This is a genomic window from Streptomyces sp. NA04227 (assembly GCF_013364195.1).
Taxonomy (GTDB): Bacteria; Actinomycetota; Actinomycetes; order Streptomycetales; family Streptomycetaceae; genus Streptomyces.
In genome coordinates, this window is the sequence record NZ_CP054918.1 from 4942380 (window position 1) to 4998548 (window position 56169).

The following is a 56169-nucleotide window of genomic DNA, read 5'->3' on the forward strand; positions in this document are numbered from 1 at the left end:
CACGGCCGCCGTCGGCGCGATGGTGCTCACCCACCGCGAACGCACCGAGCGCGCCAAGACCCAGCGCGAACTCTCGCAGGAACGCGTACGCAGCAAGCAGGTCCCGCCGCTGCCCGCGCCGGGTGTCTACGCCCGGCACAACGCCGTGGACATCGCGGGTCTGCTGCCCGACGGCACTCCCTCCGAGCTGACCGTCAACAAGACGCTGCGGGCCCGCGGCCAGATCCGGGACGTCTCCACCGAGGCACTCGGCGATCTGAAGGCCCTGGAGCAACGCTCCACCGAGCGCCTTGAGCGGAACAAGCCCGAGGAGGCCTCGCAGTGAACCCGGTCAACTACCTGTATCTGGCGGCGCTGTTGTTCACCATCGGCGCCACCGGGGTGCTGATCAGGCGCAACGCCATCATCGTCTTCATGTGCATCGAGCTGATGCTCAACGCCTGCAACCTCGCCTTCGTCGGCTTCTCGCGGCTGCACGGCAACCTCGACGGCCAGATCATCGCCTTCTTCACGATGGTCGTCGCCGCCGCCGAGGTCGTCGTCGGCCTCGCGATCATCGTGTCGTTGTTCCGCACCCGCCACTCGGCCTCGGTCGACGACGCCAGCCTGATGAAGCTGTAAGGGGTCAGCTCGTGGAGAACCTGATCGCGCTGCTCGTCGCAGCGCCACTGCTCGGAGCCGTCGTGCTCCTGTGCGGCGGGCGGATCCTGGACCGCACCGGCCATCTGCTCGGCACACTGCTCGCCTTCGTCTCCTTCGCCCTGGGCGCGGTGCTCTTCACCGACATGCTCGGCAAGGACGCGGAGGAACGCGGCCTGCACCAGCACCTGTTCAGCTGGATCCCGGTCGAGGGCTTCCAGGCGGACGTCGCCTTCCAGCTCGACCAGCTGTCGATGACCTTCGTCCTGCTGATCACCGGTGTGGGCGCGCTCATCCATCTGTACTCGATCGGCTACATGGAGCACGACGAACGGCGCCGCCGCTTCTTCGGCTACCTGAACCTGTTCCTCGCGGCGATGCTGCTGCTCGTCCTCGCCGACAACTACCTTCTGCTGTACGTCGGCTGGGAGGGCGTGGGCCTCGCCTCGTACCTGCTCATCGGTTTCTGGCAGCACAAGCCGAGCGCCGCCACCGCCGCGAAGAAGGCCTTCCTGGTCAACCGCGTCGGCGACATGGGCCTGTCGATCGCGATCATGCTGATGTTCACCACCTTCGGCACCTTCGCCTTCGGACCCGTCCTGGAGTCCACCGGCGAGACGAGCGAGGGCAAGCTCACCGCGATCGGCCTGATGCTGCTGCTCGCGGCCTGCGGCAAGTCGGCCCAGGTCCCGCTGCAGTCCTGGCTCGGTGACGCGATGGAGGGCCCGACACCGGTCTCGGCCCTCATCCACGCCGCGACCATGGTGACGGCGGGCGTCTATCTGATCGTCCGCTCCGGCGAGATCTTCAACGCGGCGCCCGACGCCCAGTTGGTGGTCACCATCGTCGGCGCCGTCACGCTCCTGTTCGGTGCGATCGTCGGTTGCGCGAAGGACGACATCAAGAAGGCACTCGCCGGTTCGACGATGTCGCAGATCGGCTACATGATCCTCGCCGCCGGTCTCGGCCCCATCGGCTACGTCTTCGCGATCATGCACCTGGTGACGCACGGCTTCTTCAAGGCCGGGCTCTTCCTCGGTGCCGGTTCGGTGATGCACGGCATGAACGACGAGGTCGACATGCGGCGTTACGGCGGCCTGCGCAAGTACATGCCGGTCACCTTCGTCACCTTCGGCCTCGGCTATCTGGCCATCATCGGCTTCCCGGGTCTGTCCGGCTTCTTCTCCAAGGACAAGATCATCGAAGCGGCCTTCGCCAAGGGCGGCACGGAGGGCTGGATCCTCGGCTCCGTCGCCCTGCTCGGCGCCGCGATCACCGCGTTCTACATGACCCGCGTGATGATCATGACCTTCTTCGGCGAGGAGCGCTGGCGCAAGGAGGCGGCCACCGCCTCGGGCGCGGGCGCCGACTACGAGGAGCCCCACCCGCACGAGTCCCCGGCCTCGATGACCATCCCGATGATCATCCTCGCCTTCGGCTCGGTCTTCGCGGGCGGCTTCTTCAGCATCGGCGACCGCTTCCTGCACTGGCTGGAGCCGGTCACCCACCACGACCACGGGGACGCGCCGATCAGCGCGACCACCGTCACCGCGGCCACCATGGTCGTCCTGGTCATCGGGGCCGGGCTCGCCTGGCTGGTGTACGGCAGGCAGCCGGTACCGGCCGTCGCCCCGCACGGCTCGCTGCTCACCCGGGCGGCCCGCCGCGACCTGCTCCAGGACGACTTCAACCACGTCGTCTTGGTCCGCGGCGGCGAACACCTCACCCGGTCCCTGGTCTACGTCGACCACAAACTCGTCGACGGAGTCGTCAACGGCACGGCGGCCTCGGTCGGCGGGCTCTCCGGCCGCCTGCGCAGGCTGCAGAACGGCTACGTCCGCAGTTACGCGGTCTCGATGTTCGGCGGTGCCGCTCTGATCGTCGCCGCGACCCTGCTGATGAGGGCGGTCTGATTGCCATGTCCTTTCCCCTCCTGACAGCCACGGCGGTGCTGCCCGCCCTCGGCGCGATCGCGACCGCGGCCGTGCCCGCGGGCAAGCGGTCCGCCGCGAAGGTCCTGGCACTGGTCGTCTCGCTGGCCACCTTCGGCCTCGCGGCGGCCGCCCTGGTCCGCTTCGACCCCGACGGCGAGCGCTACCAGCTCACCGAATCGCACTCCTGGATCCGCGAGTTCGGGGTCCGCTACGAACTCGGCGTCGACGGCATCGGCGTCACCCTGGTCGCCCTGACCGCGCTGCTGATCCCGTTCATCATCCTGGCCGGATGGCACGACGCCGACCCCCTGGAGAACTCGTCCTCGCGCTGGCGTCCGACCCAGGGCTTCTTCGCCCTGATCCTCGCCGTCGAGGCGATGGTGATCCTCTCCTTCGAGGCCACCGACGTCTTCCTCTTCTACATCTTCTTCGAAGCCATGCTCATCCCGATGTACTTCCTCATCGGCGGCTTCGGGGACCGGGCCCACCCGCAGAAGGACGAGAAGGCGGCGGCGGCCCAACGCTCGTACGCGGCCGTGAAGTTCCTCCTCTACAACCTGGCGGGCGGCCTGATCATGCTGGCCGCCGTGATCGGCCTGTACGTGGAGGCGGGCAGCTTCTCGCTCGCGGAGATCGCCGAGGCCCGGGCCAACGGCTCGCTGGACATGGCCACTTCGACCGAACGCTGGCTGTTCCTCGGCTTCTTCTTCGCCTTCGCGGTGAAGGCCCCGCTGTTCCCGCTGCACACCTGGCTGCCCAACGCGATGGGTGAGTCGACCGCGCCGGTGGCCGTGCTCATCACGGCGGTCGTCGACAAGGTCGGCACCTTCGCGATGCTGCGGTTCTGCCTCCAGCTCTTCCCGGAGGCATCGAAGTGGGCCACTCCCGCGATCATGGTCCTGGCGCTGATCAGCATCGTCTACGGCGCCCTGCTCGCGGTCGGCCAGCGCGACATCAAGCGTCTGATCGCCTACGCCTCGATCTCGCACTTCGGCTTCATCATCCTCGGCATCTTCGCGATGACCTCGCAGGGCCAGAGCGGTGCCACCCTCTACATGGTCAACCACGGCATCTCGACCGCGGCTCTGATGCTGGTCGCCGGGTTCCTGATCTCGCGGCGCGGCTCGCGGCTCATCGCGGACTACGGCGGGGTGCAGAAGACGGCACCGCTGCTCGCGGGCACCTTCCTGATCGGTTCGCTCGCCACCCTGTCGCTGCCCGGACTCGCGCCGTTCGTCAGTGAGTTCCTGGTCCTCGTCGGTACCTACGCGCGGTATCCCGCGATGGGCATCATCGCCACCTTCGGCATCGTGCTCGCCGCGCTGTACACGCTCGTCCTGTACCAGCGGACGATGACCGGGCCGGTCAAGCCCGAGCTGGCGAAGCTGCCCGACCTCCGGCTCCGCGAACTCGCCGTGGTCACCCCGCTGATCGCCCTGCTGATCGTCCTCGGCGTCTACCCGAAGCCGCTCACGGAGATCATCGACCCGGCGGTCAAGCAGACCATGTCCGACGTACAGAAGAAGGATCCCCGGCCCGACGTGGAGGCGTCCAAGTGAGCGCAACAGCCGTCCACACCCTGTGGACAATGGCGGCCGCCACGCCAATGAGCGGCGAAACCCGCGACATCGGCAAGATCGACGCCCCGCACATCGAGTACGCACAGCTCTCGCCCACGCTGATCGTCATCGGCGCGGCCCTGGTCGGCGTGCTCATCGAGGCGTTCGTCCCGCGCAAGTCCCGTTACCACGCGCAGGTGTTCACCTCCGTCGTCGCCCTGATCGCCGCCTTCGCCGCGGTGGTCGCCCTGGCCGCCGACGGATACGGCACCACCAAGGCGCACATCGCCGCGATGGGCGCGATCGCCGTCGACGGCCCGGCCCTGTTCCTCCAGGGCACCATCCTGCTCGCCGGACTCGTCGCGATCTTCACCTTCGCGGAACGGCGCCTGGACCCCGAAACGCACGGCAACAAGGTCGACTCCTTCGCCGCCCAGGCCGCCTCGGTACCCGGCAGCGACAGCGAGAAGGCCGCCGTGAAGGCCGGGTTCACCACCACCGAGGTGTTCCCGCTCGCGATGTTCGCCATCGGCGGCATGCTCATCTTCCCCGCGGCCAACGACCTGTTGACGCTCTTCATCGCGCTGGAAGTCTTCTCGCTGCCGCTCTACCTGCTGTGCGCGCTCGCCCGCCGCAACCGCCTCATGTCGCAGGAAGCCGCCGTCAAGTACTTCCTGCTCGGCGCCTTCGCCTCGGCGTTCACCCTGTTCGGCATCGCCATGCTCTACGGCTACTCCGGCTCGGTGTCGTACGCCCGTATCGCGCATGTCGTCGACGGCAGCGTCCAGGACATCGACCCGGCGCTCGCCGACACCATGGGCAACGACGCGCTGCTGCTCATCGGCACCGCACTGGTCGTCATGGGCCTGCTCTTCAAGGTCGGCGCGGTGCCCTTCCACATGTGGACCCCGGACGTCTACCAGGGCGCGCCCACCCCGGTCACCGGCTTCATGGCCGCCGCGACCAAGGTGGCCGCGTTCGGCGCCCTGCTGCGACTGCTCTACGTGGTCCTGCCGGGCCTGCGCTGGGACTGGCGGCCGGTGATGTGGGGCGTCGCGATCGTCACCATGCTGGGCGGCGCGATCGTGGCGATCACCCAGACCGACATCAAGCGCCTGCTCGCGTACTCCTCGATCGCGCACGCGGGCTTCATCCTGGCCGGTGTCATCGCCACCACGCCCGAGGGCGTCTCCTCGGTCCTGTTCTACCTGGCCGCGTACTCCTTCGTGACCATCGGCGCCTTCGCCGTGGTCACCCTGGTCCGTGACGCGGGCGGCGAGGCGACGCACCTGTCCAAGTGGGCCGGACTGGGCCGCCGCTCGCCCCTGGTCGCGGCGGTCTTCGCGGTCTTCCTGCTCGCCTTCGCCGGAATCCCGCTGACCTCCGGCTTCACCGGAAAGTTCGCGGTGTTCAAGGCCGCGGCCGACGGAGGCGCCGCCCCGCTCGTGGTGATCGGTGTGCTCTCCTCGGCGGTGGCCGCGTTCTTCTACATCCGCGTGATCGTCCTGATGTTCTTCAGCGAGCCCCAGCCCGGCGGCCCCACCGTCGCGGTGCCCTCGGTGATGACTACGACCGCGATCGCGGTGGGTGTGGCCGTCACCCTGGTCCTGGGTGTGGCGCCGCAGTACTTCCTGGATCTCGCGGGAGACGCGGGAGTGTTCGCACGGTGACCGCGGGGGCCGCTGTGTGAGCGGCGCATTCGGCCCTCCGTACTGTGCGTGACATTCCGTACGCTGCGTAACGTTCCGTGGCCCGGTCCCTTCGGGGGCCGGGCCACGGTGCTGTGCGCGGCAGCCGCGCGTGCAAATCCGGCTACTGCCGCTGCCCGCCTTCGCCCCGCCCCTGCTCGCCGCCACCCTCGCCGAACTGGCCCTTCAGCTTGTCCTGCGCGGTGTCCACGTGCTTGGCGTACTTGCCCTGGGTCCTGTCGTCGGCGTAGTCCCCCGCCTTGTCGACGCCCTTGGAAGCCTGCGATTCGTGGCCCTTCAGCATCTGCTTGAGCTTGTCCATCATTGACATACAGGTCTCCTCGCTCGGTGCCCCTGACACCAGGATCACCACAGGGCGGCGGGGTTCGCATCTTCGTGCGGGTGGGGCGTGGGGCCGGGGGCGGGTCCGGCGGTCCGGCGGGTGGTGCGTGGAGGAGCGCGGGCCCGGGCCGGTCGTCGCGGTGGTCGGTGCGGCGGTTGGCGCGGCTGTCGTGTGCCCTCCGGTGGTGGCAGGGAACAGCCTGTGGATAACTCCGGTGGTGTCCTTGCGTAGGCCTATCGTTGCCGGTGTGGCCAGAGCGCCGCACCGGCAGGCGGTACGGCCCCCGGCGGCCGGCCACGGGGCGGAGCTGCACCGACACGGCACACCGAAGCAGTACACGAAGCACACGAAGCAGCACACGAAGCAGCACACGAAGCAGCACACGAAGCAGTACGGACGGGTGGGATCAACGGCATGACCGAGCTGGCGCAGGACGCGGTGACACCTGGTGCCGAAGCACCTGCTGAAGCACCTGCCGGAGCGCCCACCGGGGCACTTCCCGGCGAGGCACCGACGGACGCCCGACCGGACGGTGCCCCCTCGGACACCTCGGCCCCGGAGAGCCGGGCGCTCGGCACGCTCCGGCGGGTCTTCGGATACGAGGCCTTCCGGGGCGAGCAGGAAGCCGTGATCGACCATGTGGTCGACGGCGGGGACGCGGTCGTCCTGATGCCGACCGGCGGCGGCAAGTCGCTGTGCTACCAGATCCCCGCGCTGGTCCGGTCCGGCACCGGCGTTGTCGTCTCGCCGCTGATCGCGCTCATGCAGGACCAGGTGGACGCGCTGCGGGCGCTGGGCGTGCGCGCCGGATTCATGAACTCCACCCAGGACTTCGAGGAACGCCGCCTGGTGGAGGCCGAGTTCCTCGCCGGTGAACTCGACCTGCTCTACCTCGCGCCCGAACGGCTGCGCCTGGACACCACGCTCGACCTGCTGGCCCGCGGCAGCATCTCCGTCTTCGCGATCGACGAGGCGCACTGCGTCGCCCAGTGGGGCCACGACTTCCGGCCCGACTACCTGGCCCTGGCGGTGCTCGGGCAGCGCTGGCCGGACGTGCCGCGTATCGCCCTGACGGCCACGGCGACCCGGGCCACCCACCAGGAGATCACCCAGCGTCTCGACATGCCGCGCGCCCGGCACTTCGAGGCGAGCTTCGACCGCCCCAACATCCAGTACCGGATCGTGCCGAAGGCCGAGCCGAAGAAGCAGCTGCTGTCCTTCCTGCGCTCGGAACACGCGGGCGACGCGGGCATCGTGTACTGCCTCTCGCGCAACTCGGTCGAGAAGACGGCCGAGTTCCTCTGCCGCAACGGCGTCGAAGCCGTGCCGTACCACGCGGGCCTGGACGCGCGGATGCGCGCCGAACACCAGTCACGGTTCCTGCGGGAGGAAGGTCTGGTCGTCGTCGCGACGATCGCCTTCGGCATGGGCATCGACAAGCCCGACGTCCGCTTCGTCGCCCACCTAGATCTGCCCAAGTCCGTGGAGGGCTACTACCAGGAGACCGGCCGCGCGGGCCGCGACGGCCTCGCCTCCACCGCCTGGATGGCCTACGGCCTCCAGGACGTGGTCCAGCAGCGCAAGCTCATCCAACTCGGCGAGGGCGACGAGGCCTTCCGCCGCCGCGCGGGCGCGCACCTCGACGCCATGCTCGCCCTGTGCGAGACGGCCCACTGCCGACGCGGCCAACTCCTCGCCTACTTCGGCCAGGAACCCGGCGAGAAGGGCTGCGGCAACTGCGACACCTGCCTGATCCCGCCGGAAACCGTGGACGGTACGGTCGCCGCCCAGAAGATCCTCTCGACCGTGGTGCGGCTCAAGCGCGAACGCGGCCAGAAGTTCGGCGCGGGCCAGATCACCGACATCCTCCTCGGCCGCCGCACGGCGAAGGTGATCCAGTTCGACCACGACCAGCTCTCGGTCTTCGGCATCGGCGACGAACTCTCCGAGGCCGAATGGCGCGGAGTCACACGGCAGTTGCTGGCCCAGGGCCTGCTAGCGGTGGAGGGCGAGTACGGCACGCTGGTGATCACCGAGTCGAGCGGCGCGGTACTGCGCGGCGAGCACAAGGTGCCCCTGCGCAAGGAGACGAAGCCTCCGACGGCCAGGGCGAGCGGTGCCGGTTCGGGGTCGACCGGAACCGGGGGCGGCTCACGCGCGGAACGCAGGCAGAAGGCGGCAGCCGCCGCGGCCGAACTGCCCGCGGAACTCCAGCCGGTCTTCGAAGCCCTGCGCGCCTGGCGCGGCCAACAGGCCAAGGAACAGGGCGTCCCCGCCTACGTGATCTTCCACGACGCCACCCTGCGCGAAATCGCCACCGTACAGCCGCATTCGGTGCGGGAGTTGGGCACCATCAGCGGCATCGGCGAGAAGAAGCTGGCTACTTGGGGGGAAGGGGTGTTGGAGGTTTTGGCTTCGGTGGGGGTTGGGGCCGGGGCTGGGGTCGAAGTCGGTGGCGGATCCGGTGCGGCGGGCGATGCAGGTTCAGGTTCGGCGCCGGGTAGGGGCTCGCGTTCGGACTTGGGTGCGGAACGTGTGAGTGCGCAGGCAGCGGGCGGCGAGGGCGAGTTGTGGGAGGAGCCTCCGGCGGAGGAGTGGGGGTGGGAGCCGCCTGAGGAGGGGTGAGGTTGGGTTGGGGGCGGTGCACCCACGACGACCGGCTCCACGCGATGGCGCGCGCACAGGGCGCGACACCCGCGCAGGTCCGGCTGGCCTGGACTCTGCACCGCGGGCCACATGTTCTTGCGATCCCCGGCACCTCCGACCCCGCACACCTGGCCGAGAACATCGCCGCCGCCGGGCTACGGCTGTCCGACGCCGCCCTGGACCGCTTGGATGCGCTCGCTCGGTAAGCACTGGGGGCAGCCCCGGGCGATACGGGGCCGGACGGCACCGCGGGTTCGGGCGTGCCCCCGCCCGGTACGCACGACCTGTGCCGTGCGTCACCGCCCACCCTCAGCCTGCACCCCCTGTGCTACAACGGACAACGAGGCCCCGTTTCGGGACCTGCGGACGACGGATCAGTACCCGCTCAGCGACAAGACTGGCCATGGAGGTCAGAGCTGTCATGGCGTGGATCGTCCTCGTCGCTTCCGGAGTGCTGGAGGCCGTATGGGCCACCGCACTTTCCAGATCCCAGAACTTCCGGCGCCCGTTGCCGTCCGCCGTCTTCGTGGTGGGCTTCGTGCTGAGTACGGCCGGTCTCGCCTTTGCCATGCGGACCTTGCCGACCGGTACCGCGTATGCGGTGTGGGTCGGTGTCGGTGCCGTACTCACCGCGGGCTGGGCCATGGTCACCGGCCGCGAAACCGCCACCCGGGCAAGGGTGTTGCTGCTGCTCGGCTTGGTCGGCTGTGTGGCCGGACTCAAGGTGGTGGGCTGATGACCTGGGTGATCCTCTTCCTCAGCTCCGTCTTCGAAGCAGTGTGGGCCACGGCCCTCGGCCGGTCCGACGGACTCCACGAGCCGGTTCCCACGTGCGTCTTCCTGGTCGGCGTGGTCCTCAGCATGGCGGGTCTTGGGTACGCGATGAAGCGCATCCAGCTCAGCGTCGCGTACGCGGTCTGGATCGGCGGGGGAGCGGCCATGACCGTGCTCTACGGCGTGCTCACCGGGCACGAGTCCGCCTCGCCCCTCAAGGGCGTCTTTCTGGCGGGGATCGTCGCCTGTGTGGTCGGGCTGAAGTTCGTCAAGGGCAGCGAGAACGGTGAAGACGGCAGGGGTGGTGAAGACGGCGAGGACGAGGGGAGCGGTGAGGGCAGTGGGAAGGGCACCGATGATCACCGCTGCCCGGCCCGGAATCCTTGATGGGGTTCGCTGATCGCCGTTCGCTGATTGGTGATCGCCGTTCGCTGATGGTGATCCGGGAGCAGGGCGAATCTCTATGGCTCCATGCCACGCAGGTCCGGGCGGGATTCCTCCGCCCGGACCTGCCCGCTGGCGAGACCGCCAACCCCCGTAAGGCTGGCGGCGGTTGATGGCGCCAGCCCCTCAGCTCCCCTCCGCCGGCGTCAGCACCACGAACTCCGCCCCGGCCGGATCGGTGGCCACCGCGAGGCGCCCGACGCCTTCCGCGTCCTCCGGGCCCATGGAGACGGCGCCGCCCTTCTCGGTGATGCGGGCGACCGTGGCATCGCAGTCAGCGGTGCCGAACACCGGGTGCCAGTAAGGCTTTTGGTCGCCGGTGAACATGTCGGGCATGCCCATGATGCCGCCGTGCATGCGTTCGTCGCCGGAGTCGGCGGGGGTGATGAGGGTGTACGTTCCGCCGCCGCCGGGGAGCGGCACGTCCTGGGTGGTCCAGCCGAAGACGTTGCCGTAGAACTGCTGGGCTGCGGCCGAGTCGCTGGTGTACAGCTCGGTCCAGCCGAGGCTGCCGGGGGCGTCGGCGAGTTCGATGCCCTTGTGCTCGCCCGGTTCCCAGAGGGCGAACTGCGCGCCCTGGGGGTCGGTGAGCTGGGCGAACCGGCCTACGTTGGAGGGGACTTCGGACGCCGGGACGCGTACCGTGCCGCCCGCCTGTTCCACCGCCTTGACGGTGATGTCCGCGTCGGTGGTGTGGAAGTAGATCATCCAGGCCGATTTCGCGTCGGCCTCGGTCAGTGCGCCGACGGCGCCGACGATTTTGCCGTCGAGCCGGAAGAGCAGATAGCTGTTCTCGGGGTCGAAGGACTCGGTCCGCCAGCCGAACACGGCGCCGTAGAAGTCCGCGGCGGCCTCGACGTCGGGTGCGCCCAGGTCCAGCCAGCAGGGCGAGCCAGGAACGAAATCGGTGGTGATCATCGCAGTGCCGTGCCTTCCTCCGGCCCGCGCGCATACGCCCGCGACCCGTACGACTCACTCCACGTACGTCTGACCCGTACGACTCGCATGGCTCGCGGACCGGATCGGTCCAATGATTTTGCGCGTGTGAGGGACACGTGACGGTCCCCTTCCAGCCTGGCACCAAGGGGGCTGCGCCGCGCGGCGACCGGCAGCGCGGCCGTCACAGCCGGACGATGACCAGGGCCGTGTCGTCGGTGGCGCCGCCCGCCGGGAGCAGGTCGAGGAGGAGGGCGTCGGCGAGGCTTTCGGCGTCTCGGCCGCGGTGGCGGGTCAGGGAGTCGGTGAGGCGGGTGAGGCCGGTGTCGATGTCCTCGTGGCGGCGTTCCACCAGGCCGTCGGTGTAGAGGACGAGGACGCAGCCCTCGGTGAAGGGGGTGGACTCCTGGGGCCGGGCCTGGGGCTCGAACCGGGCGCCGAGGGGCGGATCGGTGGCGCGGTCGAGGAGTTGGACCGTGCCGTCGGGGTACAGCAGGGCGGGCGGTGGGTGGCCCGCGCAGCTGTAGGTGAGGGTCCAGGTGGTCCAGTCGACGAAGGTGGTCACGGCGGTGGTGGACTCGGCGCCCTCGACGAACCGGGCGTAGCGGCCGAGTACGTCCAGGGCCTGGGCCGGGCCGTTGGAGACGAGCGAGGCGGCGCTCAGGGCGCTGCGCAGTTGCCCCATCACACCCGCGGCGGCCAGGCCGTGGCCGACCACGTCGCCGACCGCGACCGCGATCCGGTCGCCGGGCAGCTCGACCAGGTCGTACCAGTCCCCGCACACGTTCAGCGCGCCCGCCGCGGGCCGGTAGCGCACGGCGGCCCTGTGGTGCCCGACCGGGCGCGGCGCGGGCAGCATCGCCTCCTGGAGGCTGAGCGCGACCTCGCGCTCGCGGGCGTGCGCGAGCCGCAGCCGTTCGTTGACCTCCTGGAGTTCGCGGGCGCGGCCGTACAGCTCCGCCTCCAGGGCGCGCGTACGGCCCCCGCCCGCCCGACCGCCCCTGGCCCGGATGAGCTCGGTGACCTCCTCGGACCGGTGCAGCAGCAGGGCCACGCGCCCGTCCGGGCCGCGTACCGGAATGTTGACCGGGCTCCAGTAGCGCTCCTCCCACACCCCGGGGCGGTCCGGGCGCTCCACGTCGTAGCGCTGCAGGGCCATGCTGTCGCGCTCGCCGGTCTTCAGTGCCCGCGTCAGCGAGGCCTTGACGTTGCTCACGCCGTGGGAGGTCTGGTCGTCGGGGTTCTCGGGGAAGACGTCGAAGATGTAGTGCCCGACGACCTGTTCCCGTTCGCGGCCGGTGAGCTGGAGGAACTCGGTGTTGACGTCGATGTACACGAAGCGCGCGTCGAGCAGGGCCACGGCGCCGGGCAGCGCCCGGAACACCGCCGTGTAGTCGATGTCGACTTCGGTGTCGACTTCGGTGTCGCCTTCGGTCACTGTCCTGCCTTGTCCGTCCTGCCGCGCGGTGCGCCCGCCCCGCTCGTCCCACCGGTCTTGCTCGCCGCGTCCGCTCTGCATGTCCCGCGCGTATCCGCTTTGCGTGTATTGAGTGTCTTGCGCGCCCTGCCGGCTGCGCAAGACTTCCGGCGCATTCTTGCCGTGCATCGCTTCCTGCGCGCCGCTTCCCGCGCATTGCCCCTGCGTATCGCTCCTGCGTATCGCTCCTGCGCATTGGTCTGGGCTTCTCGCGCATTGCTTCTTACGTCGGGTGCCCACCGTAACCGGGTCGCTACGGTCGGGAGGTGTGGGGCGGGCGATTGGGTGCCGGGCCGTGACCGTGGCGCTACGGCAGGGTCAGAATCCGTGGCCCCTCGTCCGTGACCGCGATGGTGTGCTCGATGTGGGCGGCGCGGCTGCCGTCGATGGTGTGCAGGGTCCAGCCGTCGGGGGCGACGCGGTAGGCGTCGCGGCCGCCGGCCATGAGCATCGGCTCGATGGCGAGGGTGAGCCCGTGCCGCAGCGGGAAGCCCCGGCCCGCGCGGCCCCGGTTCGGGACGTGCGGGTCCTCGTGCATGCGCCGCCCGATGCCGTGCCCGCCGAAGTCCGCGGGCATTCCGCATCCGGCGCGTTCGGCGACGGTGCCGATGGCGTGCGAGATGTCGCCCATACGGTGCCCGGCGACCGCCGCGGCGATACCGGCGTCCAGGGCTTCCTGGGTGGCCGCGATCAGTTCGAGGTCGCCGGGGCGCGGGGTGCCCACGACGAAGCTGATGGCGGCGTCGCCGGTCCAGCCGTCCAGGTGGGCGCCGCAGTCGACGCTCACCAGGTCGCCGTCGCGCAGCCGGTAATCGGTGGGGATGCCGTGCACCACGGCGTCGTTGACCGAGGTACAGATGACCCCGGGGAAGGGGACCGGGGCGAACGAGGGCTGGTAGCCGAGGAAGGGCGAGGTGGCGCCCGCCGCTTCGATCACCGTGCGGGCCGCCTCGTCGAGTTCGCGCAGCGACACCCCTGCCTTCGCAGCCTCCCGCGTGGCCGCGAGCGCCTGCGCCACCACTCGTCCCGCTTCCCGCATGGCCTCCAGTGAGGCGTCGGACTTGATCTCCACCATGTGCTGATTCCCTCTCCCCGTGCGCTCGACCGGCGTCCACGACCGACCGGCACCGGTATAGCAATACCGGTATTTCTATCCCGGTATTAGTATCACGCTCATGGTGAGAACTCCTCTGACCCCGTGGGAACGAGAGCGCGGGGAGCGGTTCGGTGAACTGCTGCGCCGGGCGCGGGGCGCGCGCAGCATGGTCGAGGTCGCCGCGGCGGCCGGTGTCTCGGCGGAGACCCTCCGCAAGATCGAGACCGGACGCGCGCCCACCCCGGCGTTCTTCACGGTGGCGGCCCTGGCCACGGCACTCGGTATCTCCCTGGACGAACTGGTCCACGCCTGCGCGGAAGCGGTCGAGGGTGTGGACGGTGCTGAGGGTGTTGAGGGTGCCGGTGGTCTCGCGGGTGTCGACGGTGCGGTGGGTGCCTACGGCGGGCGGCAGCGGCTCTCGGCCTGAGGCGGGGTGCGCTCCGGTCGAGTGCTGCCGCCTCCTCGGCTCCCTCCCTCAACCCTCATCTCGGACAAGGGCGTTGGGTCCGCTGCGGCTCACAACGCCCGCCCCGCGTAAGCCCGTACGTCCGCGTCGGAGTCGTCCAGGACCGTCGCGAGCGCGGTACGGGCCTCGGTGTGGGACGGGGCGTGGCGGGACAGGGAGAGTACGGCGGCCTTGCGGACGTCGGCGTTCGGGTCGCGCAGTGACCGGGTGAGCGGTGGCAGTGCGAGCGGGGCCGTTGCCGCGCCGAGCGCCTTGGCCGCCCCCACCCGTACCTGCCAGGCGGCATCGGTCAGCGCGCCGACCGCACGCGCGGCGAACTCCCCGTCGCAGCCCCGGACACCGAGGGTCTCCAGGGCGGCGGCCCGTACCAGGATGTCGGAGTCGTCCACCAAGGTGCCGAGCAACTCCCTTACGGCGTCGGCTGTTTCGGACCTCGTCCCGGACCCTGTCCCAGACCTCGTCCCCGCACCTGTGTCCCTTCCCGCACTCGTTCCCGTACCGGCATCGGCCCCGGCCCCCGCGCCCGTACCCACGGACGCGAGCCCCTTGGCCACAGCCGTACGCACCTCGCGCGAACCGTCCGACCCGGCGGCCGTCAGGGCCTCGGCGGCGTCGACGGAGACCAGTCCGCGTACCGCTTCGATGCGTACCGCCCGGTCCTCGTCGTGCAGCGACCGGCCGAACAGCTCGGCGTCCGCGAGGCGCAGGGCGCGCAGGACGTCCAGGGCGGCGGCGCGGACCGTGGCGTCCGGGACGGTGAGGGCTTCCAACAGGCCTGTGCGCAGGGCGGGTTCGGGAGGCAGGGTCTCGACCAGCTCACGCAGCGAGGCCGCCGCGGTCGCCCGTACGGCACCGTCCTGATCGGCCAGCGCGGCGGCGAGTGCCGGACCTGTACCGTCCGGCGTCGTCTCGGTCAGAGTCGCCACTGCGGCCCGCCGCACCGCCGCGTCGCCGTCCGCCAAGTACGGTTCCAGGTCCGAGAGTTGAGGCTGCCCCTCCGCCAGGCCGGTCACGCGCAGCAGCCTCTCCGCCGCCGACACGGTTGCCGCAGCTGACGCGGATGCCGTAGCCGAGGCCGACCTCGCAGCCGACGTGGATGCGGGCGTCGCCCCCGACACCGAACCGGACGACACCGAACCGGACGGCACCGCACCCGGCGCCCCCGCCGTCGCCACGTACTCGCTCTCCACCGCACCCAGGTGCCGAGGTTGCCCGCCCACGGGCGTGAACTCCTCGACCGGGACCACGTACGGCTCCACCGGCCGTGCCGTGAACTCCATAGTCCCGTCGGGGGACTTGCGCAGGTCCAGGTGGTGCAGCCAGTTGTCGTCGTCCTGTGCGGGGTGGTCCAGGCGCTCGTGGTAGAGGCCCCAGCGGGACTCGGTGCGGGCCAGGGAGGAGCGTGCGGCCATCTCGGCGCAGTCGCGGATGAAGCTCACCTCGGCGCACCGCATCAGCTCGTGCGGGGTGCTGCCGCCCATCTCCGCCAGGTCCTCCCGCATCCGCAGGAAGTGCTCCAGGGCCAGGGAGAGGCGGGCGCCGGACTTGGGCGGGGCGACGTAGTCGTTCACGAACCGGCGGAGTTTGTACTCGACCTGGGGCTGTGGCGGACCGTCCGGATTGCGCAGCGGGCGGTAGATCAATTCGTGTGCCTCGGCGAGCTGGTCGGCGGGCAACTCGCCCTCGTAGGCGCGGTATTGGGCGGCGTCGATGCCCGCGAGGTCACCGAAGACGAAGGCGCCGATCATGTAGTTGTGCGGGACGCAGGCCAGGTCGCCCGCCGCGTACAGGCGGGGCACCGTCGTCCGCGCATGCTCGTCGACCCGCACCCCGGAGGCCGAATGGCCGCCGCACAGGCCGATTTCGGAGATGTGCATCTCGATGTCGTGGGTGCGGTAGTCGTGCCCGCGTCCGGCGTGGAAGGTGCCACGGGTGGGGCGTTCGGTGCTGTGCAGGATGCCTTCGAGCGCGCTGATCGACTCCTGGGGGAGATGGCTCAGCTTGAGATAGACCGGCCCCCGGTCGGAGGCGACCTCGGCCGCGAACTCCGCCATCATCCTGCCCGACCAGTAGTCGGAGTCGACGAAGCGCTCGCCGTGCCGGTTCACCTGGTAGCCGCCGAAGGGATTGGCGACATAGGCGCAGGCCGGGCCGTTGTAGTCCTTGATCAGCGGGTTGATCTGGAAGCACTCGATCCCGGTCAGCTCGGCGCCCGCGTGGTACGCCATGGCGTAACCGTCGCCCGCGTTGGTCGGGTTCTCGTACGTCCCGTACAGATACCCGCTCGCCGGAAGCCCGAGCCGCCCGCAGGCGCCGGTCGCCAGGATCACCGCACCGGCCCTGACCCGCACGAAGGCGCCGGTCCTCGTGTGCAGGGCCGCCGCACCGACCGCCTTGCCGTCGGCGGTGAGTACCCGGACCGGCATCAGACGGTTCTCGATACGGATGCGCTCGCGCATCTCGCGCCGCCGAAGCTGCCGGTAGAGCACCTTCTTGACGTCCTTGCCCTCCGGCATCGGCAGTACGTACGAGCCGGACCGGTGCACCTGCCGCACGGCGTACTCCCCGTGCTCGTCCTTCTCGAACTTCACCCCGTACGACTCCAGGCGCCGCACCATCTCGTAGCCGCGCGTGGCCGTCTGCCGCACCGTGCGCTGGTCCACGATGCCGTCGTTGGCGCGGGTGATCTCCGCGACGTAGTCGTCGGGTTCGGCCCGGCCCGGGATCACCGCGTTGTTGACCCCGTCCATGCCCATCGCCAGCGCGCCCGAGTGCCGTACGTGCGCCTTCTCCAGGAGCAGCACCCGCGCCCCGCGTTCGGCGGCGGTCAGCGCGGCCATCGTCCCCGCCGTGCCGCCGCCGATCACGAGCACGTCGCAGGAGAGTTCCTCGGCCGAGTCGAGTGCGGGGATCTCCATGACGGGGGCCTTTCGGGTACGGGAGCAGGGGGTGGGAGGGGACGTGGGGCGGGAGGGGAAGTGGGGTGGGGCAGGTGGGTGGAGGGAAGCGGTACGGGGCCGGGGGCTCAGGACTGGGCGGAGCCCAGGGCGGCCACAACTTCCTTGCGCAGGGCCGCTGTCGCGGGTGCGTCGCGGGCGTCCCGGTCGCGCGGGTGCGGGACCTCGTGGACGGAGAGCAGCTCGCCCTGACCCAGGAGTACGAGGCGGTCGCCGAGGAAGAGGGCCTCGTCCACGTCGTGGGTGACGAAGACGACCGTGGCGCCGGTGCCGCGCAGTACCTCGATGAGCAGGTCCTGCATCTCGGTCCTGGTCCGGACGTCCAGCGCGCCGAAGGGTTCGTCCATGAGCACCGCGCGCGGTTCGGCGGCCAGGGCGCGGGCGAGCTGCACGCGTTGGCGCTGGCCGCCGGAGACCCGGTGCGGGAGCTGGCGCGGCCGGTCGCCGAGCCCCACCCGCTCCAGCCACTCGGTGGCCCGCACACGACGTTCCCTCCGAGCCAACCCCTTGATGGCTAGGGGGAGTTCGACGTTCGCGCGCAATGTCCGCCAGGGCAGCAGCGCGTCCTCCTGGAAGACCAGAGCCCGGTCGGCGGAGGGGCCGGTCAGCGGCGCCCCGTCCTGGCCGACGCGACCGTCGAGCGGCGCGAGCAGCCCGGCCAGCGTGCGCAGCAGCGTCGACTTGCCGCAGCCGGAGGGCCCCACGACCGTGACGATCTGCCCGGCCGCCACCTCCAGGTCGACCTCGCGCAGCGCCGGACGGCCGGGGCGGCCCAGCGTGACCCCGTCGAGGGTCAGTCGTGCGCCGCGCACCTCGCGGGCCGCGGAATCCTTCGCGGCCGGAGCCGGAGCCGGGTCCTGGTCTGCGGCCGGTCCCGTCACAGGGGCCGATGCCGGTTCCGTATCTGCGGCCGAGGGGGCGGGCGAACCCGAAGTCCCTTGCACAGTAAGCCGATTCACGTTCACTTGCCGCCCTCCCCACGGCCGGGCAGCCATCGGGTGGCCCGGCGTCCGGTCACTTCCACGGCGGTGGAGGTCAGCCAGCCGAGCGCGCCGATCGTGACCATCCCGACGAAGACGCCCGGGTAGTCCACGACCGTGTAGTCCTGCCAGGTGCGGTAGCCGACTCCGTACTCGCCCGAGATCATCTCCGCCGAGATCACACAGATCCACGACACCCCGATGCCGACCGAGAGCCCGCCGAAGATCCCCGGCAGCGCGCCCGGCAGTACCACCGAGAACAGCACCCGCGGGCGCGAGCCGCCCATGGTGCGCACGGCCTCCTCCCAGACCGGTGCCAGCGCGCGCACCGCGTGCCGGGTGGAGACCAGGACCGGGAAGAACGCGGCGGTGCAGGTGATGAAGACGATGCCCTGCTCGTTGCTCGGGAACAGCAGGATCGCCACCGGTACGAGGGCGATCGCCGGGATCGGCCGCACCACTTCGACCAGCGGCCCGATCAGGTCCTCGGCCAGCCGAGAGCGCGCGGTCGCGGTGCCGACGATCACGCCGAGCACCGCCGCGAGGGCGAAACCGACGACGATACGCCGGACGCTGTCCGTCAGGTCCTGCCAGTACGCGCCGGTGCCGAGCCGGTCACCGAAGGCGTGCGCGACGTCCGTCACGGTCGGGAACTGCTCGAAGCGCAGCCACAGATTCACGTCCCGCGAGGTCAGGAACTGCCACAGGCCCAGCGCCACGGCCAGCGACAGCACCCGCAGCGCGTAGCGGTACCACCTCATGACCCGCCACCTCCGGCGGACTTGACCGCCTTGGCGTACGACACGGTACGGGCGCCGGGGTGCTCGGCCACGTACGCCGCCGCCCCCGCCGGAGTCACGAAGGCCTTGAACTCGCCGTTACCGGAGTCCTGTTGACCCTTTCCACTGCCGGTCGCCTCGCGCACCCATACCGCCTTGTCGGCGAACCACAGGGTTCCGGTGACCGCGTCGGGTACGTAGGCCGCCCGTATCCGCTTGGGGTCCGCAGCGCCAACCGCCTTGAGGAGCAGGTCCGGTGAGGCGAAGGAACGGGTGCGGCCGGCACCGGTTTCCCACAGTTCGCTCCGCGCCTTCGGGCCGGTCTTCGCGAGCTGCTGGGCGTACGGGGCGGCGCCGAGCGCGCGCTTGACGTACCGGTCGTCGACGAAGCCGTCGACGTCGACGTCCTTGACCAGACCGGCCGACGCGAGCACCGGTACGTCCTTCTTCAGGGCGGCCACCAGCTGCGGCTTCACCGTCGGGTCGAAGGTCGCGATGCCGTGCGCGCCGTTGTAGAGGTACACCACCTCGGCGGGCAGCTTGGTAGCCTCCGCGACCTTCTCGGCGGCGGCCACCGGGTGGCTGTGCAGATAGTCGGTCGCCGTGTTCTGTGCCCGCAGGAAGGCCTCCAGTACGGCCGGCTTGTCCTTGGCGAAGTCCTCGCGGGCGGTGACCCCGTGGAAGGTGGGGAGGTTCAACTCGGCACCGTCGTACAGGGCCTGCGCCTTGTCCTGGTGGACGAGCAGCCCGGGCCAGGCCACGAACTGCGACAGCGCGTCCGCGCCGCCCGAGCCCAGCGCAGAAGCACCCACCGCCGGCTGCTGGTTGAGCTTGCGGATGTCCTCGTCCGCGTCCAGACCGGCACGCTGCAGCGCCCGTACGAGTGTGCCGTCCGCCGCCGAACCGACGCTCGTGGAGACCTTCTTGCCCTTCAGGTCGGTCAGCGTCTTCAGCTTCGAACCCGGCTTGGTGACCACGGTGTTGAGGCCGCCGCGCAGGTTGTAGCCGGTCACCGAGACCAACTTGGTGGGACGGTTCAGCTGCTTGCCACGGGCGGCGTTGATCAGCAACGGGAAGTCGCCCATCGAACCGATGTCGATCTTCCCCGCCGTCATCTGCGCGGTGATCGGCGCCCCGGTCGCGTAGTCCTGCCACTCCACCTTGTAGGTCTTGCCGTCCCGCTTGCCCAGCGCCTTCAGCTCCTTCTCGAAGGCGCCGAGGGAGCGCAACAGGGTCCCGGCCGTCACGGTGTTGATGGTCTTGGACTGGTAGCCGACCGTGACGGTGACGGTCGAGTCGTCGCCGGAGGACCCGCACCCGGCCAGCGGGAGGGCGAGCGCGAGGGTGAGGGGGAGGACGAGGGGGAGGGTGAGCGCGGGGCGTGCGGTGCCCGCAGGGCGTTGGTGGGTGCGGGTAAAAGACCTGTGTGACATGGGAGTTGACGAACCTCTCAGCGGAGCAGATAGGGCATGTTGACCGTGACGGCTCCGGTGGGACAGCGGGCCGCGCACGGGCCGCAGTACCAGCACTCGTCCACGTGCATATAGGCCTTGCCGCTCTCCTCGTGGATGGCGAGGGAGTCCAGCGGACACATGTCGACGCACAGGGTGCAGCCGTCGATGCACTTCGACTCGTCGATGGTCACGGGCACATCGGCCCGCTGGGGCACCAAGGGCATGGCTGTCTCCAGTCGCCGGGCCGACTGCCGTCCGAAGAAGGCACCAAGTCCCGTACGGAAGAAGGTGGTTGGGGAGAGATGTTGAGGGGGTGCTGCTGCGGAGAGAGGCGCGAAGGCCCGGTCAGCGGCAGCGGCAGGAGCGGGGGGCGGCCTCGCTCGCGCTCGGGGAGCCGCTCGCGAGAAGGTCACCGCTGGAGCGGTGCAACAGGCCGCTCATACTGATCCGGTCGCCGCGGAAGCGGATGAACTCCAGGTCCACCGGGCGTCCGTCGGCGAGATGGGTGAGGCGTTCCAGCATCAACACGGCAGCGCCGCGCGGAGCCCCGAGCACCGCCGCCGAGTGGGCGTCCGCCGTCACCGCCTCCAGGGTGATCTCGGCATGCCCGAGAGCGGTGCCCGTGAGGGCTTCCAGGAGCCGGAAGACGTCGTTGTGTTCCAGGTCGGCGCCGAGCAGCCCGGTGCCGATGTCCAGCGGCAGATAGGTCAGGTCGAGCGAGAGCGGGATGCCGTTCAGGCTCCGCAGCCGTTCGATGTACAGCACGTCCTCGCCCGGCGGCACCCGGAGGCGTTCGGCCACCGGCAGCGAAGCGGGGACCGGCCCGACCGTACGGACCTCGTTGGTGACCCTGCCCTGTTCCCGCAGGGTCTCGGCGAGGCCCATCAGCCGTTCCAGACCGTGGGTGCACTTGTCGGCCACCACGACCGTCCCGACCCCCGGCAACCGCTTCACCAGACCCTCGGAACTGAGCAGTCCGAGCGCCTGCCGCACGGTGTTGCGGGTCGCCCCGTACTCGTCGGCGAGCGCCGCCTCGTGCGGCAGCACCCCCTCCGCGTACCCCCCGGTCAGTACCTGCCGACGCAGCAGGTCCGCGAGCTGCCGCGCACGGTCCGCACGCAGCCGCCGCCGGTGCGCGGCGACGGTTCGCGCCCCTGCTCCGGCGTGCTCACGAATGCGTTCGGCTGACATGCGAAGGACCATAACCAGGGCCCGCGCCGCGTGGTGTTGCCACAGTATTGCGCCATCTCCCGCCCCGGCTCGTACGCCTGTGACCTGTGGTTTTCCCGCCCGTGCAGGAAGATCTGCCAGTGCTGCGCCGCCTGTGCGTCCACAGTGCGGACGGGTCGGGGAGGCAGGGGAGTACGGCGGAGGCGGGGGAGTACGGCGGGAGGCAGGGGAGTACGGCGCGGGCGCCGTGGCCCAAGGAGGACTCAAGAGGGACTCAAGGGGGCTCAAGAGGGGAGGGGAACCGGGCGCGGCCGAGAAGAGACTGGGCTTCCGCTACGTCCGAGAACTTCCGCCCGTGGCGGGCCCGGAGGTGGCAGGCTTGGCGATGCCGGGCCGTCCGGGCCCGCGCCTCTGTTCCTTGCGTATCCACGGGAGGCAGTCAGTGTCGCGTCCGGTCACCATCGTCACGGGCGGCAGCCGCGGAATCGGCGCCGCCATCTGCGTCCGACTCGCCGCCGAGGGACACGATCTCGTCCTCGGCTACCACTCCGACGGCTGGGCCGCGGAGGAGACCGCCGCCCAGGTCCGCACGGCCGGAGTGCGCTGCCTGCCGCTGCGCGTCGACGTCGCCCAGGAGACGGAGGTGGAACGGACCTTCGACCGCGCCGCCACCGAACTCGGCCCCGTCACCGGCCTGGTCAACAACGCGGGCGTCACCGGCGTCACGGGACCGCTGGCCAAGGCCCAGACCGAGGACCTGCGCAGCGTCCTCGACGTCAACGTCCTCGGCGTCCTGCTCACCTGCCGCCGCGCCGCCCGCGACATGACCGCCGCGGGCGGCGGCGCCATCGTCAACATCTCCTCCGCCGCGGCCACCCTCGGCAGCCCCGACGAGTACGTCCACTACGCGGCCAGCAAAGCGGCCGTCGACGCCCTGACCCTCGGCCTCGCCAAGGAACTCGGCCCCGACGGCATCCGCGTCAACGCGGTCGCCCCCGGCGTCGTCAACTCCGGCATCCACGCCGCCATGGGCGACCCGGACCGGGCGGCACGCATCGGGGCTACCTCGCCCCTGCGCCGCCCCGGCGAACCGGAGGAGATCGCCCACGCGGTGGCGTGGTTGCTGTCGCCGGAGGCTTCGTTCACTACGGGGGCGGTTTTGCGGGTGGCTGGGGGTAGGTGAGGGGGCGTGCCCTGGGTCCGCCCCGGTCTGGGCGGACGGTTCAGGGAGCTCAGGAGCGGATGGTTCAAAAGGTCAGGGAGCTCAGGAAGTGAGATCCAGGACTCGGACCGGCCGTCCGCTCCACCGCTTCGGCTCGATGGTCGCGATGACCGCCCCGTCGGGCCGTTCCGGCGTCGGCTGTGCGGCGAATTCGCTGTGCGCCGTGGCCCAGCCCTCCAGCCCGGTCAGTGCGAGCGCGGCGGGAAGATCCAGTTCGAGCACGGTGACGGCCGGCAACGCGACGATGTGTTCGGCCGTGCCGGGCCGGGCGCGGTCGGCCTCTACGAGCGCACACGCAGGTGCGTACAGAAACCACCCCGCTTCGGAGTGCGCCCGGTGAATCAGCCTGGACGCCAGAGCGTTGCCGAGGCCTGCTGCGGCCATCGTCGAGTCGTCCATGACGATGTGGATGTGTTCGCTCACTGGTCGGTCACCTGGGCAAGGCGCCGATCCAACTCGTCGTCCATGGAGCGTTGTTCCGTGGCCGTCGGAGCGTATCCGTTCCACTTCTCCAGCACCCGGCGGGCCCGTTCCGCCCGTTCAGCCCGCTCCTGCGGAGTAAGCAGGCTTTCTGCCAGCTGGGACAGGTAGGCACGAAGGGACAGACCTTCGGCTGCCGCTATGGCGGCCAGCCGACTCTTGGCTTCCTCGGGGATTCGTACGTTGGCGTCGGGCATCACGAAACTCCTTCCCATGGCGTCTAGGGTACGGGTACGTACCCGTACCCGGAAACCGTGGGAAGCCGAGAACGCGAGGGAAGCCGGGAAGCCGTGGATGAGCCACTGGGCGAGTCCCCGCAGGGACTCGCCCTCACCCCTCCTGCCCTACTCAGCGAGCCCCCGTGATCCGCCCCCGCACCTCGCCCAGCTCGACCCGGGTGCCGTTCGGCCCCGGTGCCCAGGCGGTCATGGTGACCTCGTCGCCGTCCTCCAGGAACGCCCGCTTGCCGTCGGGGAGTTCGAGGGGCTGCTTGCCGTTCCAGGTCAGTTCGAGCAGCGAGCCGCGCTCGGCCTCGGTCTCGCCGCTGACCGTGCCGGAGCCGTACAGGTCGCCGGTACGCAGCGAAGCGCCGTTGACCGTCATGTGCGTGAGCTGCTGCGCCGCCGTCCAGTACATGGTCGAGAACGGCGGCTCGGAGACCGTGTGCCCGTTGATCGCCACGGTGATCCGCAGGTCGTACCCGCCCGGCTCGCCCTTCAGCTCCTCGGTGGTGTCGTCCAGGTAGGGCAGCAGCGCGTGCGTCCGCGCGGGCGGCGCGATACGGGCCTCCTCCAGCGCCTCCAACGGCGTGATCCACGCGGAGACCGAGGTGGCGAACGACTTCCCGAGGAACGGGCCCAGCGGCACGTACTCCCACGCCTGGATGTCCCGGGCCGACCAGTCGTTGAGCAGCGTCAGCCCGAAGACGTGCTCCCGGAAGTCGGCGAGGGCGACGGTCTCGCCGAGCTGCGTGGGCACACCGACCACGAATCCGACCTCGGCCTCGATGTCGAGCCGTACGGAAGGACCGAACACCGGCGTCGGGTCGGTCGGCGCCTTGCGCTGCCCGGAGGGACGCACGACCTCGGTGCCGGAGACGACGACGGTGCCCGACCGCCCGTGGTAACCGATCGGCAGGTGCTTCCAGTTGGGCGTCAGCGAGTCCTCGGCGTCCGGCCGGAAGATCTGCCCGACGTTACGGGCGTGGTTCTCGGACGCGTAGAAGTCGACGTAGTCCGCCACCTCGAAGGGGAGGTGGAGGCTCACGTCCGCGAGGGCGTGGAAGTGCGGCGTGACGATCGCCCGGTGCGCCTCCTCGGTCACCCACGAGATCAGCGCGGCCCGGACCTCGGTCCAGGTCGCACGCCCGGCGGCGAGCAGCGGGTTGAGACTGGGCCGCGCCAGCACGGCGGCGTGCGCCGAACCGAGCGCGGCGGCCACGGCACCGGCGTCGAGTACGTAGTCACCGAGGCGGACGCCCACGCGGGGGGCGTCGGACTCGGCGGGGGTGAACACCCCGTACGGGAGGTTGTGCGGCCCGAAGGGGTGGTCTTCGGGGAGGTCGAACGGGGTGGTCTGCGCCTGCTGCTCGGACATCGGTCTCGCTGCCTCGCTTTCCGTGCGTGGTACGCGGTGGGGGTGGGGCTCTGGAGGGGGCCCTGGGGTGGTTCACGGTATCGGGGGCGCCCTACGGGAGAACAGGGGGAGCACCGATTTCAGGATCGAACGTTCGATTATTGGACGGTCGTGGTGCTGAACTGCGGGATTCGAAGGTGATGCGAAGGTGGCTCGGGAAGACGAGGACGGTCGCGGTGACCCGCCGCCACGCTGCTGAAGCACCTGTCCGCAAAGGGGAGTTCGTGCGTCGCTTCCGATTCCTGTGCATCCTCGCGGCGCTAGTGGGAGTGGAGCTCGGGGTGAACCGACCTGGTCGCGATGCCCTCAGTGCAGGCGACAAGCGTTTCGGCGGACGCGAGTGCCATGGCCAAGTCTGCGGGCCGGAAGTGGGCGCTCAAGTCGCTTGCCACCGCAAGCACGTCTCGATGGAGATGAACGACACCGGCCAGTACGAGTGGCGACTGCACGTCCGCAGTGACTTGGTCAGTTCCTGGGAGCGCTTGACCCTGCACACCAACCATGGCGGCGGCACGCGGCCCGAGCCGATCGCGGGTTGGACCCGCGCGTGGGGGAGTGCGTGCTGGTCTTCCAGTACGAGGGTTCTGCTCCGGGGTGGAGGCGCCGACGGGTCGATCCGGAGCAAGGAAGCTGATCAGGCAGCGCCAGCGGGGGCGGTCCAGATCGTCGAATTTCTGCACGAGGATGCTCAACTGGTCGGCTATGAGTGGTTAGTTGAGCTCTAGGGCAGGGTCCTCTTTCTGGTCGAAATATGGCAGACCTGGGGTTGCTGGCACGTAAGCAGAGGCTGTGGTTTGGAAGCCGGCGGGACGGGGTGGGAGGCATGGACTCGGACGTTATGGCGGGAGCGGATATTACGCTAGGGGAGTTTTGGGATAAGTTCGAGCCATTCTTTCAGCTCATTGTTGAGTTTAGAATGCGAAGCGAGGTAGGGGTGAATGTCTTGGAGCGGGGTTAGCATGTTCTTGATTCTTCTAAGAGGCAACATCTGGCTAGGTTCGAGTTCCCGCCAGTGTGCCGACATTTCAGAAGCAGTCGCACAGTCGGTTTCGATGTTATCGATCACATACCTGCTCAGGTCCTCCGGGCTCCTTGTGGCGTCATCGTCCGCGGGTCCGAACTCCTTGATCAAGTAGCTGCGGACTCTGGCTGATTCAGCGACCTGCTTGGCGGTGTCGATGTATTCGGCCTCGCGCTTCTTGGAGATTGTTTCGAGAGCCAACTTCCCCCACCGGACCCGCTCGATCACGCCGATCTCTTGGGTCTGCATTTTTCCGACGGAGAAATCTCGAAGAGCCTCCCACGCCTGTTGAGGCGCTGCCGTCGCTCGAATCTCTGAAACGAGACTCTCCAGTCTTGTTAGTGGAAGGTGCAGAAATTCCTTTGATTCGAGCATGCTTGCCTCGCGGATGACCGTCTCCAGTGTTGTGTTACTCGAATCCGACTACGCCAGCCCTCTCGAACGCTTCCCTGCCTATCCGTAGGCTCTCCTGAGAGGGCCTGTAGTGGCCGCTGTTGTTATTGATCTCCATTCCCCAGTAGGACCCATTTCCGCCCGCGATATCTGCCTCGCCGGCTGCTTGTACCGGCGCCCCATTAGTGAGCACGGGATGCTTTAGCTCGACACCGTCGGCGAATTTCGGTATCACTAGCAATTCACCGTTCGTCGACACTGCCCATTTGATTGTCCCAGAATTAATGACTTCATCAAATCCATTGTCGCCTACTCTAAGTGGTTTGACTCCCAAGCGCTCGGCATCAGCCAGTTCTCGGTCCAGCTCCTCGGGCATCTGATTTTCGTAGTTCGGTGCAAGCCCGAGAGGGTCAGACCATGAGAGCGGGTTGACTACGTAGGCGAGTGCATTGGGTGATGGGATTAGCCCAAACGGGTCGGCTGTGATGTATCGGGCGGTGCCTGGATCGTAGTGGCGGAATACGTTGTACTGTAGCCCGGTTTCGGGGTCAAAATATTGCCCCGGAAAACGCAGCGGCGTATAAGCCGTACTATCCCTGGTCCACGTCGTGCTCCCCCACAGCGTCGTCCGAGTCCGCCAAGCCACTTCCCCCGACTCCGCCACCAACTCTGTAGGCGTCCCCACCAGATCCGTGACGATGGCGAAGAACCGTGCGTCGATCTCCTCCTGCGGAGCCTCGGCCGCCGTTATTCGTTCCGTCTGGGCCAGTGGGTGCAGCCCGTCGTGGTCCCACGTCAGCGTCACCGGGCGGGGCATGGACGCAGCCGTGCTGACCTGCTCGCACAGTGTCGTGCCGTCCCACGTGAAGTCCACGCGTTCGGTGACCGTCTGACCGTCGTCGCCGAGGCGCGACTTCGATATTCGGCGGGCCAGGGCGTCGTACTCGTAGCGCCAGACCGCCCCGTCCGGTGTCACGACCTCCCGTAGGCGGTCCTCCGCGTCCCACTTGTACCGCCACGTGTCCGGCTTCCGTGACAGCCGGACCTTCTGGCGCAGGACCACTCGGCCCGCCGCGTCATGCTCGTACCGGACATTGCCCGCCCGCATGATCCGCGTGCCCTCGTACGCGCGCTCGCCCCTGGCTTCTCCGCCCGGGTGGGAGTCCGGCCAGTTGGCCTGTGTCTGGTTGCCCGCAGCGTCGTACGCGTACGTCTCCGTCCAGCCGTGGGCATGGACCGCCGTGACCCGGCCCGTCGGGTCCAGGTCGAAGGAGCGAGTGCCGCCGAGCATGTCCTCGATGGCGGTCAGGTTGCCGTCGGCGCGGTAGCGGTAGGCGCGGTGCTGGATTCGAGTGCCGCCCTCACCGGCGACCGACTGGCTGCTCAGGCGGCCCATCGGGTCGTACGTGCTGTCGATCGACAGCAAGTCGCCCACGGAACGGGAGAGTTCGCGGCCCGCCGCGTCACGGGTGTACGAAATCCGCCGACCCGACGTGGTCAGTTCCTCGCGTCGCCCCGCCGCGTCGTACGTCCACGAACTCTCCGCCCCCGACGGCGTGACCCGGCCGTTCCTGCGGCCGAACTCGTCGTAGGTGTACTTCAGTTCGCGGCCTGCCACCGTTTCGGAACGTACTCGGCCGAAGCGGTCCCGCAGGATGGTGAGCTGGGTGTCCGGGTTGGTGGCCTCGGCGAGTTGGTCCGTGAAGTCGTATGCGTACGTGGTTACTTGGCCTGCTGCGTCCTTGCGGACGATCTGACCCAACACATTCCGCTCGAACGTGATCCGGTCGCCCAGCGGCGTCACCCGCCCCGTGAGACGTCCCACCGCATCATGCTCATACCGCTGCACCCGGTCGTCGAAGTCCGTCTCCGCGACCAGGTGCCCGGCGCCGTCGTACTCGTAATTCCACGTCAGCCCCTGGGGGTTGCTGACCTGAGTGAGGCGGAGTTCCGTGTCGTGGCTGAACTCGTAGCGGACGCCGTCCGGCCCTGTTCGGGCCGTCAGCAGGTCGAAGTGCGTGTACTCGAAGCTGGTCGTGCCGCCGAGTGGGTCGGTGTGGGTGAGGCAGTTGCCCTCGCCGTCGTACGTCCAGGACTCCGCCGTACCGTCCGGGGTCACCCGGCGGGCCAGCTTGCCCTCAACCGTCCACTCCAGGCGCGTAGTTGAGCCCGTCGGGTCGGTCACCGCGACCGCTCGCCCCAGCCCGTCCCGCGCGCAATACGTCGTCGCGCCCAGCGGATCCGTGACCGCGACCGGCAGCCCGGCCCGGTCGCAGCGGATGTGGGATACGCCGCCCGCCGGATCGGTGACCGTCGTGGGGCGCCCCGCCTCGTCATAGGTGTAGTGCGTCGTGTGGCCGGAGGGAGAAGTGGTCGACGTGCGGTTGCCACGCTCGTCGTAGGCGTGGCGGACGGTCGTGCCGTCGAACCTCGACACCCGTACCGGCAGGCCGAGTTGGTCGTACTCGGCTGTGGAGCGGCGGCCGTCCGGGCGGATGACTTCCGTGACCCGGCCGTCGGCGTCGTAGGTGAAGTGGGTCGTGTGGCCGAGTGGGTCGGTGCGGGCCAGGATGTTGCCCAGGCGGTCGCGTTCGTAGCGGACGGTGGCGCCGAGTGGGTCGATCTCCGCGACGATCTGGTCGTCGCGGTCGATGACGAAGCGGCGGGTGTGGCCCTCGGGTGTGACGGTGCGGGTTTCGCGCAGGCCCGTTTGCGGGTCCGGGTCCGTGTACTCGATCCGCAGGGTCATGTGGCCCGCTTCGCCGCCCTCGGCGATGCAGCGGTCCCGGTCGTCGTAGGCGTAGAAGTACGAGCGGTCGTTGGTGTCCGTCCAGGACGTGACGCGGTTCGCCTCGTCGTAGGTGAAACGCAGCGGCAGGCCCGAGGAGTTGACGACCTCGGTGAGGTTGCGGGCGGCGCTCACCTCGCCCGCGCCGCCCTGGCCCTGGCCGCCTCCGTCGTATCCGTACCGCATCAGCGTGAGGTCCGAGCCGTCGTCCGCCGCTCCGGCCAGGGCCAGGGCGGTTACGCGACCGTCCTCCGTGCTCACCTTCAGCCGGTGACCCGCGCTGTGCACGAGCCCCGTCGGCGTCCCCTCCGCGTCGTACTCGAAGGTGATCCAGTTGCCGTTGCGGTCGTCGATCTGTTCCAGGACCGCGAGGTGGTCGTTCCGGTCGGCGAAGTGCCAGACGCGCAGGGTTCCCGGGTCCGTGATCGTGTAGCCGTCGTCTGTGCGGTCCAGGGGCCACCGCGGTCCGTGTTCGGGCAGGACGGGTACGCCGGGCGCCGGGTGCGGGTAGGACAGGACCGCGCCGTCGTCGCGTACGAACAGCACGCCCTGCGCGTCGAGTTGGAGGCGCTGGTCGAGCGTGCTGGTCCAAGACGGGCCGAACCAGCGGCCCAGGCGGTAGCCGGACTCCACGCGGCGGGTGAAGACGAGGGGGAGCGCGCCCGGGATCGTGACGTCGGTCTGCGGCAGGTACATCTTGCCGGTGACCATGTTCACCGGGTCCGACCCGCCGGACTCCTGCCTGTTCTCCGGCTCGCTGTTGCCCTTGCCTTGTTCCACGCGGTCGCGTGACTCGTCGCTGCCCTTCGCATCCGGGTCCGCGTTCGAGTCCGCGCCCGGGCTCTTGTCCGCGTCGGGGCCGCCCTTCCCCTCCATCGTGTCCTTCAGCGCCTCCTGCGCCGCGTTCAGCGAGTCCGCGTCCATCTGTGTGGCCGGTGCGCCGTCCGGTCCGTCCTTGCGGCCCGGGCCGCCCTCGGCCGGGGAAGGGGCGTCGGCGCCGCCGTTCACCCGTGTCGGGAATTTGCCCAGGCCCCGGCCCCTGCCGAGGAACAGTTCCGGGATCAACCGGCCCCCCGTCTCGGACGGGTCGGCCTTCAACGCCTGATACGCCTGGAGAGCCGTCCGCTCCGGATGCAGGACCTGCGAACCGACGCCCGCCAGCGTCATGTTGAGGTTCTCGTAGTAGGCGGCCGGGTGCGTGAGGTTGTACGGATCCAGCGGGTTCAGGCCGCGGACCGTGTTCAGCGCACCCGCCCCGGCCTTGAACAGACCGGCGCCCGCGTGCGCGGCCTCCACCTTGAACACCGTTCCGGTGTCGTTGAAGGCCGCCTTCATCTGTCCCAGGGGGGAGGGCTCTTGGGGCGCGTGTTGCAGGGCTTCCCGCACCAGCGTGACCGCGTCCGTTCCCGCCGCGTTGCGCTGCCGCCGCGCCTCGGCGAGAAGCGCGCGTGCCGCTTCCTTCGCCTCCTCGCCCGGGTCGGTCGTCGACGGTTTGGTCAGTTGGTCCTCGTTGCCCTTCATCTCCGCCAGGGCGTACGCGATGACCTCCTTCTCGTACGCCTCGGACGCCTTCTCGGCCTCCCGGTAACCGTCGATCGCGATCTGGGCCTGGGACTTGGCCCACTGGACGACGTCCGCGTACGCCTCAAGCGCGCCCTTGGCCTTCTCGCACGCGTCCGCCGCCCGGAGCCACTTCGTGGGGTGCGCCCCGAACTTCTTGCGGAACGCCTCCCCGGAGACGCCCTGCCAGCCTTCGGAGTCCACCGCCTGCATGCCCGTGCCCACCGCACCGAACGCGGCGGCGAAGTCCTTCAAGTGCCCGGCTACATCGCGGAGTTTGCCGGGGTTGCCGTGGATGAGCTCACCGGCCTGCTCGGTCTGGCCGAGCTGCTGTTCGTCGACTTCGGCGCCGAGGTCGGAGCCCAGACGGTCGGCGCCGTCCTCGACCTTGTCGGCGAGCCCGTCCGCGCCGACCGATTCCAGGCCCGAGCCGAGGCCGTGACCGGCCTTGATGACCCCGTCGCCGGCGATCTCCTTGCCCTTGTCGAAGCCGTCCTTGAGCTTGCTTGCGCCGTCGTTGGCCAGGTCCTTGGCCTTGTCGTCCAGGCCGCCCGGGAGATCCCAGCCCATCAGTCCTCGTCCTCGCCCTGTTCGCTGCTCGGTTCGCCGCTCGATTCGTTGGTCGCGGCACCCCAGAACGCGGTCGTCGGCGTCGGGTCACTCACCCGCTGCATCGTCTCGCCGTTGGCGGCGCGCTCCTCGGGGGAGGTCCCGAACCAGCGGTCCAGGGTCTCCTGGTGCTCCGAACCGCTCTCCCTGGTGATCGCTTCCGCTCCGCCGAAGGGGATCAGGAAGGGCGACTCGACCGCGTCGCGGCCCGCGTCGCGCAGCGCCTGGCGGGAGGTCTCCTGCGCGTGCGCGAACGAGTCCGGGCTGTAGTTCGGGTCCGCGAGGGCGTGGTTCTCCTTCACGAGATCGTTCCAGGACTGGTTGGCCGCCTGCTCCTCGCTGAGCATCGGGTTGCCGATCCCCGCGTTCGCCACGACCTTCGCCGCGTCACTCACGTACTGGTCGACCTGATGCATCGTGCCCGCCGAGAGCCCGACCGACTCCGCGAAGTGGTTCCCCTCCGCGATCAGGTCACGTACGCCCCAGTCCCACCGCTCGCAGAACGACTTGAAGACATCGGTGAGTTCGCTGTGTCCGATGTCCAGGCCGTTCAGCGCCAGCTCGGAGAAGCCCTTGCCCGCCGCCGAGTAACCCCAGCCGATCGAGAGCTCTTTGAGCTCTGCCAGGGACGCGTTGATACCGGCCGTGATCAGGTTCATGCCCATGGTCCGGATGTCCGGTACCGCGCCCTCCGCGGAAACCGGTCCGGCTCCGTTCGACCCCGAGCCCTCCGCGGGCCCGAACCCTCCCGCGACCGGACCCGCGCCGTTCTGCCCCAGCCCTTGGTCGTCGGTCTGGCCCGCGAAGCTCTCAGCCACGGCCGTCCTTCCTTTCGGGGCCCGTGCCACCCGCACCGGCTCGTCCGCCGTCGCCTGTCACTTCAGCCGTCCCGGGTACGTCCGCAGCCACGGTCTCCGGCACGATTCCCCGCACCGGTGGGAACAGCATTCCGCCGCCCTCCCGCCCGGCGTCGAGCGCGACTCCGCACGGCATGCGGACCAGCGGTACGGCCACATCGAGCAGCCAAGCGCCCTGCACCCGCCGGTAGTTCCACATACGGTCGCCCTCGCCCCGCGCCAACGCCCAACGCGCCAGGGCCTCTTCGTCCGAGAAGGCGTACAGCCAGCGGACACCGCCGAACTCGCCGGAGAGCGGCGGCGCCTCCGCTACGGGCTCTTCGGACGCGAGCGGGATCAGCACCTGCGCACGGCGGAACTCGCCGAGCAGTACGCGGAACTTGCGTCGGACAAGCCGGACTTGGGCCTCGTCGACGTCGACAGCGACAGGGGCGGGCCCGGTGCCAGGGGCGGGCCCGGCGACCGGCTCGGGAGCGGGTACGGGAGTGGGCTCATGTGCTGGTGCTGGTGCTGGTGCGGGCTTCGGGTGGGGTGGGGAATCCGGCACCGTAGTTGCCGTGGACTCCACCAGGTCCCACAGTCGCGAACGCGGTGCCCCGCCTGCGCCGCCCTCGACCGAACCCGAATCCGACGTCGGCGCCCGCCCGTCTCCCACTGTGTCCGCCCTGTCCCCGAACGTGATCAGTACAGGTCATGCTCACATGCGGGAATTGCCGAACGCAACGTGTTCTGGGACCAGTTGGGGACGTGTCGGGGCGGGGGCTGCGTCGGAGTCAGCCGACAGGCCGGGCGCTGAAAGGAACCGGCTCGTCCATGCTCAGGATCGGTGCGGTCACGTGCTGCCCGCAGCACACGTACGGGTCGGCACCCTCGGGTGTGACTTCCCAGCGGAGGGCGGAACCGCAGGGCGTGCCGGAGGGGAGGAGGATCGGGCAGGTGTCGGCGTACACGGCAGTCATGAATTTCCTCGTCGGCGTCGGTCGTTCGCGCGATCACGATCTCGCTCGCGAGGTGCGTCGGCCTCAGGTCAATCAGGCGATGAGGGCGGCGACCGCCTCAGTCCCGGGTGGCGTACGTCAGGAAGGACGACCAGGCGGTGGGGGTGAGGGTGAGGTACGGGAGGTCGGTGCGCTTGGAGTCGCGGACGTGGATGTGGTCGAGGGCGGCGGCGAACTCGACGCAGTCCTGGCCGTCCTCGTTGGAGCTGTAGCTGCTCTTTCGCCAGGCGACCTCCACGCAGTCCGAGTCCAGCTCGCCACTGCTGTAGCTGCTCTTGACCCAGTGCAACGTGACGGTGGTGTGAGCGATTGTCTTGGGGGTCATGTCTCTCCAAGCAGAGTCTCGATGAAGGCCAGGGACTCTTGAGCACCCAGGGCCTGGGCTCGGATTGTTCCGTACTGGATCTCCAGCGACTGGACTTGGGCCGCATCGGTGATCAGCTTGTGCACTTTCTGCGCCTCGGAGTATCCGAGAGTGGAGCCGTCCCGAAGCTTGAACAAGCGGAAGGCTCCTGTCAGGCCGGCGTGGTCCTCCAGGTCCGTAGGCATGACTTGAATCTCCACGTTCCGCAACTGGCCGATCGCCAGCAAGCGTTCGAGTTGCTGGCGGTGGACCATTTTGCCTCCGATGGGGCGCCGAAGCGTCACCTCTTCCTGGACGAAGGTGAACATCGGCTCGACCTTCCCGTTGTCCAGAATCGTCTGGCGGGCCATGCGGTCGGCGACACTCCGCTCGATGGCTTCTTCAGAGTGCATTGGCCTGCGCATGGCGTAGAGGGCACGGGCGTAGCCCTCGGTCTGCAAGAGGGCCTGGATTGTGTGGTTCGAGTAGGCCGCCAGCTCGACTGCCTGTGCCTCAAGCCTGGCCAAGTTCTTTGCGCGCCTGGGAGATTTGGCCTCCTTCAGGTCCTCCTGCAATGCCTCAAGATGCCCTCGCGCCCCCAGCACCTTGTCCGCGAGTTCCAGGAACTCCGGACGGAGCTTGCGCCGTCCCCGCTCCATGGAGCCGACCATCTCGCCGCCGTAGCCGACCTTGCCTCCGAAGTCGGCGCGGCTGAGTCCTGCCGCCTCGCGCCAGAGTTTCAGCTGGCGGCCTGCCATGCGCGTGACCCGGTCGCCGTCGTCCGCTTCGATGCCTGGCTCCCAGTCAAGACCGTCCGCGTCGTCCGGGTTGCTGTACACGTTGTTGGCCGTGCCCTCGTCTTCGTATGCCACGGTGAACTTCCCTTCTTGCTGAGTGGGCGTCAACCGGGCGAGTACGGCAGCGTGTTGGCGTACAACGCGTACTGGCGACAGCTCAGGCACACCAAGGTGAACCATTACGCTCTGTACTCGCGTCGGCACTTCTCAGAGTAGAACCGACCGACCACGCTGAGTGACGTGAATCAAGAAATCACCGAAGCGGCCCCGTACGTCGATGAGTTCAAGCTCCAGTTGCCCGCGACGAGAAGAAACGCGCGCCTGGCCCGGCGGCTTGCGGTTGCTCAACTGCTCAGTTGGAGGCTGCCGTTGGACCAGGCACAGCTCGTGATCGCCGAACTCGTCGCCAATGCCGCCGTGCACGGCCGGGTCGGCGGGCGTGACTTCCGGCTGCGCATGGCGGTCACGGAGAGCGGCACCCTCCGTATCGAGGTGACGGATCCGCGTGGTGACCGTCCGCTGCCGGAGGGGGCAGGGCTACGCACCGTTCCCTCCGGCGGCGAAGAGTCGGGGGAGGAGGAGCGCGGGCGCGGGCTGCTCCTCGTCGAGGCGCTGGCGGACCGGTGGGGAGTGGTCGACGGGCCGGTGCCGTGCAAGACGGTGTGGGCGGAGTGCGGGTTGGTTGGCGGGGACGTGTAACTCAAGCACGACGTGAGCGCACAGGCCCGTAGCCAGCAGCCTGCCAACAGGCCTCCTTGGCTTGGGAATTGACTCCCGGAGGGTTGTGGCGCTGTCCAGGTCGCCGCCGGTCGAGAGGGTCAGCTGTAGGGATTGAGCGAGCTCAGGTCCAGCTCGAAGCCGAAGGGCTCGGGGATGCGGATACTGTCGCCAAATTTTCTGTCGGTTCGTGTCTGGTAGCGGTCGTGGTCGGGATCGGAGAACAGCGTCACGGTGGAGTCGCGGCTGTCGACGATGAGGTAGAGCGGGATGTGCATGGCGGCGTAGTCACGCAGCTTGCCCACCCAGTCGTTCTCAGGGTTTGTTGGAGAGACGAGTTCGATGACGATGAAGGCGAGGTCAGCGGGGAAGGAGTTCTCCCCGCTCAGCTCCGTCTCTTCGGGGAGGTAGCAGAGGTCGGGCACACGGCCCTTGTCGATTGTGGGCGACGTCAGTTCGGCGCCCTCGTTGGGCACTGTTCGGGCGGGGCGGTGAGCGTCGAATTGTTCCCGGATCTTGCGGACGTTGCCCTGGTGGATGCCGGAGGGCTGGGCTTGCATGATGATCGTGTCCCCGGACCACTCGACCCGAAAGCCGAGGGGCGTGAGGCGCTGGACTTCTTCGATCAGGTCGCGGTGGCGTTCGTAGAACGAGGACACTGTTTCCTCCAAAGGGTTGCCCTGCCAGGTTATCGGCGAGGGGCAAGCCAGGGGGTGTGTCGAAGTGTGAGCCGACCGGGTGCGGATCTGGCGTCGGAGAGTTGGTGAACTCTCCGACAACGGCAGTCAGTTGCCCTTGCCCGCCACCCCCGCGATCTCCTCCGTGAACAACCCCCACAACTGCCGCGGCAGGTCGTGCGCCATCCCCGGCACCGCAAGGAGCCGCGCGCCCGGGACGGCTGCGGCCGTGGCGCGGCCGCCGCTGACGTCGACCAGGGGGTCGTCCTCGCCGTGGATGACGAGGGTGGGGAGTGTCAGCTTGGCGAGGTCGGGGGTGCGGTCCGGGGAGCACATGATCGCGGCGAGCTGGCGGGCGGTGCCCAGGGGGCGGCGGGCGCGGTCGTAGTCGCCCGTGACGTAGGCGCGCAGTTCCTCCTCGGGCGTGGGGTGGCCGGGGGAGGAGAGGAACTGGAGGGCGTGCACCTGCTGGCTGATCGCCGCCTCGCGGTCGGCCTGCGGCGGGGCGAACAGGACCGTGGACGCCTCGGGAGTGGGGCGGCCGACCGCGCGGTCGCCGGTCGTCGACATGATCGAGCACAGGCTGAGCGCCAGGTCGGGGCGGGAGATCGCGAGCTGCTGGACGATCATGCCGCCCATCGACATGCCCACCAGGTGCGCACCGGTGATGCCGAGCGCGTCGAGGAGTCCGGCCGCGTCGTCGGCGAGGTCGGCGACGAGGTAGGCCGCGGAGGCGTAGTCGCCGGTGACGATGGCGCCCCAGTCCGGGCGCGGGGTGTCGTCGGGGTGGCCCCAGGACAGGCCGCTGTCCCGGTTGTCGAAGCGGATGACGTGGAAGCCCGCGTCGGCGAGCAGACGGCACAACCCCTCGGGATACGCGGTGAGTTGCTGACCGAGGCCGCCGACGAGCAGCAGGGCCGGGTCGCCCGCGGAGCCGAAGGTCTCGTACTCGATCTCGATGCCGTTCGCCGTGGTGCGGGCCATGGACGCCTCCCTGTGCCTGTTGCGGTACCTGTCGCCGGTGCTACTCGCGGGTAGTCAACGGGCCGAGGCGACGCTACCCGGACGGGCGAGAGGCGGCGAGAGCCGGGGCGCAGGCGTTTCGCAGATCACAGTGCGGACGGGGTAGTGGGCCGGGAATGTCCTTGCTGGTCGCATATGACTAGCGCCGCATGCCCCGGTCGGACGGCCTCGCGGGAGTCCACTCGTACGCTCTGTCGCACGCCTCCTCGCGTGCGCCCTGTCGTGCGCCTTGTTCGCGTCGGGAGTGCGCCTGTCGTGCGCCGTTGCCCGTCGCCGCCCGGCCGCCGGGACCCGCGGTTTCGCTCCGTATGCTCGCAGCCATGCTCATGCCTGCCCCTGCCGCGCGTACGGGGACCAGCGTCCCCTTCGCGCTGATCGCGACGGACCTCGACGGCACTCTGCTGCGCTCGGACGACACCGTTTCCGCGCGCTCGCGAGCCGTCCTCGCGCGCGCCGCCGCGGCCGGGGCCCGGCACGTCGTCGCGACCGGACGGCCGGTGCCACAGGTCCGGCCGCTGCTCGTGGAACTCGGCTACCGGGGGCTCGCGGTGTGCGGGCAGGGCGCGCAGGTCTACGACGTGGAGCGGGACCGGCTGGTGCACTCGGTCATCCTGGACCGGGAGCTCGCGGACACCGTGCTCGGCAAGCTGGAGGCGGAGATCGGCGCCGTGCACGCCGCCGTGAACCAGTCGGACACCGAGGGGCTGACCCTGGCCGAGCCGGGCTACCGGATGCCGCACCCCACCCTGCCCGCGACCCGGGTCGCCGACCGCGCCGGGCTGTGGACCGAGCCGATCAACAAGGTCCTCGTCCGGCACCCGGACCTCACCGACGAGGAACTGGCCGCCGCGGCCCATCAGGTGGTCGGCGAACTGGTCACCGTCACCCGGGCCGGAACCGACATCGTGGAGCTCCAGCCCTACGGCGTGACCAAGGGAGCGGGCCTCGCCCTCGCGGCCGAGCGGCTCGGGCTCGGCCCGGCCGACACCATTGCCTTTGGTGACATGCCCAATGACATCCCGATGTTCCAGTGGGCCGCGCACGGCGTCGCGATGGCCGAGGCCCACCCCGAGCTCAAGGCCGTCGCCGACGAGGTGACCGTCTCGCACCAGGACGACGGGGTCGCGGTGGTGCTGGAGCGACTGTTCGGGTAGTCGAGGAGCCGAGGAGCGGGTAGTCGGGGAGCCGGGTAGTCGGGGAGCCGGGGACTCGGGGAGCCGGGGAGCCGGGGACTCGGGTAGGGGGCACGTGCTCGGAATAAGGGGAGGGTGCTCGGGCCGGGGTGTCCCCTCGGGCGGGGTGTCCTGTTCAGCCCCCGTCGTTCAGGCGCTGTCCTCCCAGTCTTCGCCCTGCTCGCTCCCGCCCCTGCTCCACTGTCCCGGTCGGTGATTCGAAGATCATCTTCGGGGCCCCATCGGCCAGTTGGGATAATTGGAGTAATTTACGCCCAGTTGGGGGTGGGTCGAGGGTGAGCGGAAGTGGAGAGGGCCGTGCGGGTGGCTGGTGGTCCGTCCACGGGGAAGTGGCCAAAATCGCGCGCTCCGGGACGTCCGTGCGCGGGCAGGTTCCTGGCACCGTGGGTGACCGCTTTCGCAGGTGTAACGGTTCGGGACGGGTGCGCCGTACGGCACGGGCGGTGGCCGTCGGTGCGCGGTGGGCCCGTATTTCCGGGGGTCCCGGGTGAAAGGTGGCGGATCGTGACCGCATGGCGTCCGGATGGTGTCCGGGCTGTGCGGGCAGGCGCTCACTGTGATCGAAAGTCGACCGGATACGCTGAGTTGAGTGAACGCAGCGACACATCGACAAACCGTGTGATCGACGTCGTATTTGTCAGCAGACAGGAGAACCTTTCGTGACCGTCGTCGTGCCCTTCGGGCTGAGCGTGCGGGACCAGGCTCTCGAGGCCGACGTCCAGGGCAGATTGACGGCTGTCGAGGAGGGCCTCCTCGAGGCCACCAAGAGCGAGATCCCGTTCATCACCGAGGCGGCACAGCACCTGGTGCGGGCGGGCGGCAAGCGGTTCCGGCCGCTGCTCGTGATGCTCGCCGCCCAGTTCGGTGACCCGAACGAGCCGGGGGTCGTGCCCTCGGCGGTGGTGGTCGAGCTGACGCACCTGGCGACGCTGTACCACGACGACGTGATGGACGAGGCGGACGTGCGCCGCGGCGTGGACAGCGCCAACAGCCGCTGGGGCAACGCGCTGGCCGTGCTCACCGGCGACTTCCTGTTCGCCCGCGCCTCCCAGATACTGGCCGACCTCGGCCCCGAGGCCGTCCGCATCCAGGCCCAGGCCTTCGAGCGCCTGGTCACCGGCCAGATCCTGGAGACGGCGGGCCCGCGCGACGGCCGTGACCCGGTCGAGCACTACCTCGACGTCCTCGGTGGCAAGACGGGCTCCCTGGTCGCCGTCTCCTGTCGCTTCGGCGCGATGATGTCCGGTGCGGACGAGCGGGTCGTGGACGTGCTCGCGCAGTACGGCGAACGGCTCGGTGTCGCCTTCCAGCTCTCCGACGACGTACTGGACGTGGCCTCCGACAGCCACGAGTCCGGCAAGACCCCGGGCACCGACCTGCGCGAGGGCATCCCCACGCTGCCGGTGCTCCGGCTGCGCGAGCGGGCCGCGCGGCTCGGCCTGCCGGAGGACGCCGAGCTGGTCGCCCTCCTGGACGGCGACCTCAGCGACGACGCCCGCCATGCGGAGGTACTGCGCCGGCTGCGCGTACACCCCGCGATCGACCAGGCCCGCCAGGACGCCGTGCGCTACGCCGAAGAGGCCCGCGCCGCCCTCACCCCGCTGCCCGAGGGCTCCGCGAAGACCGCCCTCATGGAACTCTGCGACGCGGTCGTCCACCGGGCGGGCTGAGTCCCGCCGGTACGGACGCAGGAGGGGCAACTGCCCTGTTTCCAGGGCTTGTTGCCGCCCGGGCGCCCGGCCGCCGGGTCCCCGCTCAACCGGTGGTCCCAAGCCGTGGTGGTCTCAACCCCCCGTGCTCTCAAGCCCCGGTGGTCGAGCCCGGCCGGACCACCATCAGGACCGTCACGGTGGCCCAGAGCAGGTTGAAGATGCCGGTCACCATGGCGAGCATGCGCGCGGCACGTGGATCGAGAGCGGCGCCGTCCTCCGTACCGTCGGCACCGGGGGCAGCCCCGCCACTCCCGTCACCCTCTGTCCGGTCCGCACCCTCGTCGGCGCCCGCCTCCACCGCGTCCAGCGCCTCCTGCTGCCACGGCAGCATCAGCAGGGCGAGGATCGCGCCCGCCAGGGCCGTCAGGCCGATGGAGACGATCAGCCAGGCGCTGTCCAGTACGCCGAGGCTCAGGGCCGTGGCGAAGCCGAGCAGGGGCACCGCCAGGCCGATCGTGGCGTAGACCCGGCAGATGCGGTGCAGCGTACGGAGGACGACGAGGGTCCCGGCCCGGGCCGCCGTCCCGCTCTCGGTCACCGACCCGATCCCGGAAGCCGACGAGCCGCTCCCGGTCACAGGCCCGCTCCCGGCCACCGGCCCGGCCTCGGCCTGAGCCCGGCGCAGGTACGCCGGGAACATGCTCGCGGCGACCGTGACCGGGCCGACGGCGAGCACCGCGGCCAGTACGTGCAGGGACAGGAGCAGCTTTGTCATCGGGTTCCCCTTCGGTTCGGGTCCGACGCTAGGCAGTGCGGCCGCCCCGCTCCCAGTGGCAGGAACGACGAGTACCCCGCGAAAACGGACGGCGGGCGTCGGCCCGTACGGCCAACGCCCGCCCTGTCACCGTGAGTTCACGCCGTCGGCGCTTCACACCCGCAGTGGTTCCTACTCCCAGTGGTTCGTACTCTCAGCCTTCCGCGCGCTCCCGCTCGTAGTGCGCGGCCGCCACCACCGAGGCCATGAGCTCGCCGTCGAGTACCGACGGGTCGGCCAGGCGGGTGGGTGCCCCGTAGGAGTGCAGCAGGGCCTTGGTCACCCGTAGGGCGGCCGTGGGGCGCCTGCCGACCGGCTTGGCCCAGTACTCCACCGCCTCGTCCAACTCGCCCTCGGGGACGATCCGTTGGAGGACGGACAGGGCGTGGGCCTCGGCCGCGCCGAAGGAGCGGCCGGTGAGGACGAGTTCGCGGACCCGGGCCGCGCCCACCTCGTGGATCAGCCGGGGCAGCACCCCTCCCCAGGCCGTGGGCAGGCCGAGGGCCAGCTCCGGCAGGCGGAAGGTGGCCGTGTCGGCGCCGACCCGAAGGTCGCAGGCGAGCGCGAGCGCGAGCCCGGCACCGATGGTCTTGCCCTGGAGCCGGGCGATGGTGACCGCGGGGCTGCCGGTGATCAACTCGCAGACCCTGCGGGCCTTGTCGCCCGAGACCCGGACGCCGCTGCCGGTGGGGTCCAGGTCCACCATGGACGCGAACTCGCCCCGGTCGCCGCCGAGACAGAAGTCCTCGCCCGCCCCGGACAGGACCAGTACCCGGGTCTCCGGCGGCGGGGCCGAGAACACCGCGTACAGGTCGTCGAGCATCGGCTCGGTCACGGCGTTGCCGGTCGCCGGGCTGTGCAGCTCGACGTACAGGACGTGCCCGACCCGCCGGGTGCGCAGCGTCTTGAGGTCGGGGGCGGTGTCGCCACCGCCCGAGAACAGGTTCATGAATCTCACAGGGCGAGTCCTAGGGTGCGCACCCGGCGGAAGACCATCCGGGGCTCGTAGGTGGGCGGCGTGGCCACCCGCAGGGTCGGGAACCGTTCCAGGAGGCGGGTCAGCAGGGTCCGCGCCTCCAGCCGGGCCAGGGCCGCGCCCAGGCAGTAGTGGATGCCGCCGCCGAAGGTGAGGTGGTTGCCCCGGCGGAGGATGTCGAAGCGGTGCGGGTCGTCGTTGACCCGAGGATCGTGATTGGCGGCGCCGTACAGGACGTGCACCATCGAGTCCTTGGGCAGCGGGACTCCGGCGAGCTCCAAGTCGTGTGCGGCGACACGGGAGTTGAGGCCTATCGGCGGGTCGTAGCGCAGCACCTCCTCGATCGCGTCGTCGATGTGCTCCGGGTTGCGCCGCAGCCAGTCCCAGCGGGCCGGCTCCTGGAGCAGCAGCCAGACCACGACGGACAGCAGGGTGGCCGTGGTCTCCAGGGAGGCGACGGTGACGAACATGGTCAGTACGTAGACCATCTCGTCGGCGGTCTCCCGGTCGGGTTCGAGCTCGTCCCAGACCCGGATCCAGTGCGAGAGCACGTCGTCGCCGAGGTGTGCGCGGCGGTCGCGCACCAACTCGGTGAAGTAGGTGCGAAGTTCGACCGTGGCCTGGGCGGAGAGCGCCAACTCCGAGCTCTTGGGCAGCAGTTCGTGGGCGTGCGCCTGGTCGTGGGTGAGTTGCAGCAGGTACTGGTCGTCCTGCTCCGGGATGCCGAGCCAGCCGCCGATGGTGCGTGCGGGCAGCAGGTCGCCGACGATCTGGACGAAGTCGGCCTCGCCGGAGCGCAGTTGCTCGTCGAACCGGTCGAGCAGCGCGGTCACGTGCGCGTCGACCTGGGGCCGTAAGTCCTCGATCGTGTTCCGGTCGAAGAGGTTGCCGAGGCTGCGCCGCTGGCGGGTGTGCTCCGGTGGGTTGAGGCGCATCAGGGTCTTGCTCATCTCCCGGGTGCCCGTCGCCTGCCAGCGTGCGGTGTCGGTCTGGCGGGACTGCCAGTCGAAGTCCGGCACCAGCCATTCCCGACTGCGAAGAATCTGGTTACAGGTCTCGAAGCCGGTCACGAGGTGCCCGCCCCAGGGGGCCGGCACGATCTCACCCATCGCGCGAATCTCGTCGAAGAGGGGGAACGGATCGGCCAGCCCCTCCGGGGAACGCAAACGTCGCAGCAGAGGTACCACAGCACGGCGGTCGAGGGCTATGCCGCCAACAGGGGGAGTCACTCCAACTCCTAGATGCAGGGGAGCAGTTGTCGCGGTCGACGCAACCTACCCCTGTTCACACCCCGCTCATGCACGATCACGCCATTGTTCCCGTCACATGTGTAGGACATATGACGGGAACGCCGTCATACGCGGAACACATCCAGGAAGGAGCTCCACCAGCCCTTTGTCTTCTTCGGGGCTTCTGCGGCCTGCGGAACCGGAATCGGTACCGGGGCCGGTTCGGCGGTGGTGGAAAACGAAACAGGTGGCTGACGCTGCGCTGTTGCGCGTCCTGCGGGGCTCGGCGTGAAGCGCACCGGCAGGGCCGCCAGGGCACGGTGGAAGCAGCCCGGCCGCCAGGCCAGTTCACCCGCCGGTACGGTCAGCGCCATGTCGGGCAGGGCGTTCAGCAGCCGCTCGACCGCCGTCAGCGCTATCAGCGTGGCCGGGGACTTGGCCGGGCAGGCGTGCGGGCCCGCGCCCCAGGACAGATGCGCACCCTTGCTGAGGGTCTGCCGGGCGTCGGTGAGCACCGGGTCGGAGTTCGCCGCCGCGAAGCTGATCAGTACGGGGGAGTTGGCGCGCAGGATGGTTCCGTCCAGGTCGACGTCCTGGACCGGGTAGTGCGCCGCGTAGTTCGCGATCGGGGAGTGGTGCCACAGGACCTGGTCGATGGCGTCCTCGACGAGCAGGCCCGCGCCCCGGTTGCCCGGCGTCGGCTCCTGCTCGGAGAGCAGCAGGAGCAGCGAGCTGCCGATCAGGTTGCGCTCGGGCTCGATGCCCGCGCCGGCCAGCATCATCAGCTGGTCCTTGAGCTCCTCGTCGCTCAGGCCCGCCGGGTGCTGGACCAGCCAGGAGGTCATGTCCTCGCCGGGCTGACGGCGCTTGATCGCGACCAGTTCGAGCAGGGCGGCGTCCAGGTTGGCCAAGGAGCGCGCCACGTCCTCGCCGTTGAACAGCGCGGACATGTTGTGCGTGACGCGGTCGCCGATCTCGGCGGGGCAGCCGAAGAGCTGGTTGATCAGCAGCATCGGGACCAGCCTGGCGTACTCGTTGAGCAGGTCCGCGTGGCCGCGCTCGCTGAACTGGTCGATGAGGTAGTCGGCGATGCGCTCGACACTGCGGCCGAGGCGGGCGGTGTTGATGCGCGCCATGCTCTCGGTGACCGCCTTGCGCAGCCGCAGATGCTCCGCGCCGTCGCTGAACAGCGCGTTGGGGCGGGGCGACATCATGCCGAGCGCCGGGCTGTCGGCCGGGACCCGGCCCTCGTTCAGGGCATCCCAGCGACGCGCGTCACGGGCGAACAGCGACGGGTTCTGGAGCACACGCAGCGCGGCGTCGTGCTGGATGACCAGAGAGGCGTCCACGCCGGGTGCGATCTCCACCGCCGCCACGGGGCCCTGGGCACGCAGTTCGTCGTAGACCTTCTGCGGCGCGGCGGCGAACTCGTCTCCGTACAGCGGCACCCGCCCGCTCTGGTGCATCGGGCACCCCGCGGGCGCGGCCTGCACGTCGGCTCCCTGCTGAGATTCCATGCGTAGTTCCTCGGTCTGGGTCCCGGTCTCGGTCTGGAGTGCTCCGGGTCGGGCTGATGTGGGGACAGGACGTTGTGGCGAAGCGCGCCGCTACGAGGCGCGCGCCAGGAGATGGCGGATGAGGGTGATCAGGGCCTGCGCCGAGCTCTGCTGGTCGCGGGCGTCACAGAAGACCACCGGGGTGTGCGGCAGCAGGTCCAGTGCCTCCCGCAGCTCCGCCTCCGCGTACGCCGTGTCGGCGTGGAAGTTGTTGACCGCGATGGCGAATTCGAGACCGTACTTCTCGATGAGGTCGATCACCGGGAAGGTCTCGGCGAGCCGGGAGGGGTCGACCAGGAGCAGCGCGCCGAGCGCGCCCCTGGCCATGTCCTCCCACAGCTGCATGAACCGCTGCTGGCCCGGAGTGCCGAACAGGTAGAGCACCAGCTCGTCGCTGAGCGTCAGCCGTCCGAAGTCGAGGGCGACCGTCGTCGTCTTCTTGTCCGGGGCACCCCGCAGGTCGTCCACGTGCGCGGCGGCCTGCGTCATCTTCTCCTCGGTACGCAACGGGGCGATCTCGGAGAGGGTGCCGATCAGCGTGGTCTTGCCCACCGCGAAGTGGCCGACGACGAGGATCTTGGCCGCCGTCCGCACCGCGTCCGGCACGTAAATGCTGTCAGCCGAAGCGGCGTTGGAGTCCATGCAGCACCTCTTTGAGGATCTTCCTGTCGACGAGTTGGGCGGGCGGCGGGGCCGCCCGCCGGAGCAGATGGCCCTGATCCGTCAGATCGGTGAGCAGCAGTCGCACCACACCGACCGGAAGCTCCAGCCGGGCGGCGACCTCGGCGACCGACAGGTACCCGCCCGAACACAGCTCCCAGACGCGGGAGAGTTCGGGACTCAGTCGTGCGGGAGGGACCCGGTCCGGAGCGATCGTGACCAGGGTGACCAGCGATAAACCGTCGGCGGCCGGAAGGTCGCGCCCATTGGTGATGACGTACGAGCGGATGAAGCCGCTCGTGACCGCCTGTTCCTCGCCCGGCGCGCTCATGCGCCGGTGCCCGGGGTCTCGCGCAGCGGGGTCATGAGCGCCTTGCCCAGCGCGCTGACCTGCTGCTGCATCCGGAAGGACATGGCCTCCATGTCGACGTCGGACGCCGCGGTCGCGGCCAGATAGGCGCCGCTGCCCGCCGCGATGAGGAAGATCCAGCCGTCGTTGTACTCGAGCAGCGTCTGGCGCCAGCCGCCGGTCCTGGTGCTTCCGATGAAGGGGGACAGTGCGCGGCTCAGCGACTGCATGCCGCTGATCGCGGCGGCCACCGTCTCCGCGTCGTCGCGGCCGAAATCGCTGGAGTGCTCCAGGAGCAGGCCGTCCGCCGAGACGAGGATGGCGTGCCGCGCGCCGCGTACCTGCAGCACGTCATTGAGCGCCCACGAGAGATCGGAATTCACGAGTTCTCCTGTCCTTCCGTGTCAGACGTCGTGGAGCGCCCGGAGACCGTGCCGCGCTGGAAGGCGCCGAGCAGCGAGGCGGTCTCCTGGCTGGACCGGACGGGTTCGGCGGCCGGCGCGGGCTGCGGTACGACCGCGACCGGGCTGGTGCGGCGGCGCTTGGGCAGTCCGCCCGCGGTGGTGCCGTTGAGCTGGACGGGGGCCGGGACCGCCGTGCCCAGGTCGCTGACCGGGGCGAGCTGCGGGGCCGAGTCGCGGCCGTACTCGTCGGGCACCGGCATCGGGGCCGGAACGACGGTCGGGACCGGCGGGGCCTCGGCGGTCAGCAGCTCGTCGGGCAGCAGGATGACCGCGCGGACACCGCCGTACGGCGAGACCGAGTCGACGGAGACCTGGAAGCCGTAGCGGCCGGCCAGCAGACCGGCGACGGCGAAGCCGAACTGCGGCGGGTTGCCGAGGTCGGACATGGTGACCGGGGCGGAGGGCTGCAGCAGGGCCGCGGCGCGCTCCTTCTCCTCCTGGCCCATGCCCAGACCGCCGTCGTCGACGATCAGACAGACGCCCTTGGAGACCGCCTTGATGTTGATCTCGACGGGCGTGGTCGGGGCCGAGTACTTGGTCGCGTTGGCGAGCAGCTCGGCGAGCACCACGGCGACGGGCTCCACGGCCCGGCTGACCACGGAGAAGTTCGCCTGGGCGTGAATGCGCACCCGGTCGTACTGGCGGATGCGGCCCTGGGCGCTGCGCGCCACGTCGTAGACGGAGGCGACGGCCTCACGACGGCCGAGCCAGCCACCGCAGAGCACCGCGATGCCCTGGGCACGGCGGCCGAACTGGCTGTTGGTGTGGTCGATGGCCATCAGGTCGGCAAGGATCTGCGGGTCGTCGCCGTACTTCTTCTGCGCCTGGTCGATGACCATCTGCTGTTCGTCGGCGAGGCTCTGCAGCGTGCGCATGGCCGATTTGAGAACCGTCTTGGTCTCTTCAAGGGCGTCCGAGCGGACGTCGGCGAGGTCGGCCGCATGCCGCGCCTGCACGCTCGCCTGATGCACTCTCAGCTCCTCGAACTGGCCGATCAGCGCGGCCCGTTCGGTGTTCAGTTCTGCGTTACTCTTACGCAAACCGGTATTAGTCCTGCGCGCGCTCGAGAAGGCGGCCAGGGCTATCAGCAGTACAGCGACCAGGACCCAGAACACGGGGTCCTGCACAAGTGACGTCATGGAACTCTCTTCAAGTGGCGTAACGGGAAGAACGGTTGGCGCCTCCCCCACTTCGGAAGAAGCCGTGTCTCCACAGGCTGCCGCAGCCTAGCTACCGCGCCGGCAGACGTCCCTCCGAGATGAGGCCTGAGCGGCTGATCCCCCTGGCGCGATCCACGCACCGTCAGCCCACTGGAAGTTGCCGGGAGCTTATCACCGGCGTGAGAAGCAACTCGGCCTGTGCATACGGCAATTGCCCGTCACTGTCCCGGCGGCTCACCGTGGCCGCCGTCCATCGGTGCGATGCGGCGCCAATTGCCTTGAGCCCGCTCGGGTGCGAAGGGCTGTTCGCTCTGTGCCTGTTGGGCCGTTGAGCTGGGCTTTTCGCGGGGCGATCGGATGGCTCGCGAAAGCCGGTCGGACGCCCTGTGCGGTGCACCGAAATGCGGACATGTGTCATCGGTCACAGTGCATCGGGGGTTCCGGTCTCTCCCGGCTGTCCCCAATTGCCCCTTGCTGTGGACCCCTCCGATTGTGCGGAGAAAATCCCCAACGGGTCCTTGTTGTACCGCAGTTGTGTAAGGCCGCTGCGCTACGCGCATTGCGGGAAAGTGAATTCCCGTACGGCGGCGAAACGTTCTTCCCGTGGCTCCGTCAACCAATTCGCCTGAGAACACGGCCGAGTTGAGGGGTTCGGGGCGTCATTGTCCGCTGCTAGAGCGGCACTTGTGTGTCGGTTGTATGTGGCATGAACGAACCCCGCGGGAATGCGGGGTGATTACGGGCGATTCTCCGGCCGAATGTCCGGTTTTTCGTTTCCGGGGATTCGCTGCGCGAGGCTTCGCAGGTCCCGTTGCTCACCGGATTCGGCCCACTGTCTGACGCCGCCGAATGGGGGCGGGGCGGGGCGCGGACGACCGAGCCCCGGGCCGCTCGCCCAGGGCCTCGCCCACCTCGCGCGCGGGTGCTCCGGGCCCTGCCACCGACCCTTGTCCCGTACAGCGGTTTTGAGCCACTCGGGTGCGGTCCACCCCGAGACGGCTCCGGGGTGCGGCGCGCCTCGTGTCATCCCGCAGGTGTACGTCAGGTTGCTTCCGCGGGCTGACGCCACGGTGGCCCGGCTTTGGTCAGATGGAGTCACCGCTCCGATACCGATTTCGGGTGGGAACTGGCGGCCTGGGGTGGATCGAGGGCACATTGGGTCGATAGGCCGCCGCTGATACGGAGGTAGGGCACACATGGCACCGTACGAGTCCGGCAACTCGCCGGCCGAGGGCAGGACCTCCCGTACGCGCGGCAAGCTCGCGCGCTACGGAGTTCCGGTCGCGGTCGTGGGGGTGGCGGCGGCGACCATCGGGCTCGTCCCGGCGCTCGCCGACTCGGGGGACCCCGAGCTGCCGAAGACCACTGCACAGGAACTCATCGAGAAGATCGCCACGTCGGAGACCGAACAGCTCTCCGGCACCGTCAAGATCAGCACCGATCTGGGCCTGCCGGGCCTGGACAAGCTCGGCGACTTCGCGGGCGGCGAGCGCTCCGCGGGCGCCGACCCGAGCGCCAGGCTGATGGAGCTGGCCTCGGGCACGCACACGCTGCGGGTCGCGGTCGATGGACCCGAGCGACAGAAGGTGTCCGTCCTGGACGACACCTCCGAGTACAGCGTGATCCACAACGGCGACGAGGTCTGGGCGTACGACAGCGCCTCGGACGAGGCCTTCCACGCCACGGAGAAGGGCGCGAAGGGCGGGCACAGCAAGGGCATCAAGCCGGAGCACGAGCCGAAGCTGCCCAAGGGAGTCCCGGCCACCCCGGAGGAGCTCGCCAAGGAGATCCTCAAGACCTCCGAGGAGACCACCTCCATCGAGGTCGGCGGCACCGCCCAGGTCGCGGGCCGCGACGCGTACAAGCTGGTCGTCACGCCCAAGGAGAAGGGCAGCACGGTCGGCGCCGTCACCATCGCGGTCGACGCGAAGACGGGTACGCCGCTGCGGGTCACCCTGACCCCGGCGGGCGGCGGCGCCGCGGTGGTCGAGGCCGGTTACACCAAGGTCGACTTCGGCAGGCCCGACGCCTCCGTCTTCGACTTCAAGCCCGCCAAGGGCACCAAGGTCACCGAGGCCGAGGACGCCGCGAAGGAAGCGGAGAAGGAGGCCGGGAAGCACGGCGGCCGCCCCGACTTCGGCAAGGGCCTCGGTGGCGGCGACGTCCAGGAGCCGAACATCATCGGCGAGGGCTGGAGCGCCATCGCCGAGTTCACCGCACCGGGCGGCCAGGGCCTGCCCAACGCCGACAGCGGTGACCTGCCGCCCGAGGCCGCGGGTCTGCTCGACGCCTTCGGCGACAAGGTCAAGGGCGACTTCGGCACCGGCCGTGTCTTCTCGACCCGGCTGATCAACGCCCTGGTCACCGACGACGGCAAGGCATACGTCGGAGCCGTGACCAAGGACGCCCTGATCAAGGCGGCCGAGTCGGCCAAGTAGGCGCGTAACCAAGGAAGTTGCACGCCGCCGAGCAGCGGCTCCGCGCACCGCGGGGCCGCTGCTCGTGGTCGGGGCCCGGATACGCGCCCGGCAGACACGGGGCGGGCCGCCACAACGGCTTGTACCGTTCGAGGGGGAGGCACACCGCCGCCCGCGCGCCCGCCCGCCCGTCGGCGGCCCGTGCCGCGTACCGCAGGCGCAGTACCCACCGCACGACACCATCGCTTGCTCACCGCACCGCTTCAGCACAGCGCTTCGCAACACCGCTTCACCACGCAGCTTCGTACGACACCGGGGGAGACCATGGCCGAACCGTCCGCGCAGGAGCAGGGCGTGGCCGGAGCCGAGAGGACAGTGGGGGACGAGCAGGACGCGGTGATCGCCACGCGGGCGCTCACCAAGCGCTTCCGGGGCGGCCAACTCGCCGTCGACAGGCTCGACTTGACCGTCCCCGCCGCCAGCGTCTTCGGCTTCCTCGGGCCCAACGGCTCGGGCAAGACCACCACCATCCGCATGCTGATGGGCCTCATCGAGCCGACCTCCGGTACGGCCCGCGTCCTCGGCCGCACCATGCCCGAGTCGGCGCGCCACGTCCTGCCGCAGGTCGGCGCGCTGATCGAGGGACCCGCGCTGTACGGCTTCCTGTCCGGGCGCGAGAACCTCCTGCGCTACGACGCCGCCGACCCGACCTCCGACGGTGCCACCCGCAAACAGCGGGTGGGCGCCGCGCTGGAACGGGTCGGGCTCGCCGCGGCGTCCGGCAAGAAGGCCAAGGCGTACTCGCTCGGCATGAAGCAGCGGCTCGGCCTTGCGGCCGCGCTGCTGCAACCGCGCCGCCTGCTCGTACTGGACGAGCCGACCAACGGGCTCGACCCGCAGGGCATGCGCGAAATCCGGGCGCTGATCAGGGAGTTGGCGGCGGACGGCACCACCGTCTTCCTCTCCTCGCATCTGCTCGACGAGATCGAGCAGGTCTGTACGCACGCCGCCGTCATGGCGCAGGGCCGGCTGCTCACCCAGGGCCCGGTCGCCGAACTCGCTGCCCGCGCCCGCGGCAGGCTCGCGGTCACCACGCCGGACACCGGCGAGGCCGCCCGCGTACTCAAGGAACACGGCGTCGCCGATCTTGTGACCGAGGAGGACCGGGTGACCGGGGAACCACCGCAGAAGGACCTCGCCGAGGTGAACGCGGCGCTGGTCGCCGCCGGGGTACGGGTGCGCGGCTTCGGCCTGGAGCGGGGCACCCTCGAGGACGCGTTCGTGGAGCTGACCGGGGAGGGCTTCGATGTCGCGGGCTGAGGTCGCGGAAGTACCGCCGAAGACGGGCGCCCCGGCGGGAGCGGCCGCCGCACGTGTCCCCGGCCGCTGGTCGGCCGCGCTGCTGCGCAGCGAGCTGAGCATCACCTTCCGCCGCTGGCGCACCCTGGCCCTGCTGGGCGTACTCGCCGCCGTGCCGATCCTGTTCGGTATCGCGGTCAAGGTGGAGACGGCCGACGGCGGTTCGGTCGGCGGCGGCGGTGGCGGCGAGGAGGCGGGTCCCGCCTTCATCGCCCAGGTCACCAACAACGGTCTGTTCCTGGTCTTCACCGCCCTCGCCGCCACTTTGCCGTTCTTCCTGCCGATGGCGGTCGGTGTCATCGCGGGCGACTCGATCGCGGGCGAGGCCAACGGCGGAACCCTGCGCTATCTGCTCGTCGCCCCCGCGGGCCGCACCCGGCTGCTGCTCGCCAAGTACGCGACCACGATGATCTTCTGCCTGGTGGCCACCCTGGTCGTCGCACTCTCGGCACTGGCGGTCGGGGCCCTGCTCTTCCCGATGGGGGAGCTGACCACGATCTCGGGGACCAGAATCAGCTTCGCCGAGGGGCTGCAACGCGCCGTGGTCATCGCCGCGCTGGTGGCCGCCTCACTGATCGGCGTGGCCGCGATCGGACTGTTCCTGTCCACCCTGACCAGCAGCGGGATCGCCGCCATGGCGACCACCGTGGGCCTGCTGATCACCGTGCAGATCCTCGACCAGATTCCCCAACTGCACGCCATCCAGCCGTACTTCTTCTCGCACTACTGGCTGTCCTTCGCGGACCTGATGCGCGAGCCGGTCATCTGGGACGAGATCGTCAAGAACCTCGGCCTCCAGGCCCTGTACGCGGCGGTGTTCGGCTCGGCGGCCTGGGCCCGGTTCACCACGAAGGACATCACCACCTGACCGGCGCCCCACCCACGCACACACCTCGCGGGCTTTCCGTACGGCTCACTTCTCGTACGGCTCACTTCTCGTACGGGAAGCGCGCGGGCACCGGCTCCTGCGCGAAGAAGGTCTTGGCGCGGACCAGAGCGTCGGAGTCCTTGAGGACGTCGCCGGGCCTGCTGCCGTTGCCGAGCAGGACGCCGCCGAAACGCATCCGCATGTACGCGGCGGACGTCTCCAGGGTGCCCACCAGCGGGGCGGCGACCTCCTCCTCGCGGTGCGCGAGCGCGCTCACGCCCCACAGGTTGCGCCCGGCGAGGGTCCCCTTGAAGTCGACACCGGGCGTACGCAGCCAGCCTGACCAGTAGTCGAGGTAGCGCTTGGTCAGCGAGGAGACCGAGTACCAGTACAGCGGCGAGGCGATCACCAGGTCGGTGGCCTCGAGGGTGGCGTTCAGGAGCAGTGCCACATTGCCCTCGGTAGGCCGTATGTGGTCGGTGTCGTGGCGCAGGTCGGTGAAGTCGGGCAGCGGGTGCTCGGCGAGCCGGATCCAGCGCTGCTCCACCTCGGCCGGGAGCTGGGCCGCCGCCTCGCGGGCGAGCAGTTCGGTGTTGCTCTCGCTGCGGCTGCTGCCGAGCACGAACAGGAACTTACGGGTCACGGGGGTCCCCCAGGGGTTCGGCCGCCGGAACACACCGACGGCGGCTGCATGCATATGCAAGTAATGAACATGCATGCGGCCGCCGTCATTCCGGGCGGGCCGGACGAGTCCCCGGATCGGGTCATCGGCGGGCGGGGAGCTCACCGGCCCGGGCGCGCGTGCGGTGCGCGCCCGGGCCCGGGGCGGGACCTGTGGGCCAAGCCCCCGGGAAGCGCACGTCCTGCGGGCAGTGGCATCCCTCAAGTGGCGTGCTTCCCCGGGGAGTTGGTTCCCCCGGTCAGCCGGCCTCGGTCAGGAGGCCAGCTTCCAGATCGCGTGCGCGATGGCGTCGCTGTTGCGGTCCAGCGCCTGCTCGTTGATGTTCTCGGTGGTGTCGCAGGACGAGTGGTAGCACTTGTCGAACGGCTCGCCCGCCTTGCCGCCCCAGTCCTGCGCCTGCTGCTCCGTCATCTCGTTGCTGGCGCCGGTGAACAGGCCGCCGACCTTGATGCCGGCCTCGAGGAAGGCGGCGTGGTCCGAGCGTCCGTCGCCCTCGGTCTCGTCCTCGGTCTTGACGTTCAGACCGCTGAAGTAGTCCGTGAACACCTTCTGGATCTCGGGGTCGTCGTCGTAGACGAAGTAACCCGGGTTCGGCGAACCGATCATGTCGAAGTTCAGGTAGCCGCTGATCTTCGAGCGGTCGTCCTGGGAGAGCTGGTCCACGTAGTGGCTGGAGCCGACCAGACCCAGCTCCTCGGCGCCCCACCAGGCGAACCGCAGGTGCTTGGTGGGCTTGAAGTCGGACTTGGCGACCGCGAGCGCGGTCTGCAGGACGCCGGCCGAGCCGGTGCCGTTGTCGTTGATGCCCGGGCCCTCGCCGACGCTGTCGAGGTGCGCGCCCGCCATGACCGTCTGGCCCTCGTCGCCGCCCGGCCAGTCGGCGATCAGGTTGTAGCCGGTCTGGCCGCCCGAGTCGAACTCCTGGAGGCTGGTCTTGAACCCGGCCTCGTCGAGCTTGCCCTTGATGTAGTCGATGGACGCCTTGTACCCGGCGCTGCCGTGTGCCCGGTTGCCGCCGTTCTGCTCGGCTATGGACTGGAGTTGGTCGAGGTCCGCCTTGACGTCCGCGACGGATATGTCCGGTGCCTCGGCCTGGGCCGGGGCGGGCGAGGCGTTGGAAACCATCGCGCCGGTGGTGAACAGGCCTGCGGCGGCAACGGTTGCCACTGCCGCGGCCCGCAGGGAAACGGAGAGTTTCATGTGGGGGACTCCGGATTCCGTGGGGGGAATGTGGGTCACGATGGTGCTGTGCGCATAGGTGAACCGTCAAGAACGTATATGTGACTGACCCGTTCGGATTACGGACAACCGCAGCTGAGGGTGGCTGCCCCGCTCCTGTGATTCTTGATGTGAGGGGCGTTCACTCCGTTCACATCCGGCACGGCCGGGGGTAACGGGCGTGGGACGCACGGCGACTGGCCGAGGGCTTCCTCAACCTCCCGTCGTCCGGGGGTAGTTGAAACCGGAGTGGGGACGAAACGGACAGGTGCGGGGTGCGTGGGGTCCGCGGGTGCCGCTACGAGACGGGCTGACCCGAGGTGTCCAGGTGCCCCGGGCGCCCCACGGCCGCCGAGATCGCCTCGGACAGGGGCGTGGTCGGGCGTCCGATGAGTGCGGAGAGATGGCCGGGGGTGGCCGAGAGGAGGCCGCGTTTGATGGCGCCGTCGACGTCGACGAACACCTCGGACATCGGCCCCGGGGTGCCGTTCTCGGCGAGCCTGCGCAGATGCTCCTGGGGTGTGACGTTCTCGCACCGGATGCTCCTCCCGGTCGCCCGCCCCACCTCGGCCGCGTATTCGGTGAAACTCCAGGCCGCGTCGCCGCTCAGCTCGTACGCCCGGCCCTCGTGCCCCTCCCCGGTGAGCACGGCGGCCGCGGCCGCCGCGTAGTCCGCCCGCGCGGCGGAGGCCAGACGGCCGTCCCCGGCGGAGGTCAGTACGTATCCGTCGCGCAGTACCGGTGCGAGGTGCTCGGTGTAGTTCTCGTGGTACCAGCCGTTGCGCAGAAAGGTGTACGGCAGTTTGGACTCGAGGATCGCCCGCTCGGTCGCCTTGTGCTCGGCCGCGAGCAGGAAGTCGGCCCGCGGTCCGCCCAGTACGCCCGTGTAGGCGAGCAGGGCCACGCCCGCGCGGGCTGCGGCGTCCACCACGTTGCGGTGCCGGGGGACCCGGCGGCCCACCTCGTCGGCGGAGATGAGCAGTACCCGGTCGCCCGGCTCGAAGGCGTCCCTGAGGGTGCCGGGCTCGTCGTAGTCGGCGACGCGTACGTGGATGCCGCGCGCCGACAGATCGGCGGCCTTCGCCCGGTCGCGTACCACGACGGCGAGGCTCTCCGCCGGGACCTGGGCCGAGAGCGCTGCCACGACGTGCCGCCCGAGACGACCTGTCGCTCCGGTGACGACCAGGCTCATGCCCTGCTCTCCCTGCTCTCCGGCCGGTCCGGACCACGGTTCCCGGATTCCGGCGAGGACTGCCCGAGATATGAGTTCTTCACAAGCTTTCGGAGTTTTGAGCCTCCGCTCGGTCACTCTATGGGAGCGCAGCGTGACCCGAAAGCCGAGGGCAAAGGGCTTCGGAGCGCAACAATCCGATGCTGGAGGCAACCTTCTGGCCCTCTTGCACTCCAACTCGCCCTGAGTGACCCGTAACTGATGGTGCGTCAGATATGGGTCAGGTGTGCACGCCCCGGAGCTGGCCTTTTCCGCCCGGGGTGGTCATTCGCCCGTTCCAGGGCGCGGATATCTTGAGCGGATGCGCGGGCGAGCGAGTGTGGCGGAACGGGGCCGGAACGGCCTCCTCTTCGCCGTCGCCGCTCTCGGTCTCGGCGCCCTCGGCCACCTCGCGGCGGGCGGCAGCCTGCCCGGCGCCGGATGGCTCGCGCTCCTGTTCGCCGTACTGACCCTGCTCGGCACCGCCCTCCTCGGCGGGCGTCGGCACCGCTTCGACGTGGCCACGGTGACGCTCGGCGCCACCCAGTTCGCACTGCACCTCGTCCTGCATCACCTCGCGATGCGGAGTGGGGGCGGCTCGGGGGCGGCGGGGCATGCGGGGCACGGGCACGTCATGCGGGGCGGACATGCGAGGCCCGGCGGTCATGTCATGCCGGACGGCCACGTCATGCCGGACGGTCGCGTCATGTCGGGCTCGGATATGTCGGGTTCGGGCATGGCCGGTTCGGACATGGCGGGGCACGGATTCTCCGGCGGGATGGCGTTCGCGCACGCGCTGGCGACGTTCGGCACGGTGGCCTGCGTCCTGTACGGCGAAAGGGTTCTGCGCCGACTGGCCGCCCTGGCCGCGCTCGCCGTCCGCCGCGTACGGGTTCTCGTACCGCTGCCGCTTCCCGCCCTGCCGCCGAGTGCTCCGCTCCCGGACCCGGCGCCGCTCGGCGCCCCCTTCGGCGTACTGCTCGCCCGCTCCCGCCCACGGCGAGGCCCGCCGCTCCCGGCCCGGGCCTGACGACCGTCCGACGCGACGACCTCCCGCGCACCCGGCGAAAGCCGCCGGTGCGCGCTGCGGCATGCGTGGGCGGGACCGGCCCGGGTGGCGGCCCAGCCGCGGTTCCCGTCACGCGCCGGACCGACCTTCCCGCCCACCGAGGGCCGTGAGGCGGCGGCGCGCCCGTACCGGCTTCGCCGTACCCGTGTGCGTTCACGCGGGGCACCAGGAGTAGACGCATGCCCAAGTTGCAAGAAGATCAAGGCAGTCCAGAAGCTCAAGGCAGTCCAGAAGTTCAGGACAGCAGAGAAGTTCAAGACGGTGACGACAAGCAGGACATTCGAGAGAGGGAAGAGGGGGAAAGGGAAGAGGGAGCCGGGACAAGCGGCCGGTCCTGGGCCGGGGTCCGGGCGCTGTTGCTGCGGCTGCACTTCTACGCGGGAGTGCTGGTCGCGCCCTTCCTGCTGGTCGCGGCGTTGTCGGGGCTCGCGTACACCGCGACCCCGCAGCTCGACCGGCTGGTCTACGACCAGGAGCTGACCGTGGAGCGCGTCGGCGGCGAGCCGCGGCCGCTCGCGGAGCAGATCCGCGCGGCCCGGGCGGCCGAGCCGGAGGGCACCCTCGACTCGGTGGTCACGCCGCCGGGCCGGGAGGACACCACCAAGGTCGTGTTCTCGCGGCCCGACCTCGGCGAGAAGCAGCGGACGGTGTACGTCGACCCGTACACGGCGAAGGTCCGCGGCGAGCTGACGACCTGGTCCGGCTACACCCCGCTGACCACCTGGCTGGACGATCTGCACCGCCATCTGCACCTCGGCGAGACGGGGCGGCTCTACTCGGAGACGGCCGCGAGCTGGCTGTGGGTGATCGTCGCGGGCGGGCTCGCGCTGT

At 69.8% G+C, this 56169-nt stretch carries 52 protein-coding genes, 1 pseudogene and 1 riboswitch (2 of these 54 running past the window's edge); of the genes and pseudogenes, 20 read left to right on the forward strand and 33 right to left on the reverse strand.

All coding sequences use genetic code 11. The features are described from left to right. The 5 genes in view from HUT18_RS21140 to nuoN are tightly spaced (at most 11 nt apart) and all read left to right on the forward strand, a layout consistent with a single transcriptional unit that may run on beyond the window. Window positions 1-325: the final stretch of an NADH-quinone oxidoreductase subunit J gene (locus HUT18_RS21140; RefSeq protein WP_176102153.1), read on the forward strand. 488 nt of this gene lie to the left of the window's left edge; the window shows 325 of its 813 coding nt (coding positions 489-813); its start codon lies off the left edge, out of view; it ends in the stop codon at window positions 323-325. Beyond that, window positions 322-621, forward strand: coding sequence for an NADH-quinone oxidoreductase subunit NuoK (gene nuoK / locus HUT18_RS21145; RefSeq protein WP_176102154.1), 300 nt, complete (start codon window positions 322-324; stop codon window positions 619-621). Before HUT18_RS21140 ends, nuoK begins: the two co-directional genes overlap by 4 nt. 11 nt (window positions 622-632) lie before the next feature. Next, window positions 633-2552, forward strand: a complete 1920-nt coding sequence (gene nuoL / locus HUT18_RS21150) for an NADH-quinone oxidoreductase subunit L (protein ID WP_176102155.1) — start codon at window positions 633-635, stop codon at window positions 2550-2552. A 5-nt stretch (window positions 2553-2557) separates the two neighbouring features. Then, window positions 2558-4132: an NADH-quinone oxidoreductase subunit M gene (locus HUT18_RS21155; RefSeq protein ID WP_176102156.1), complete on the forward strand. Its 1575-nt coding sequence runs from the start codon at window positions 2558-2560 to the stop codon at window positions 4130-4132. Beyond that, complete coding sequence (gene nuoN / locus HUT18_RS21160; RefSeq protein ID WP_176102157.1) at window positions 4129-5802, forward strand: NADH-quinone oxidoreductase subunit NuoN; 1674 nt, start codon at window positions 4129-4131, stop codon at window positions 5800-5802. Before HUT18_RS21155 ends, nuoN begins: the two co-directional genes overlap by 4 nt. 142 nt (window positions 5803-5944) lie before the next feature. On the opposite strand, the gene HUT18_RS21165 is transcribed toward nuoN, so the two are convergent. Beyond that, window positions 5945-6151: an antitoxin gene (locus HUT18_RS21165; RefSeq protein ID WP_176102158.1), complete on the reverse strand. Its 207-nt coding sequence runs from the start codon at window positions 6149-6151 to the stop codon at window positions 5945-5947. 426 nt (window positions 6152-6577) lie between these two features. Between HUT18_RS21165 and recQ the strand changes: the two genes are divergently transcribed. From recQ to HUT18_RS21185, 4 genes and pseudogenes are all read left to right on the forward strand, one after another. Continuing rightward, complete coding sequence (recQ, locus tag HUT18_RS21170) at window positions 6578-8788, forward strand: DNA helicase RecQ (protein WP_176102159.1); 2211 nt, start codon at window positions 6578-6580, stop codon at window positions 8786-8788. A 23-nt stretch (window positions 8789-8811) separates the two neighbouring features. Continuing rightward, a pseudogene (locus tag HUT18_RS21175) lies at window positions 8812-9015 on the forward strand (aldo/keto reductase); the annotation flags it as partial. 134 nt (window positions 9016-9149) lie between these two features. After that, window positions 9150-9215: riboswitch (guanidine-III (ykkC-III) riboswitch) on the forward strand. Then, window positions 9213-9545, forward strand: a complete 333-nt coding sequence (locus tag HUT18_RS21180) for a multidrug efflux SMR transporter (protein ID WP_368661547.1) — start codon at window positions 9213-9215, stop codon at window positions 9543-9545. Its footprint overlaps the riboswitch before it by 3 nt. After that, window positions 9545-9970: a multidrug efflux SMR transporter gene (locus tag HUT18_RS21185; RefSeq protein ID WP_176102160.1), complete on the forward strand. Its 426-nt coding sequence runs from the start codon at window positions 9545-9547 to the stop codon at window positions 9968-9970. The genes HUT18_RS21180 and HUT18_RS21185 overlap by 1 nt, the downstream gene beginning before the upstream one ends. 183 nt (window positions 9971-10153) lie before the next feature. On the opposite strand, the gene HUT18_RS21190 is transcribed toward HUT18_RS21185, so the two are convergent. From HUT18_RS21190 to map, 3 genes are all read right to left on the reverse strand, one after another. Then, entirely contained in the window at window positions 10154-10945 is a 792-nt protein-coding gene (locus HUT18_RS21190) for a VOC family protein (RefSeq protein WP_176102161.1), read from the reverse strand. A 202-nt stretch (window positions 10946-11147) separates the two neighbouring features. Continuing rightward, window positions 11148-12482 carry a PP2C family protein-serine/threonine phosphatase gene (locus tag HUT18_RS21195; protein WP_176102162.1) on the reverse strand — a complete coding sequence of 445 codons (1335 nt, stop codon included), beginning with the start codon at window positions 12480-12482 and terminating at the stop codon, window positions 11148-11150. A gap of 265 nt (window positions 12483-12747) precedes the next feature. After that, on the reverse strand, window positions 12748-13515 hold the full coding sequence (gene map, locus HUT18_RS21200; protein WP_176102163.1) for a type I methionyl aminopeptidase: 768 nt from the start codon (window positions 13513-13515) through the stop codon (window positions 12748-12750). 100 nt (window positions 13516-13615) lie between these two features. Between map and HUT18_RS21205 the strand changes: the two genes are divergently transcribed. Beyond that, on the forward strand, window positions 13616-13963 hold the full coding sequence (locus HUT18_RS21205; RefSeq protein ID WP_254878737.1) for a helix-turn-helix domain-containing protein: 348 nt from the start codon (window positions 13616-13618) through the stop codon (window positions 13961-13963). An 89-nt stretch (window positions 13964-14052) separates the two neighbouring features. Here the strand turns inward: HUT18_RS21205 and HUT18_RS21210 are convergent, their stop codons facing one another. The 6 genes from HUT18_RS21210 to HUT18_RS21235 all read right to left on the reverse strand — a co-directional run bounded on the left by HUT18_RS21210 (window position 14053) and on the right by HUT18_RS21235 (window position 21363). Further along, window positions 14053-16920 (reverse strand): fumarate reductase/succinate dehydrogenase flavoprotein subunit, encoded by a 2868-nt coding sequence (locus HUT18_RS21210; RefSeq protein WP_176102164.1) that lies wholly within the window; start codon window positions 16918-16920, stop codon window positions 14053-14055. Between the two features lie 107 nt (window positions 16921-17027). After that, a complete protein-coding gene (locus HUT18_RS21215; RefSeq protein WP_254878738.1) occupies window positions 17028-17840 on the reverse strand; it encodes an ABC transporter ATP-binding protein in 813 nt (270 codons plus the stop codon). Between the two features lie 80 nt (window positions 17841-17920). Continuing rightward, window positions 17921-18700 carry an ABC transporter permease gene (locus HUT18_RS21220; protein WP_176102166.1) on the reverse strand — a complete coding sequence of 260 codons (780 nt, stop codon included), beginning with the start codon at window positions 18698-18700 and terminating at the stop codon, window positions 17921-17923. Next, window positions 18697-20151 (reverse strand): ABC transporter substrate-binding protein, encoded by a 1455-nt coding sequence (locus tag HUT18_RS21225; RefSeq protein WP_176102167.1) that lies wholly within the window; start codon window positions 20149-20151, stop codon window positions 18697-18699. Before HUT18_RS21225 ends, HUT18_RS21220 begins: the two co-directional genes overlap by 4 nt. Before the next feature lie 17 nt (window positions 20152-20168). Then, complete coding sequence (locus HUT18_RS21230; protein WP_176102168.1) at window positions 20169-20396, reverse strand: ferredoxin family protein; 228 nt, start codon at window positions 20394-20396, stop codon at window positions 20169-20171. Window positions 20397-20517: 121 nt separating this feature from the next. After that, window positions 20518-21363 (reverse strand): GntR family transcriptional regulator, encoded by an 846-nt coding sequence (locus tag HUT18_RS21235; protein WP_176102169.1) that lies wholly within the window; start codon window positions 21361-21363, stop codon window positions 20518-20520. Between the two features lie 421 nt (window positions 21364-21784). Between HUT18_RS21235 and HUT18_RS21240 the strand changes: the two genes are divergently transcribed. Then, window positions 21785-22525 carry an SDR family NAD(P)-dependent oxidoreductase gene (locus HUT18_RS21240; protein ID WP_176102170.1) on the forward strand — a complete coding sequence of 247 codons (741 nt, stop codon included), beginning with the start codon at window positions 21785-21787 and terminating at the stop codon, window positions 22523-22525. An 81-nt stretch (window positions 22526-22606) separates the two neighbouring features. On the opposite strand, the gene HUT18_RS21245 is transcribed toward HUT18_RS21240, so the two are convergent. From HUT18_RS21245 to fahA, 3 genes are all read right to left on the reverse strand, one after another. Continuing rightward, a complete protein-coding gene (locus HUT18_RS21245; protein WP_176102171.1) occupies window positions 22607-22987 on the reverse strand; it encodes a hypothetical protein in 381 nt (126 codons plus the stop codon). Beyond that, entirely contained in the window at window positions 22984-23241 is a 258-nt protein-coding gene (locus HUT18_RS21250; protein WP_176104707.1) for a hypothetical protein, read from the reverse strand. Before HUT18_RS21250 ends, HUT18_RS21245 begins: the two co-directional genes overlap by 4 nt. A 151-nt stretch (window positions 23242-23392) precedes the next feature. Beyond that, window positions 23393-24640 carry a fumarylacetoacetase gene (gene fahA / locus HUT18_RS21255; protein ID WP_176102172.1) on the reverse strand — a complete coding sequence of 416 codons (1248 nt, stop codon included), beginning with the start codon at window positions 24638-24640 and terminating at the stop codon, window positions 23393-23395. 215 nt (window positions 24641-24855) lie between these two features. Between fahA and HUT18_RS21260 the strand changes: the two genes are divergently transcribed. Continuing rightward, a complete protein-coding gene (locus HUT18_RS21260) occupies window positions 24856-25404 on the forward strand; it encodes a hypothetical protein (RefSeq protein WP_176102173.1) in 549 nt (182 codons plus the stop codon). Between the two features lie 134 nt (window positions 25405-25538). On the opposite strand, the gene HUT18_RS21265 is transcribed toward HUT18_RS21260, so the two are convergent. From HUT18_RS21265 to HUT18_RS21295, 7 genes are all read right to left on the reverse strand, one after another. Continuing rightward, window positions 25539-26075 carry a hypothetical protein gene (locus HUT18_RS21265; RefSeq protein ID WP_176102174.1) on the reverse strand — a complete coding sequence of 179 codons (537 nt, stop codon included), beginning with the start codon at window positions 26073-26075 and terminating at the stop codon, window positions 25539-25541. A 34-nt stretch (window positions 26076-26109) separates the two neighbouring features. Next, complete coding sequence (locus HUT18_RS21270) at window positions 26110-31011, reverse strand: putative T7SS-secreted protein (protein ID WP_176102175.1); 4902 nt, start codon at window positions 31009-31011, stop codon at window positions 26110-26112. After that, entirely contained in the window at window positions 31011-31868 is an 858-nt protein-coding gene (locus HUT18_RS21275; protein WP_176102176.1) for a hypothetical protein, read from the reverse strand. Before HUT18_RS21275 ends, HUT18_RS21270 begins: the two co-directional genes overlap by 1 nt. Next, complete coding sequence (locus HUT18_RS21280) at window positions 31861-32250, reverse strand: hypothetical protein (RefSeq protein WP_176102177.1); 390 nt, start codon at window positions 32248-32250, stop codon at window positions 31861-31863. The genes HUT18_RS21275 and HUT18_RS21280 overlap by 8 nt, the downstream gene beginning before the upstream one ends. Before the next feature lie 430 nt (window positions 32251-32680). Beyond that, window positions 32681-32866 carry a hypothetical protein gene (locus tag HUT18_RS21285; RefSeq protein ID WP_176102178.1) on the reverse strand — a complete coding sequence of 62 codons (186 nt, stop codon included), beginning with the start codon at window positions 32864-32866 and terminating at the stop codon, window positions 32681-32683. A 97-nt stretch (window positions 32867-32963) separates the two neighbouring features. Next, window positions 32964-33230 carry a DUF397 domain-containing protein gene (locus HUT18_RS21290; protein ID WP_176102179.1) on the reverse strand — a complete coding sequence of 89 codons (267 nt, stop codon included), beginning with the start codon at window positions 33228-33230 and terminating at the stop codon, window positions 32964-32966. Then, window positions 33227-34120 (reverse strand): helix-turn-helix transcriptional regulator, encoded by an 894-nt coding sequence (locus HUT18_RS21295; protein ID WP_254878739.1) that lies wholly within the window; start codon window positions 34118-34120, stop codon window positions 33227-33229. The genes HUT18_RS21290 and HUT18_RS21295 overlap by 4 nt, the downstream gene beginning before the upstream one ends. A 165-nt stretch (window positions 34121-34285) precedes the next feature. Here HUT18_RS21295 and HUT18_RS21300 point away from each other — a divergent pair, with 165 nt between their 5' ends. Beyond that, window positions 34286-34744 carry an ATP-binding protein gene (locus HUT18_RS21300; RefSeq protein ID WP_176102180.1) on the forward strand — a complete coding sequence of 153 codons (459 nt, stop codon included), beginning with the start codon at window positions 34286-34288 and terminating at the stop codon, window positions 34742-34744. A gap of 119 nt (window positions 34745-34863) precedes the next feature. Here HUT18_RS21300 and HUT18_RS21305 read toward each other — a convergent pair whose 3' ends face one another. Next, a complete protein-coding gene (locus tag HUT18_RS21305; protein WP_176102181.1) occupies window positions 34864-35421 on the reverse strand; it encodes a Uma2 family endonuclease in 558 nt (185 codons plus the stop codon). A gap of 126 nt (window positions 35422-35547) precedes the next feature. Next, window positions 35548-36423 carry an alpha/beta fold hydrolase gene (locus HUT18_RS21310; RefSeq protein ID WP_176102182.1) on the reverse strand — a complete coding sequence of 292 codons (876 nt, stop codon included), beginning with the start codon at window positions 36421-36423 and terminating at the stop codon, window positions 35548-35550. Between the two features lie 359 nt (window positions 36424-36782). On the opposite strand from HUT18_RS21310, the gene HUT18_RS21315 reads away from it, so the two are divergent. Next, entirely contained in the window at window positions 36783-37616 is an 834-nt protein-coding gene (locus HUT18_RS21315; protein WP_254878740.1) for a Cof-type HAD-IIB family hydrolase, read from the forward strand. 698 nt (window positions 37617-38314) lie between these two features. Beyond that, window positions 38315-39325, forward strand: a complete 1011-nt coding sequence (locus HUT18_RS21320; protein WP_176102183.1) for a polyprenyl synthetase family protein — start codon at window positions 38315-38317, stop codon at window positions 39323-39325. Window positions 39326-39455: 130 nt separating this feature from the next. Here HUT18_RS21320 and HUT18_RS21325 read toward each other — a convergent pair whose 3' ends face one another. The 8 genes from HUT18_RS21325 to HUT18_RS21360 form a co-directional block, all read right to left on the reverse strand. Further along, complete coding sequence (locus HUT18_RS21325; protein WP_176102184.1) at window positions 39456-40082, reverse strand: protease; 627 nt, start codon at window positions 40080-40082, stop codon at window positions 39456-39458. A 193-nt stretch (window positions 40083-40275) separates the two neighbouring features. Beyond that, window positions 40276-41070, reverse strand: coding sequence for an enoyl-CoA hydratase/isomerase family protein (locus tag HUT18_RS21330; protein WP_176104710.1), 795 nt, complete (start codon window positions 41068-41070; stop codon window positions 40276-40278). Between the two features lie 5 nt (window positions 41071-41075). Next, window positions 41076-42206, reverse strand: coding sequence for a cytochrome P450 (locus HUT18_RS21335; protein ID WP_176102185.1), 1131 nt, complete (start codon window positions 42204-42206; stop codon window positions 41076-41078). 245 nt (window positions 42207-42451) lie between these two features. Further along, window positions 42452-43843: a cytochrome P450 gene (locus HUT18_RS21340; protein WP_176102186.1), complete on the reverse strand. Its 1392-nt coding sequence runs from the start codon at window positions 43841-43843 to the stop codon at window positions 42452-42454. Window positions 43844-43933: 90 nt separating this feature from the next. Further along, complete coding sequence (locus HUT18_RS21345; RefSeq protein ID WP_176102187.1) at window positions 43934-44524, reverse strand: ATP/GTP-binding protein; 591 nt, start codon at window positions 44522-44524, stop codon at window positions 43934-43936. Continuing rightward, entirely contained in the window at window positions 44499-44873 is a 375-nt protein-coding gene (locus tag HUT18_RS21350; RefSeq protein WP_176102188.1) for a DUF742 domain-containing protein, read from the reverse strand. Before HUT18_RS21350 ends, HUT18_RS21345 begins: the two co-directional genes overlap by 26 nt. Next, window positions 44870-45274, reverse strand: coding sequence for a roadblock/LC7 domain-containing protein (locus tag HUT18_RS21355; RefSeq protein WP_176102189.1), 405 nt, complete (start codon window positions 45272-45274; stop codon window positions 44870-44872). The genes HUT18_RS21350 and HUT18_RS21355 overlap by 4 nt, the downstream gene beginning before the upstream one ends. After that, window positions 45271-46494, reverse strand: a complete 1224-nt coding sequence (locus HUT18_RS21360) for a sensor histidine kinase (protein ID WP_176102190.1) — start codon at window positions 46492-46494, stop codon at window positions 45271-45273. The genes HUT18_RS21355 and HUT18_RS21360 overlap by 4 nt, the downstream gene beginning before the upstream one ends. Before the next feature lie 1217 nt (window positions 46495-47711). On the opposite strand from HUT18_RS21360, the gene HUT18_RS21365 reads away from it, so the two are divergent. The 3 genes from HUT18_RS21365 (at window position 47712) to HUT18_RS21375 (ending at window position 51159) form a co-directional block, all read left to right on the forward strand. Further along, window positions 47712-48953 carry a DUF2092 domain-containing protein gene (locus HUT18_RS21365; protein WP_176102191.1) on the forward strand — a complete coding sequence of 414 codons (1242 nt, stop codon included), beginning with the start codon at window positions 47712-47714 and terminating at the stop codon, window positions 48951-48953. Window positions 48954-49256: 303 nt separating this feature from the next. Next, window positions 49257-50252 (forward strand): ABC transporter ATP-binding protein, encoded by a 996-nt coding sequence (locus HUT18_RS21370; protein ID WP_176102192.1) that lies wholly within the window; start codon window positions 49257-49259, stop codon window positions 50250-50252. Then, window positions 50239-51159 (forward strand): ABC transporter permease, encoded by a 921-nt coding sequence (locus tag HUT18_RS21375; protein WP_176102193.1) that lies wholly within the window; start codon window positions 50239-50241, stop codon window positions 51157-51159. Before HUT18_RS21370 ends, HUT18_RS21375 begins: the two co-directional genes overlap by 14 nt. A 61-nt stretch (window positions 51160-51220) precedes the next feature. Here HUT18_RS21375 and HUT18_RS21380 read toward each other — a convergent pair whose 3' ends face one another. The 3 genes from HUT18_RS21380 to HUT18_RS21390 form a co-directional block, all read right to left on the reverse strand. Next, window positions 51221-51802: a flavodoxin family protein gene (locus HUT18_RS21380; protein WP_176102194.1), complete on the reverse strand. Its 582-nt coding sequence runs from the start codon at window positions 51800-51802 to the stop codon at window positions 51221-51223. Between the two features lie 291 nt (window positions 51803-52093). Continuing rightward, window positions 52094-53041 carry a M28 family metallopeptidase gene (locus HUT18_RS21385; protein WP_176102195.1) on the reverse strand — a complete coding sequence of 316 codons (948 nt, stop codon included), beginning with the start codon at window positions 53039-53041 and terminating at the stop codon, window positions 52094-52096. Between the two features lie 316 nt (window positions 53042-53357). After that, window positions 53358-54251, reverse strand: a complete 894-nt coding sequence (locus HUT18_RS21390) for an SDR family oxidoreductase (RefSeq protein ID WP_176102196.1) — start codon at window positions 54249-54251, stop codon at window positions 53358-53360. A gap of 340 nt (window positions 54252-54591) precedes the next feature. Here HUT18_RS21390 and HUT18_RS21395 point away from each other — a divergent pair, with 340 nt between their 5' ends. Both HUT18_RS21395 and HUT18_RS21400 read left to right on the forward strand, forming a co-directional pair. Then, a complete protein-coding gene (locus HUT18_RS21395; protein WP_254878741.1) occupies window positions 54592-55299 on the forward strand; it encodes a hypothetical protein in 708 nt (235 codons plus the stop codon). A gap of 317 nt (window positions 55300-55616) precedes the next feature. Further along, a protein-coding gene (locus HUT18_RS21400; RefSeq protein ID WP_254879062.1) for a PepSY domain-containing protein crosses the window boundary here: on the forward strand, window positions 55617-56169 show its 5' portion. 896 nt of this gene lie beyond the right edge of the window; 553 of the gene's 1449 nt are visible here — the first part of the coding sequence; the start codon lies at window positions 55617-55619; its stop codon lies off the right edge, out of view.

What these genes read in the sequence shown, in the direction of transcription:
- map (WP_176102163.1), bottom strand. Translation starts at nt 13,515, where the DNA reads ATGGTGGAGATCAAGTCCGACGCCTCACTGGAGGCCATGCGGGAAGCG.
- HUT18_RS21365 (WP_176102191.1), top strand. Translation starts at nt 47,712, where the DNA reads ATGGCACCGTACGAGTCCGGCAACTCGCCGGCCGAGGGCAGGACCTCC.
- HUT18_RS21335 (WP_176102185.1), bottom strand. Translation starts at nt 42,206, where the DNA reads ATGGGTGAGATCGTGCCGGCCCCCTGGGGCGGGCACCTCGTGACCGGC.
- HUT18_RS21265 (WP_176102174.1), bottom strand. Translation starts at nt 26,075, where the DNA reads ATGCTCGAATCAAAGGAATTTCTGCACCTTCCACTAACAAGACTGGAG.
- HUT18_RS21230 (WP_176102168.1), bottom strand. Translation starts at nt 20,396, where the DNA reads ATGCCCTTGGTGCCCCAGCGGGCCGATGTGCCCGTGACCATCGACGAG.
- HUT18_RS21330 (WP_176104710.1), bottom strand. Translation starts at nt 41,070, where the DNA reads ATGAACCTGTTCTCGGGCGGTGGCGACACCGCCCCCGACCTCAAGACG.
- recQ (WP_176102159.1), top strand. Translation starts at nt 6,578, where the DNA reads ATGACCGAGCTGGCGCAGGACGCGGTGACACCTGGTGCCGAAGCACCT.
- HUT18_RS21180 (WP_368661547.1), top strand. Translation starts at nt 9,213, where the DNA reads ATGGAGGTCAGAGCTGTCATGGCGTGGATCGTCCTCGTCGCTTCCGGA.
- HUT18_RS21235 (WP_176102169.1), bottom strand. Translation starts at nt 21,363, where the DNA reads ATGTCAGCCGAACGCATTCGTGAGCACGCCGGAGCAGGGGCGCGAACC.
- HUT18_RS21155 (WP_176102156.1), top strand. Translation starts at nt 2,558, where the DNA reads ATGTCCTTTCCCCTCCTGACAGCCACGGCGGTGCTGCCCGCCCTCGGC.
- HUT18_RS21360 (WP_176102190.1), bottom strand. Translation starts at nt 46,494, where the DNA reads ATGACGTCACTTGTGCAGGACCCCGTGTTCTGGGTCCTGGTCGCTGTA.
- HUT18_RS21340 (WP_176102186.1), bottom strand. Translation starts at nt 43,843, where the DNA reads ATGGAATCTCAGCAGGGAGCCGACGTGCAGGCCGCGCCCGCGGGGTGC.
- HUT18_RS21310 (WP_176102182.1), bottom strand. Translation starts at nt 36,423, where the DNA reads ATGGCCCGCACCACGGCGAACGGCATCGAGATCGAGTACGAGACCTTC.
- HUT18_RS21315 (WP_254878740.1), top strand. Translation starts at nt 36,783, where the DNA reads ATGCTCATGCCTGCCCCTGCCGCGCGTACGGGGACCAGCGTCCCCTTC.
- HUT18_RS21390 (WP_176102196.1), bottom strand. Translation starts at nt 54,251, where the DNA reads ATGAGCCTGGTCGTCACCGGAGCGACAGGTCGTCTCGGGCGGCACGTC.
- fahA (WP_176102172.1), bottom strand. Translation starts at nt 24,640, where the DNA reads ATGTCCGAGCAGCAGGCGCAGACCACCCCGTTCGACCTCCCCGAAGAC.
- HUT18_RS21220 (WP_176102166.1), bottom strand. Translation starts at nt 18,700, where the DNA reads ATGAGGTGGTACCGCTACGCGCTGCGGGTGCTGTCGCTGGCCGTGGCG.
- HUT18_RS21190 (WP_176102161.1), bottom strand. Translation starts at nt 10,945, where the DNA reads ATGATCACCACCGATTTCGTTCCTGGCTCGCCCTGCTGGCTGGACCTG.
- HUT18_RS21165 (WP_176102158.1), bottom strand. Translation starts at nt 6,151, where the DNA reads ATGTCAATGATGGACAAGCTCAAGCAGATGCTGAAGGGCCACGAATCG.
- HUT18_RS21205 (WP_254878737.1), top strand. Translation starts at nt 13,616, where the DNA reads ATGGTGAGAACTCCTCTGACCCCGTGGGAACGAGAGCGCGGGGAGCGG.
- HUT18_RS21195 (WP_176102162.1), bottom strand. Translation starts at nt 12,482, where the DNA reads ATGCAGAGCGGACGCGGCGAGCAAGACCGGTGGGACGAGCGGGGCGGG.
- HUT18_RS21270 (WP_176102175.1), bottom strand. Translation starts at nt 31,011, where the DNA reads ATGGGCTGGGATCTCCCGGGCGGCCTGGACGACAAGGCCAAGGACCTG.
- HUT18_RS21345 (WP_176102187.1), bottom strand. Translation starts at nt 44,524, where the DNA reads ATGGACTCCAACGCCGCTTCGGCTGACAGCATTTACGTGCCGGACGCG.
- HUT18_RS21285 (WP_176102178.1), bottom strand. Translation starts at nt 32,866, where the DNA reads ATGACTGCCGTGTACGCCGACACCTGCCCGATCCTCCTCCCCTCCGGC.
- HUT18_RS21210 (WP_176102164.1), bottom strand. Translation starts at nt 16,920, where the DNA reads ATGGAGATCCCCGCACTCGACTCGGCCGAGGAACTCTCCTGCGACGTG.
- HUT18_RS21370 (WP_176102192.1), top strand. Translation starts at nt 49,257, where the DNA reads ATGGCCGAACCGTCCGCGCAGGAGCAGGGCGTGGCCGGAGCCGAGAGG.
- HUT18_RS21395 (WP_254878741.1), top strand. Translation starts at nt 54,592, where the DNA reads ATGCGCGGGCGAGCGAGTGTGGCGGAACGGGGCCGGAACGGCCTCCTC.
- HUT18_RS21375 (WP_176102193.1), top strand. Translation starts at nt 50,239, where the DNA reads ATGTCGCGGGCTGAGGTCGCGGAAGTACCGCCGAAGACGGGCGCCCCG.
- HUT18_RS21185 (WP_176102160.1), top strand. Translation starts at nt 9,545, where the DNA reads ATGACCTGGGTGATCCTCTTCCTCAGCTCCGTCTTCGAAGCAGTGTGG.
- HUT18_RS21225 (WP_176102167.1), bottom strand. Translation starts at nt 20,151, where the DNA reads ATGTCACACAGGTCTTTTACCCGCACCCACCAACGCCCTGCGGGCACC.
- HUT18_RS21290 (WP_176102179.1), bottom strand. Translation starts at nt 33,230, where the DNA reads ATGACCCCCAAGACAATCGCTCACACCACCGTCACGTTGCACTGGGTC.
- HUT18_RS21350 (WP_176102188.1), bottom strand. Translation starts at nt 44,873, where the DNA reads ATGAGCGCGCCGGGCGAGGAACAGGCGGTCACGAGCGGCTTCATCCGC.
- HUT18_RS21250 (WP_176104707.1), bottom strand. Translation starts at nt 23,241, where the DNA reads ATGCCCGACGCCAACGTACGAATCCCCGAGGAAGCCAAGAGTCGGCTG.
- HUT18_RS21385 (WP_176102195.1), bottom strand. Translation starts at nt 53,041, where the DNA reads ATGAAACTCTCCGTTTCCCTGCGGGCCGCGGCAGTGGCAACCGTTGCC.
- HUT18_RS21325 (WP_176102184.1), bottom strand. Translation starts at nt 40,082, where the DNA reads ATGACAAAGCTGCTCCTGTCCCTGCACGTACTGGCCGCGGTGCTCGCC.